The sequence below is a fragment of the Haliea salexigens DSM 19537 genome, from assembly GCF_000423125.1.
Lineage (GTDB): Bacteria > Pseudomonadota > Gammaproteobacteria > Pseudomonadales > Halieaceae > Haliea > Haliea salexigens.
In genome coordinates, this window is the sequence record NZ_AUHJ01000014.1 from 1 (window position 1) to 55,282 (window position 55,282).

The 55,282-nt window shown below is 62.6% G+C and carries 59 protein-coding genes and 2 tRNA genes (1 of these 61 cut by a window edge); 28 read left to right on the forward strand and 33 right to left on the reverse strand.

Going from position 1 to position 55,282, the window contains the following annotated elements; all coding sequences use genetic code 11:
• Positions 1-364 precede the first annotated feature (364 nt).
• Positions 365-1,231: a phage integrase N-terminal domain-containing protein gene (locus tag G533_RS0114935; protein ID WP_027950655.1), complete on the forward strand. Its 867-nt coding sequence runs from the start codon at positions 365-367 to the stop codon at positions 1,229-1,231.
• 218 nt (positions 1,232-1,449) lie between these two features.
• A complete protein-coding gene (locus G533_RS0114940; RefSeq protein ID WP_027950656.1) occupies positions 1,450-2,583 on the forward strand; it encodes a tyrosine-type recombinase/integrase in 1,134 nt (377 codons plus the stop codon).
• Between the two features lie 36 nt (positions 2,584-2,619).
• Here G533_RS0114940 and G533_RS0114945 read toward each other — a convergent pair.
• The 11 genes from G533_RS0114945 to G533_RS22225 form a co-directional block, all read right to left on the reverse strand.
• A tRNA-Met gene (locus G533_RS0114945) sits at positions 2,620-2,696 on the reverse strand.
• 64 nt (positions 2,697-2,760) lie between these two features.
• A complete protein-coding gene (gene aguA / locus G533_RS0114950) occupies positions 2,761-3,867 on the reverse strand; it encodes an agmatine deiminase (RefSeq protein ID WP_027950657.1) in 1,107 nt (368 codons plus the stop codon).
• Entirely contained in the window at positions 3,864-4,739 is an 876-nt protein-coding gene (gene aguB, locus G533_RS0114955) for an N-carbamoylputrescine amidase (RefSeq protein ID WP_027950658.1), read from the reverse strand. Before aguB ends, aguA begins: the two co-directional genes overlap by 4 nt.
• A gap of 11 nt (positions 4,740-4,750) precedes the next feature.
• Positions 4,751-5,845, reverse strand: a complete 1,095-nt coding sequence (gene ychF / locus G533_RS0114960; protein ID WP_027950659.1) for a redox-regulated ATPase YchF — start codon at positions 5,843-5,845, stop codon at positions 4,751-4,753.
• 61 nt (positions 5,846-5,906) lie between these two features.
• Complete coding sequence (gene pth, locus G533_RS0114965; protein ID WP_035528425.1) at positions 5,907-6,479, reverse strand: aminoacyl-tRNA hydrolase; 573 nt, start codon at positions 6,477-6,479, stop codon at positions 5,907-5,909.
• 44 nt (positions 6,480-6,523) lie between these two features.
• Positions 6,524-7,171 (reverse strand): 50S ribosomal protein L25/general stress protein Ctc, encoded by a 648-nt coding sequence (locus G533_RS0114970; RefSeq protein ID WP_027950661.1) that lies wholly within the window; start codon positions 7,169-7,171, stop codon positions 6,524-6,526.
• Between the two features lie 72 nt (positions 7,172-7,243).
• Positions 7,244-8,176, reverse strand: a complete 933-nt coding sequence (locus tag G533_RS0114975) for a ribose-phosphate pyrophosphokinase (protein ID WP_027950662.1) — start codon at positions 8,174-8,176, stop codon at positions 7,244-7,246.
• Between the two features lie 38 nt (positions 8,177-8,214).
• Positions 8,215-8,289: transfer RNA gene (locus G533_RS0114980), tRNA-Gln, on the reverse strand.
• Positions 8,290-8,306: 17 nt separating this feature from the next.
• On the reverse strand, positions 8,307-9,137 hold the full coding sequence (ispE, locus tag G533_RS0114985) for a 4-(cytidine 5'-diphospho)-2-C-methyl-D-erythritol kinase (protein ID WP_027950663.1): 831 nt from the start codon (positions 9,135-9,137) through the stop codon (positions 8,307-8,309).
• A complete protein-coding gene (gene lolB, locus G533_RS22220) occupies positions 9,134-9,709 on the reverse strand; it encodes a lipoprotein insertase outer membrane protein LolB (RefSeq protein ID WP_144079902.1) in 576 nt (191 codons plus the stop codon). The genes ispE and lolB overlap by 4 nt, the downstream gene beginning before the upstream one ends.
• A gap of 26 nt (positions 9,710-9,735) precedes the next feature.
• Positions 9,736-11,496: a tetratricopeptide repeat protein gene (locus G533_RS22225; RefSeq protein WP_035528429.1), complete on the reverse strand. Its 1,761-nt coding sequence runs from the start codon at positions 11,494-11,496 to the stop codon at positions 9,736-9,738.
• 214 nt (positions 11,497-11,710) lie between these two features.
• Between G533_RS22225 and hemA the strand changes: the two genes are divergently transcribed.
• From hemA to rhlB, 6 genes are all read left to right on the forward strand, one after another.
• Complete coding sequence (hemA, locus tag G533_RS22230) at positions 11,711-13,084, forward strand: glutamyl-tRNA reductase (protein WP_084639032.1); 1,374 nt, start codon at positions 11,711-11,713, stop codon at positions 13,082-13,084.
• Positions 13,081-14,166: a peptide chain release factor 1 gene (gene prfA, locus G533_RS0115005; RefSeq protein WP_027950664.1), complete on the forward strand. Its 1,086-nt coding sequence runs from the start codon at positions 13,081-13,083 to the stop codon at positions 14,164-14,166. Before hemA ends, prfA begins: the two co-directional genes overlap by 4 nt.
• Positions 14,166-14,999 carry a peptide chain release factor N(5)-glutamine methyltransferase gene (prmC, locus tag G533_RS0115010; RefSeq protein ID WP_027950665.1) on the forward strand — a complete coding sequence of 278 codons (834 nt, stop codon included), beginning with the start codon at positions 14,166-14,168 and terminating at the stop codon, positions 14,997-14,999. Before prfA ends, prmC begins: the two co-directional genes overlap by 1 nt.
• Positions 14,989-15,747 carry a HesA/MoeB/ThiF family protein gene (locus G533_RS0115015; protein ID WP_027950666.1) on the forward strand — a complete coding sequence of 253 codons (759 nt, stop codon included), beginning with the start codon at positions 14,989-14,991 and terminating at the stop codon, positions 15,745-15,747. Before prmC ends, G533_RS0115015 begins: the two co-directional genes overlap by 11 nt.
• A gap of 67 nt (positions 15,748-15,814) precedes the next feature.
• Entirely contained in the window at positions 15,815-16,429 is a 615-nt protein-coding gene (locus G533_RS0115020; RefSeq protein ID WP_027950667.1) for an HvfX family Cu-binding RiPP maturation protein, read from the forward strand.
• Between the two features lie 38 nt (positions 16,430-16,467).
• Positions 16,468-17,862, forward strand: coding sequence for an ATP-dependent RNA helicase RhlB (gene rhlB / locus G533_RS0115025; RefSeq protein ID WP_240472454.1), 1,395 nt, complete (start codon positions 16,468-16,470; stop codon positions 17,860-17,862).
• Here rhlB and cysZ read toward each other — a convergent pair.
• Entirely contained in the window at positions 17,848-18,582 is a 735-nt protein-coding gene (gene cysZ, locus G533_RS0115030; RefSeq protein WP_027950669.1) for a sulfate transporter CysZ, read from the reverse strand. The two genes, rhlB and cysZ, sit on opposite strands and share 15 nt — an antisense overlap.
• 83 nt (positions 18,583-18,665) lie before the next feature.
• Between cysZ and smrA the strand changes: the two genes are divergently transcribed.
• On the forward strand, positions 18,666-19,271 hold the full coding sequence (gene smrA, locus G533_RS0115035; RefSeq protein ID WP_027950670.1) for a DNA endonuclease SmrA: 606 nt from the start codon (positions 18,666-18,668) through the stop codon (positions 19,269-19,271).
• 39 nt (positions 19,272-19,310) lie between these two features.
• On the opposite strand, the gene G533_RS0115040 is transcribed toward smrA, so the two are convergent.
• Genes G533_RS0115040 through gatC form a run of 4 tightly spaced genes read right to left on the reverse strand, consistent with a single transcriptional unit; the run spans position 19,311 to position 22,834 of the window.
• The gene (locus G533_RS0115040) at positions 19,311-19,601 is read right to left on the reverse strand and encodes a PA4642 family protein (protein ID WP_027950671.1); all 291 of its coding nucleotides are present in this window, start codon (positions 19,599-19,601) and stop codon (positions 19,311-19,313) included.
• Positions 19,598-21,064 carry an Asp-tRNA(Asn)/Glu-tRNA(Gln) amidotransferase subunit GatB gene (gatB, locus tag G533_RS0115045; protein WP_027950672.1) on the reverse strand — a complete coding sequence of 489 codons (1,467 nt, stop codon included), beginning with the start codon at positions 21,062-21,064 and terminating at the stop codon, positions 19,598-19,600. Before gatB ends, G533_RS0115040 begins: the two co-directional genes overlap by 4 nt.
• On the reverse strand, positions 21,061-22,518 hold the full coding sequence (gatA, locus tag G533_RS0115050) for an Asp-tRNA(Asn)/Glu-tRNA(Gln) amidotransferase subunit GatA (protein ID WP_027950673.1): 1,458 nt from the start codon (positions 22,516-22,518) through the stop codon (positions 21,061-21,063). The genes gatB and gatA overlap by 4 nt, the downstream gene beginning before the upstream one ends.
• Positions 22,519-22,546: 28 nt before the next feature.
• Positions 22,547-22,834 (reverse strand): Asp-tRNA(Asn)/Glu-tRNA(Gln) amidotransferase subunit GatC, encoded by a 288-nt coding sequence (gatC, locus tag G533_RS0115055; protein ID WP_027950674.1) that lies wholly within the window; start codon positions 22,832-22,834, stop codon positions 22,547-22,549.
• A gap of 240 nt (positions 22,835-23,074) precedes the next feature.
• On the opposite strand from gatC, the gene G533_RS0115060 reads away from it, so the two are divergent.
• The 6 genes from G533_RS0115060 to G533_RS0115085 are packed head-to-tail and all read left to right on the forward strand — an operon-like array spanning position 23,075 to position 31,152.
• Positions 23,075-24,112, forward strand: a complete 1,038-nt coding sequence (locus G533_RS0115060) for a rod shape-determining protein (RefSeq protein WP_027950675.1) — start codon at positions 23,075-23,077, stop codon at positions 24,110-24,112.
• 20 nt (positions 24,113-24,132) lie between these two features.
• The gene (mreC, locus tag G533_RS0115065; RefSeq protein WP_084639033.1) at positions 24,133-24,987 is read left to right on the forward strand and encodes a rod shape-determining protein MreC; all 855 of its coding nucleotides are present in this window, start codon (positions 24,133-24,135) and stop codon (positions 24,985-24,987) included.
• Positions 24,984-25,472, forward strand: coding sequence for a rod shape-determining protein MreD (gene mreD / locus G533_RS0115070; protein ID WP_027950677.1), 489 nt, complete (start codon positions 24,984-24,986; stop codon positions 25,470-25,472). The genes mreC and mreD overlap by 4 nt, the downstream gene beginning before the upstream one ends.
• A gap of 2 nt (positions 25,473-25,474) precedes the next feature.
• Entirely contained in the window at positions 25,475-26,065 is a 591-nt protein-coding gene (locus tag G533_RS0115075) for a Maf family protein (protein WP_027950678.1), read from the forward strand.
• Positions 26,058-27,230, forward strand: a complete 1,173-nt coding sequence (locus tag G533_RS0115080; protein WP_027950679.1) for a ribonuclease E/G — start codon at positions 26,058-26,060, stop codon at positions 27,228-27,230. The genes G533_RS0115075 and G533_RS0115080 overlap by 8 nt, the downstream gene beginning before the upstream one ends.
• Positions 27,223-31,152 carry a YhdP family phospholipid transporter gene (locus G533_RS0115085; RefSeq protein ID WP_027950680.1) on the forward strand — a complete coding sequence of 1,310 codons (3,930 nt, stop codon included), beginning with the start codon at positions 27,223-27,225 and terminating at the stop codon, positions 31,150-31,152. The genes G533_RS0115080 and G533_RS0115085 overlap by 8 nt, the downstream gene beginning before the upstream one ends.
• Here the strand turns inward: G533_RS0115085 and yjgA are convergent.
• The 13 genes from yjgA to G533_RS0115150 form a co-directional block, all read right to left on the reverse strand.
• Positions 31,080-31,646: a ribosome biogenesis factor YjgA gene (yjgA, locus tag G533_RS22235; RefSeq protein WP_035528433.1), complete on the reverse strand. Its 567-nt coding sequence runs from the start codon at positions 31,644-31,646 to the stop codon at positions 31,080-31,082. The genes G533_RS0115085 and yjgA overlap by 73 nt on opposite strands.
• The gene (gene mgtE, locus G533_RS0115095) at positions 31,639-32,988 is read right to left on the reverse strand and encodes a magnesium transporter (protein ID WP_027950681.1); all 1,350 of its coding nucleotides are present in this window, start codon (positions 32,986-32,988) and stop codon (positions 31,639-31,641) included. The genes yjgA and mgtE overlap by 8 nt, the downstream gene beginning before the upstream one ends.
• Positions 32,989-33,084: 96 nt before the next feature.
• The gene (locus G533_RS0115100; protein ID WP_027950682.1) at positions 33,085-33,354 is read right to left on the reverse strand and encodes an HPr family phosphocarrier protein; all 270 of its coding nucleotides are present in this window, start codon (positions 33,352-33,354) and stop codon (positions 33,085-33,087) included.
• Positions 33,355-33,356: 2 nt separating this feature from the next.
• Positions 33,357-34,211, reverse strand: coding sequence for an RNase adapter RapZ (rapZ, locus tag G533_RS0115105; RefSeq protein ID WP_027950683.1), 855 nt, complete (start codon positions 34,209-34,211; stop codon positions 33,357-33,359).
• Positions 34,212-34,219: 8 nt separating this feature from the next.
• Entirely contained in the window at positions 34,220-34,678 is a 459-nt protein-coding gene (gene ptsN, locus G533_RS0115110; RefSeq protein WP_027950684.1) for a PTS IIA-like nitrogen regulatory protein PtsN, read from the reverse strand.
• A 9-nt stretch (positions 34,679-34,687) separates the two neighbouring features.
• Complete coding sequence (gene hpf / locus G533_RS0115115) at positions 34,688-34,975, reverse strand: ribosome hibernation-promoting factor, HPF/YfiA family (protein WP_027950685.1); 288 nt, start codon at positions 34,973-34,975, stop codon at positions 34,688-34,690.
• 108 nt (positions 34,976-35,083) lie between these two features.
• Positions 35,084-36,577 carry an RNA polymerase factor sigma-54 gene (locus tag G533_RS0115120; protein WP_027950686.1) on the reverse strand — a complete coding sequence of 498 codons (1,494 nt, stop codon included), beginning with the start codon at positions 36,575-36,577 and terminating at the stop codon, positions 35,084-35,086.
• A 140-nt stretch (positions 36,578-36,717) separates the two neighbouring features.
• Positions 36,718-37,443, reverse strand: a complete 726-nt coding sequence (lptB, locus tag G533_RS0115125; protein ID WP_027950687.1) for an LPS export ABC transporter ATP-binding protein — start codon at positions 37,441-37,443, stop codon at positions 36,718-36,720.
• Complete coding sequence (lptA, locus tag G533_RS22240; protein WP_051230425.1) at positions 37,421-37,999, reverse strand: lipopolysaccharide transport periplasmic protein LptA; 579 nt, start codon at positions 37,997-37,999, stop codon at positions 37,421-37,423. Before lptA ends, lptB begins: the two co-directional genes overlap by 23 nt.
• Positions 37,980-38,540, reverse strand: a complete 561-nt coding sequence (gene lptC, locus G533_RS0115135; protein WP_027950688.1) for an LPS export ABC transporter periplasmic protein LptC — start codon at positions 38,538-38,540, stop codon at positions 37,980-37,982. The genes lptA and lptC overlap by 20 nt, the downstream gene beginning before the upstream one ends.
• Positions 38,540-39,079 (reverse strand): KdsC family phosphatase, encoded by a 540-nt coding sequence (locus G533_RS0115140; RefSeq protein WP_051230427.1) that lies wholly within the window; start codon positions 39,077-39,079, stop codon positions 38,540-38,542. The genes lptC and G533_RS0115140 overlap by 1 nt, the downstream gene beginning before the upstream one ends.
• The gene (locus tag G533_RS0115145) at positions 39,063-40,040 is read right to left on the reverse strand and encodes a KpsF/GutQ family sugar-phosphate isomerase (protein ID WP_035528437.1); all 978 of its coding nucleotides are present in this window, start codon (positions 40,038-40,040) and stop codon (positions 39,063-39,065) included. Before G533_RS0115145 ends, G533_RS0115140 begins: the two co-directional genes overlap by 17 nt.
• An 8-nt stretch (positions 40,041-40,048) precedes the next feature.
• Positions 40,049-41,032, reverse strand: a complete 984-nt coding sequence (locus tag G533_RS0115150; RefSeq protein ID WP_027950691.1) for a calcium/sodium antiporter — start codon at positions 41,030-41,032, stop codon at positions 40,049-40,051.
• Between the two features lie 155 nt (positions 41,033-41,187).
• On the opposite strand from G533_RS0115150, the gene G533_RS0115155 reads away from it, so the two are divergent.
• The 5 genes from G533_RS0115155 to hisD all read left to right on the forward strand — a co-directional run bounded on the left by G533_RS0115155 (position 41,188) and on the right by hisD (position 45,476).
• A complete protein-coding gene (locus G533_RS0115155) occupies positions 41,188-41,850 on the forward strand; it encodes an MlaC/ttg2D family ABC transporter substrate-binding protein (protein WP_027950692.1) in 663 nt (220 codons plus the stop codon).
• A 158-nt stretch (positions 41,851-42,008) separates the two neighbouring features.
• On the forward strand, positions 42,009-42,251 hold the full coding sequence (locus G533_RS0115160) for a BolA family protein (protein ID WP_338035408.1): 243 nt from the start codon (positions 42,009-42,011) through the stop codon (positions 42,249-42,251).
• Between the two features lie 22 nt (positions 42,252-42,273).
• Positions 42,274-43,536, forward strand: a complete 1,263-nt coding sequence (gene murA / locus G533_RS0115165; RefSeq protein WP_027950694.1) for a UDP-N-acetylglucosamine 1-carboxyvinyltransferase — start codon at positions 42,274-42,276, stop codon at positions 43,534-43,536.
• A 7-nt stretch (positions 43,537-43,543) separates the two neighbouring features.
• Complete coding sequence (hisG, locus tag G533_RS0115170) at positions 43,544-44,179, forward strand: ATP phosphoribosyltransferase (RefSeq protein WP_027950695.1); 636 nt, start codon at positions 43,544-43,546, stop codon at positions 44,177-44,179.
• A gap of 1 nt (position 44,180) precedes the next feature.
• Complete coding sequence (hisD, locus tag G533_RS0115175) at positions 44,181-45,476, forward strand: histidinol dehydrogenase (RefSeq protein ID WP_027950696.1); 1,296 nt, start codon at positions 44,181-44,183, stop codon at positions 45,474-45,476.
• Positions 45,477-45,510: 34 nt separating this feature from the next.
• Here the strand turns inward: hisD and G533_RS0115180 are convergent, their stop codons facing one another.
• Positions 45,511-46,623 carry a S1C family serine protease gene (locus G533_RS0115180; RefSeq protein ID WP_027950697.1) on the reverse strand — a complete coding sequence of 371 codons (1,113 nt, stop codon included), beginning with the start codon at positions 46,621-46,623 and terminating at the stop codon, positions 45,511-45,513.
• 93 nt (positions 46,624-46,716) lie between these two features.
• On the opposite strand from G533_RS0115180, the gene G533_RS0115185 reads away from it, so the two are divergent.
• Positions 46,717-47,478 (forward strand): Nif3-like dinuclear metal center hexameric protein, encoded by a 762-nt coding sequence (locus G533_RS0115185; RefSeq protein WP_027950698.1) that lies wholly within the window; start codon positions 46,717-46,719, stop codon positions 47,476-47,478.
• Positions 47,479-47,486: 8 nt separating this feature from the next.
• Here G533_RS0115185 and G533_RS0115190 read toward each other — a convergent pair whose 3' ends face one another.
• Positions 47,487-47,945, reverse strand: a complete 459-nt coding sequence (locus tag G533_RS0115190) for a Z-ring associated ZapG family protein (RefSeq protein ID WP_035528441.1) — start codon at positions 47,943-47,945, stop codon at positions 47,487-47,489.
• Positions 47,946-48,144: 199 nt separating this feature from the next.
• On the opposite strand from G533_RS0115190, the gene zapE reads away from it, so the two are divergent.
• The 7 genes from zapE (at position 48,145) to G533_RS0115225 (ending at position 54,228) form a co-directional block, all read left to right on the forward strand.
• Positions 48,145-49,245: a cell division protein ZapE gene (zapE, locus tag G533_RS0115195; protein WP_027950700.1), complete on the forward strand. Its 1,101-nt coding sequence runs from the start codon at positions 48,145-48,147 to the stop codon at positions 49,243-49,245.
• 113 nt (positions 49,246-49,358) lie between these two features.
• Positions 49,359-49,787 carry a 50S ribosomal protein L13 gene (gene rplM, locus G533_RS0115200; protein WP_027950701.1) on the forward strand — a complete coding sequence of 143 codons (429 nt, stop codon included), beginning with the start codon at positions 49,359-49,361 and terminating at the stop codon, positions 49,785-49,787.
• Positions 49,788-49,801: 14 nt separating this feature from the next.
• The gene (gene rpsI / locus G533_RS0115205; protein WP_027950702.1) at positions 49,802-50,194 is read left to right on the forward strand and encodes a 30S ribosomal protein S9; all 393 of its coding nucleotides are present in this window, start codon (positions 49,802-49,804) and stop codon (positions 50,192-50,194) included.
• Positions 50,195-50,431: 237 nt separating this feature from the next.
• Complete coding sequence (gene petA, locus G533_RS0115210) at positions 50,432-51,028, forward strand: ubiquinol-cytochrome c reductase iron-sulfur subunit (RefSeq protein WP_027950703.1); 597 nt, start codon at positions 50,432-50,434, stop codon at positions 51,026-51,028.
• Entirely contained in the window at positions 51,028-53,067 is a 2,040-nt protein-coding gene (locus tag G533_RS0115215) for a ubiquinol-cytochrome c reductase (RefSeq protein ID WP_027950704.1), read from the forward strand. The genes petA and G533_RS0115215 overlap by 1 nt, the downstream gene beginning before the upstream one ends.
• A 53-nt stretch (positions 53,068-53,120) precedes the next feature.
• Positions 53,121-53,777: a glutathione S-transferase N-terminal domain-containing protein gene (locus G533_RS0115220; protein ID WP_240472455.1), complete on the forward strand. Its 657-nt coding sequence runs from the start codon at positions 53,121-53,123 to the stop codon at positions 53,775-53,777.
• A 49-nt stretch (positions 53,778-53,826) separates the two neighbouring features.
• On the forward strand, positions 53,827-54,228 hold the full coding sequence (locus G533_RS0115225; protein WP_027950706.1) for a ClpXP protease specificity-enhancing factor: 402 nt from the start codon (positions 53,827-53,829) through the stop codon (positions 54,226-54,228).
• Positions 54,229-54,262: 34 nt separating this feature from the next.
• On the opposite strand, the gene G533_RS0115230 is transcribed toward G533_RS0115225, so the two are convergent.
• Together G533_RS0115230 and G533_RS0115235 are read right to left on the reverse strand one after the other, a co-directional pair.
• Positions 54,263-54,835 (reverse strand): BON domain-containing protein, encoded by a 573-nt coding sequence (locus tag G533_RS0115230; RefSeq protein ID WP_027950707.1) that lies wholly within the window; start codon positions 54,833-54,835, stop codon positions 54,263-54,265.
• A gap of 2 nt (positions 54,836-54,837) precedes the next feature.
• Positions 54,838-55,282, reverse strand: the 3' portion of a protein-coding gene (locus G533_RS0115235) for a D-sedoheptulose-7-phosphate isomerase (protein ID WP_051230428.1). Its footprint extends 158 nt past the window's final position; only the last 445 of its 603 coding nucleotides appear in the window; its start codon lies off the right edge, out of view; it ends in the stop codon at positions 54,838-54,840.

Genomic DNA, 55,282 nt, shown 5'->3' on the forward strand with positions numbered 1-55,282 from the left:
GTGCCGCATCATCCGGGTAGCGCTCATTCAAGCCTCTCCCGCTCCGTATGGGGATCTGTTTTAAAACCGCTGTTGATAGTCGGGCGCTCATGCCCGGTTTGAACGACAGTCTCTTCAATCACGCAAGCACACTGGCGGTCAGTGCGTTCTGCTCAATCCAAAAAGGAGAAAGTTCCACCCCAGCCTTTGGCTGGATAACCGTTGGTTTGCACGGGCCAGTTTTCTTGCGAAAACACACCGTGCTGTCTATGGCCAGACACATTCAGGTCAACCGGGATTGGTGTCCCGTGATCGTACTGCTTCGGCGGACCTGCGCAGCAATGTTGCCAGGTGATCAGAAACACTCACCTACGGATACAACACTATGCGAGACCTGAACTACCAACTGAAATTGTTATGCAAACACAGTCACGAAGGCAGCTTCGAAACCCGGTTGGGCCGAGAGCGCCAGTTGAGCGCTATCGCCAACCAGTTACACGACTTGGGGTTCCGACAACTAAAGGCTACATCCCTCAAGCAAAAGCATGTCCAGTCTCTGGTGGACCTGTGGCTCAAACAAAACCTTTCCCCCGGCACCATCAAGAACCGGATGAGCTGTTTGCGCTGGTGGGCAGAGAAAGTGAACAAACGGGCTGTAGTAGCCGGCGGTAACGATTTCTATGGCATACCGGACCGGCAGTTTGTGTCCGAGCAGAGCAAGGCGAAAGACCTGGCCGAGGAGCAACTCGCTCAGGTCAAGGATGAACACGTTCGTATGAGCCTGCGCCTGCAACAGGCCTTTGGGCTAAGGCGGGAAGAAGCCCTCAAGATCCAGCCCCGTTGGGCGGACCGGGGCAAGCACCTGCATCTCAAGGCCAGCTGGACCAAGGGCGGGCGGGAGCGCACGGTGCCGATTCGCACTATAGAGCAGCGAGCTTTACTGGAACAGGCAAAACAACTGGCAGGGCTGGGTTCCCTGATCCCCGGTGGCCGGCAGTACATCGAGCAGCTGAGAATCTACGAGCGCCACACTGCCAATGCCGGGTTATCGAAAATGCATGGCCTGCGCCATGCATATGCCCAGCAGCGCTATCGGGAACTCACCGGCTTGCCATCGCCCCATGCGGGTGGGCCTTCCAAAGCAAAACTCAGCGACGCTCAAAGACGAAGGGATCATGAGGCCCGCCTGACGATAAGCAAAGAGCTGGGCCATGTCAGAGAGCAAATCACTGCTGTTTACTTGGGGCGCTGAGAGATGACTTCGATTCTCCCCAGATTTATTCGTTTGCGTGATGCTCCCGCCTATTTGGGAATGGACAAGAACCGATTCAACCGGGAGGTTCGGAAAAGCCTCACGGAGATTCCCATCGGTAAGCAGGGCATTGCCTTTGATCGGCTTGAAATGGACGCCTGGGCGGAGCAGTATATGGACCGCTGTGGGTGTTCGCCAAAGCATAGAGGAGATTTCCTATGTCAAAGCGAATCCCGGGCCTCTACAAGAGAGGCACCCAGGGCATCTGGCACATTGATAAATGCGTCAGGGGGTATGGCCGACTTCACGAGAGCACTGGAACAAGCGAGCTCGAGGAGGCGGAAAGGTACCTGATCCGACGATTGGAAGAGATGCGCAAGGCGAATGTTTACGGCATTCGAGTGGAGCGCTCTTTTCGGCAGGCGGCCACCAAGTTTTTGCTGGATTACCAGCACAAGCGCAGTATTGGCCGCTATGCACAATCCCTGAAAATTCTGGATCCGCATGTAGGTGATCTGCCTTTGCGCCGGGTCCATCAGGGCACGCTGGAGTCGTTTATCCGGCATCGTCGTAAGCAGGGTATGCGAGCTAATACCATCAACCGTGATTTGGCGGTGGTGCGGCGAATTCTGACTCTTGCCACCCGATTATGGCGGGATGAGTCCGGTTTGACCTGGCTCGAGACGGCCCCTTTACTGCAATTACTCGATTGTGACGATGCCCGCAAGCCGTATCCCTTATCCTGGGAAGAGCAGTCGAGGTTGTTTGCGCGCCTGCCGGAACACTTAAGGGAAATGGCCTTGTTCAAGGTCAATACTGGAACACGGGAGCAGGAAGTGACTTGTTTGCAGTGGAGTTGGGAAGTATCGATTCCCGAGCTGAAAACCAGTGTGTTTGTTGTCCCCGGTAATGGCGTTAAGAATGGTGAGGATCGATTGGTGGTGATGAATGCTGAGGCGCGAGCGGTGATCAATCGTCAGCGCGGCAAGAGTTCAGAACATGTGTTCACCTACTCAAAGGCTAAGCCAGTTGATCGCATCAATACCAAGGCTTGGCGCAGAGCGCGGGAGGAGGCTGGATTGCCGCAAGTGCGGGTACATGATTTGAAACATACGTTCGGTCGCCGGTTGCGGGCCAAAGGTGTCAGTCATGAAACCCGGCAGGTGCTCCTGGGCCACAAGAACGGCCAGATCACGACACACTATTCCGCTGCAGAAATTGGGGAACTGATAGACGCGGTGGAGAAAGTGAGTTGGTCGGGTAGTTCAGCGCCGACGCTGACCTTGATTAAAAATGAAAACTCCCGCAAATCTCCCGCAGTTGGGAGACGGGAAAACGTAAAACCGGTTTAATCGATCTGTAAGTTGCTGTTTTTGAAAGGAAATAAGTGGTAGCTACGGGTGGACTTGAACCACCGACCCCAGCATTATGAATGCTGTGCTCTAACCAGCTGAGCTACGTAGCCACAATTTCCGCGTGGGACTGCTGTCCCGAGAAGGCGCGCATTTTCCTAATTTTGCCGGAGCAAGTCAAGCGCCTGAGGGCCGTGGTTGCTGCTGCGTAATGCAGTGAATATTGCCCCCCCCGAGCAGGATCTCCCCCCCCGGCACCATTACCACCTCACGCTCAGGAAAAAGCCTCTCCAGCGTATCGCGCGCAACCGCGTCCATTGGGTCGTCGAAACCCGGCATCACGATGCCGCCATTGACGATGAGGAAGTTTACATACGAGGCCGCCAGCCGCTCGGGTCGGCCGTGTTCATCAGGCACCTGGCCGACCGCACCGCCTTCGCTTTCAAGAATGGCATACAGGGGTGCCGGAATGGGGATGGTGTGGACGCGCAGGGTTCTGCCTTTGGCGTCGTGGCTGGCCTCAAGCACCTCCAGCGCGGCGCGGCAGCGGCTGTAATTGGGGTCCTTGGCGTCATCAGTCCAGCACAGCAGGACCTCGCCGGGCGCCACGAAACAGCAGAAATTGTCGACGTGGCCGTCGGTTTCGTCGTTGAACATGCCCTCGGGCAGCCAGATGATGGTGTCCACTGCCAGGTAGTCGCGCAGGTAGGTCTCGATCTCGCCCTGGGACAGCCGCGGATTGCGGTTGCGGTGCAGCAGGCATTCGGCCGTGGTGATCAGTGTGCCTTCCCCATCCACGTGGATGGAGCCGCCTTCCAGTACGAAGCCGGGCGTCGCGTAGCGCGCAACCCCTTCCAGCTGTGCGACCTTGCGGGCGACCTGGCTGTCGATGTCCCAGGTGGGGTAGAGGCCGCCATCGTGGCCGCCCCAGGCATTGAAGTCCCAGTCCACCGCTGCCAGGCTACCTTTGTCGTCAATGACGAAGGTGGGACCGCAGTCGCGCATCCACACATCGTCGCTGGAAAGCTCAATGACAGTGACACCGGGGATGTCAGATAGCTGCTCTGAGGCGTTCAGGAACTGTGCCTGTGAGGTGCCTACTGTGACGGGTTCGAAGCGCGCAATGGCGGCTACCACGGCCCTGAATGCGGTTTGCGCGGGTTCAGCGCCGGCCCGCCAGCTGTCGGGGCGTTCCGGCCAGAGCATCCACGTCCGCGTGTGCGGTGCCCACTCTGCCGGCATGTGATAGCCGTCGGCACGCGGCGTACCGGTTTTCAGGCTCACGCGTGTTCGCCGTCCAGGGTATTGATGGGCGCGTACAGGGGCGGGCGGCGGTCACGGAATACTCCCCAGGCCGTGCGCATTTTCTCAATGGCGTCGAGGTCGAAGGTGTGCACCAGCACGCTTTCGTGCCCGCCGTCGGCATGTTCAACCAACTCACCGGTATGGTCGGCGATAAACGAGCCGCCGTAGAAGGTGATATCGCTGTCTTCCTGTACTTCACGGCCGATGCGATTGCTCGCAATCAGCGGCATCAGGTTGGCGCCGGCGTGGCCCTGTTGTACCCGCGTCCAGTGCTCCCGGGAATGGATGTCGGGGTCGTGGGGTTCACTGCCGATAGCGGTGGGGTAGAACAGCAGCTCGGCGCCGAGCAACGCCATGCTGCGGGCGCTCTCCGGAAACCACTGGTCCCAGCAGATGCCCACGCCGATGCGCGCGTAGCGGGTGTTCCACACCTTGAAACCGGTATCGCCGGGGTTGAAGTAGAACTTCTCGTGGTAGCCTGGGCCATCCGGGATGTGGCTCTTGCGGTAGTTGCCGAGCAGGCTGCCGTCGGCGTCGATAATGGCCACCGAGTTGAAGCGCGCGCGACCCGCCAGCTCGAAATAGCTGATCGGCAGGACGACCTGCAGCTCGCGAGCCACGGCCTGAAAATGACGGATAGCGGGGTTATCCGCCAGCGCCGTGGCCAGCAACATGTGGTCTTCATCCGGTTTCTGGCAGAAGTAGGGCGTTTCAAACAGCTCCTGCAGCAGGATGACTTGCGCGCCGGCCCGGTGCGCCTCGCGCACCAGGCGTTCGGCGTTGGCGATATTGGCCTCGCGGTCCCAGCTGCAGGCCATTTGGGTGGCGGCGACGGTCACTGTGCGTGCCATGCGGGTGCCTCCTACACGTTGAAGCGGAAGTGGATGACGTCCCCATCCTGAACGATATAGTCCTTGCCCTCAAGGCGCCAGCGTCCGGCATCCTTGGCGCCCTGCTCACCTTTGTGGGCGATGAAGTCGTCGTAGCCGATAACTTCGGCGCGAATGAAGCCTTTCTGGAAGTCCGTGTGGATCACGCCGGCAGCCTCTGGCGCCGTGGCCCCCACTCGCACGGTCCAGGCTCGCACTTCCTTGACGCCGGCGGTGAAGTACGTCTGCAGGTTCAGCAGCTCGTAACCGGCGCGGATCACCCGGTCCAGCCCCGGCTCGTCCATACCCAGGTCTTGCAGGAATTCCTGGCGCTCGGCATCCTCCAGCTCCACGATTTCGGACTCCAGCTTGTTGCAGATCGCCACCACAATGGCGCCCTCGCTGGCGGCGATCTCCCGTACGGTGTCGAGGTAGGGGTTGTCGTCGAACCCCTCTTCATCGACGTTGGCGATGTACATGGTGGGCTTGATTGTGAGCAGATGCAGCGTTTTCACCAGTGCCTGTTCGCTGTCATCAAAAGCCAGCGACCGCACCGGCAGTGCCTCGTTCAGGTGTGGCAGCAGTTTGTTCTCCAACAGCGCTTTCAGGGCAATGGCCTCTTTGTCGCCACCCTTGGCGTTGCGCGTTACGCGCTGCAGCTGTTTCTCACAGCTTTCCAGGTCGGCCAGTGCCAGTTCGGTGTTGATCACGTCAATGTCCGCTCGCGGGTCGACACGGTTTGCCACGTGAATGACATTCTCGTCGTTGAAGCAGCGCACCACATGTGCAATGGCGTCGGTTTCACGGATATTGGCCAGGAACTGGTTGCCCAGGCCCTCACCTTTGGAGGCACCGGCAACGAGCCCGGCGATGTCCACGAACTCCATAGTGGTGGATATTTCGCGCTGCGGTTTGACGATCTCCGCGATGCGCTTCTGCCGCGGGTCGGGTACCGGTACCACGCCGGCATTGGGTTCGATGGTGCAGAAAGGGAAGTTCTCGGCATCGATGCCGGCCCGCGTCAGGGCGTTGAAAAGGGTCGATTTGCCCACGTTGGGCAGGCCGACAATGCCACATTTGAAACCCATGTCTGATTCCTGTTTTTGCTAAACGAATGTCTTGGGGCGAGTGTTGTGTAGTGCGCGCGGTTCAGGGCGCGTTGAAGCTGTGCAGTTGGGTCATCGCGCGTGTGTCCTCCCCGGCCAGAAACTGTGGCAGGGCGTCCATTGCGGCATCGATGCTGGCCTCGATGCGTGCCTGATCAACCGCGCTGGCCCGGCCCAGTACATAGCCCGTGACCTGGGATGCGTGACCGGGGTGGCCAATGCCGATACGCAAGCGAGCGAAGCCGTTGTTGTTGCCCAGCCGAGAAACGATATCGCGCAAACCGTTGTGGCCGCCGTGGCCGCCGCCGCGCTTGAAGCGCGCGGTACCCGCTGGAATATCGAGTTCATCGTGTGCCACCAGAATGGCTTCTGGCGCAATTTTGAAGAAATTTGCCATGGCCGCTACGGACTGTCCGCTGCGGTTCATGAAGGTGGTGGGAATGATGAGCCGGATATCCTGGCCCGCACACTGGATGCGTGCGGTCAGGCCGGAAAAACGGGATTCCGCTTGCAGTGTGGCGCCATGCTGACGCGCGAGCGCCTCGACAAAGTCGGCACCGGCGTTATGACGGGTTCCCCGGTAGTCGCTGCCCGGGTTGCCCAGTCCGGCAATCATGGAGATAGTGCTTGCCAACGCCAGTGCCTCGCCGTTGCGAGAAATCAGTCCTCGCTGCTGCTGTCCGAGCTGCTGTCTTCGGAAGAGTCCTCTTCCGCATCGCTGCCGCCTTTGGGGGCAACAACAGAAGCGACCGCCAGGTCGTGGTCTTCACCCAGTGACAGGGCAACAGAGGTAACACCGGCGGGCAACGCGATATCCGACAGGTGGATGATGTCGCCGGTCTTCACCTCGGCCATATCGACTTCGATAAACTCGGGAATGTCGCTCGGCAGACACAGTACTTCGATGTCGGTAGCCTGATGCTGAATCATGCCGCCCTGAACTTTGACACCATGACAGGTTTTTTCGTTCAGGAAGTGAATGGGCACGTGCACCTTGATGGCCACTTTTTCACTGACACGCATGAAGTCAGCGTGGGTGACGCTGTTGCGTGCCGGGTGACGTTGCAGATCCTTGAGGATGGCCTTCTCTTTCTTGCCGTTGATGTTGATTACCAGCACGTGAGAGAAAAACGCTTCGTTTTCCAGCGACTTTTCCAGATCCTTGCGGATGATGGACAGAGGCTGGGGGTCTTTGTCGCCGCCGTAAATGATAGCGGGGACCTGGTCGGCGAGACGACGCAGGCGGCGGCTCGCACCTTTCCCCATGTCCTCACGCACTTCTGCGTACAACTCAAATTGGTCAGACATTGTCTGCACTCCTTTGATGACTCACTGCTTCGCCTGCGACCGGCTACACAGTGGGTGGGTTAAGCGCTGTTCCTACTGAAACAGCGCGCTGATGGATTCCTCGTTGGATACCCGGCGAATCGACTCTGCCAGCAGATCCGAAATGGTCAGCTGGCGGATTTTCGAGACGGCCCGGGCGTCCGCGCTCAGCGGAATTGTGTCGGTGACGACCAGCTCGTCGAGCTGGGAATTGCGTAAATTATCCAGCGCACGGCCAGACAGCACCGCATGGGTGCAGTAGGCAACAACCTTGCTGGCACCGCGCTCCTTGAGCGCATCGGCGGCTTTGCACAGCGTGCCGGCGGTATCGACCATGTCGTCGACCAGCAGGCAGATGCGGCCGTCCACTTCGCCGATCAGGTTCATGACCTGTGCTTCATTGGCTTGCGGGCGGCGCTTGTCGATGATGGCGAGGTCGGCGTCATCGAGCTGCTTGGCGATGGCCCGTGCGCGCACCACGCCGCCAATGTCGGGTGATACGACAATGAGATTTTCGTAATTGCAGTCGAGAATGTCCGCATTCAGGATGGGAGAGCCGTAGACGTTGTCCACCGGGCAGCCAAAGAAACCCTGAATCTGCTCGGCGTGCAGGTCAACGGTGAGGACCCGATCGACACCTACGGATACCATCATGTCGGCCACGACCTTGGCGGTGATGGGCACGCGCGCGGAGCGCACACGGCGGTCCTGACGGGCATAGCCGAAGTAGGGCACCACGGCAGTGATGCGTGCGGCCGACGCGCGGCGCAGTGCATCAATCATCACCAACAGTTCCATCAGGTTGTCGTTGGTGGGTGCGCAGGTAGGCTGGACGACAAACACATCCTTGCCGCGCACGTTCTCGTTCAATTCGACCGCAATTTCGCCGTCGCTGAACTTGCCCACGCTGGCTTTGCCCAGGGAAAGATAGAGTCGGTTGGCAATCTTCTGGGCCAGTTCCGGGTTTGCATTACCCGTAAAGACCATCAGCTTGGAGGACACGGCACTTCTCTCCTGGGGGGATATGGCTGGGGTGGTAGGATTCGAACCTACGAATGCCGGGATCAAAACCCGGTGCCTTGCCACTTGGCGACACCCCAATAATTCGTTGTAGACTTCAGGCCAGTGCCCTCAGTGCTGGTGATTCGTTGGCTGCTCGTGCAACAAAGGCTGCCCAGGGTTCGGGTACCTGTTGCTGCACGGCGAGCGCCTGTTCCCGGGTGCCAAAGGCGGCAAATACACAGGAGCCAGTGCCGGTTAGCCGGGGCTCGGCAAATTGCCCAAGCCAGTCAAGCGCGTCACCTGTTTCAGGGTAGCGGGCCACAACCACCGGCTGGCAGTCGTTGCGATGTACCCCCTGAAAAAAGGCGGCCATTGTGATCGGCAGGCTGTCTCGTGTCAATTCCCGGTCGGAAAAAATTTCCGCCGTGGGCACGGCACAGCGCGGCTTGAGAACCAGGTACCAGGTATCCGGCAGCTCTACCGGGGTCAGCACCTCGCCGATGCCCTCCGCCCAGGCGCTGTGGCCAGCCACGAATACCGGTACGTCGGCACCCAGGGTGGCCCCCAGCGACTGCAACGCGGCCGTACTCATGTCCAGGCCCCACAGCCGGTTCAGTGCCAGCAGCGTGGAGGCCGCATTCGATGAGCCGCCGCCGAGGCCGCCGCCCATGGGGATCTGTTTATCGCAGGTGATGGTGGCGCCCAGCGTGCCGCGCTGCAGCAGTCGCGCCGCGCGCAGAATAAGATTATCGGCCGGCGCAATGTCGCTGCCCGGCATGTCCAGCCGCAGCGCGCCGCTGTCATCCGCGGCAAAAGTCATCCTGTCGCCCCAGTCCAGCAGCTGGAATACGGTTTGCAGAGTGTGATAACCGTCCGCCCGGCGCCCTGTGACATGCAGGAACAGGTTCAGCTTGGCCGGCGAAATCAGTGTCAGCATGCGATTCATGGCGTACCGCCTGCCTGCCAGTGCTGAATGATGACTTTGGCGCGCGTTGCACCGCGCTCGAGGGTCAGCCGCGTCGGCAGGACATGAGCGCCTACCTGTTGATAGCGCTCGTAGCGGATCTGCCAGCCCGATTGCAGCAGCAGCTGCAGCAGGTTGTCGGCGAGATCCAGGGTGACAGGGGCGGGTTCCGGCGCCGGTATGCCTTTGAGCCAGTAGGGCAGGGATGCGAGCGGGAGATCCCAGCCAGTTTCCCGCGCCATCACGTCCGGTGAGGAGAGGTCAAAGCGTCGCAGGGTTTCTCCCTGAGTGACTTCCAGGATGCGCCCGTCGCTGTGCAGCTGGGTGGCCTGCAGACCCAGCGGGCCGCTGAGTTGCACGGTGGTGGCGCTCTGCTGCTGCTGCCAGCTGAGGTTGGCGGACTCGGCCTGTTGGCCGTTGCGCAGGGCGATCTTGCCTGTGGCAGACCAGTGCTCCAAAGCCAGCAACTGCTGCTTGCGCTGCAGCCAGGTATCCTCCGGGACTGGCGCCGTGGCGCACCCGGTCAGCCACACGCCCATGCACAACAGGGCCACGTATCTGCAGTGGGACAGTAGCCGTTTCACTCGCCGCTGAGCTGTGCGGGTGGCACCTGCAGGCGCTGCAGCGTCTGCAGCAGGGTGCGGTGTTCGGGGTCAAGCTGCAGGCCGCTGCGCCAGATGGCAAGGGCATCGTCTTCGCGCCCCAGGGTCCAGAGCACTTCGCCCAGGTGCGCCGCAACCTCCGGGTCCTGCAAGCCGGTCCAGGCACGCTGCAGGTAGTGCAGTGCTTCCTCGGCCCGTTCCTGCCGAAAAAGTACCCAGCCCATGCTGTCGAGAATGGCGGGTTCCTCTGGCGCCAGCGTGAGCGCGCGTGAAATCAGCTGCTCGGCCTCTGCAAAGCGGTTGCTGTTGTTGCTCAGTGTGTAGCCCAGGGCATTCAGGGCCGTCGCGTTGTTGGGGTTGCCTTGCAGGATGTAACGCAGGTCGGCCTCCATGCCTTCCAGGTCACCCAGCTGCTCGCGCAGCATGGCGCGGCTGTACCGCAGGGAGCTGGCATCCGGCAGTGCGGCCAGGGCCTGATCCAGCAGTGCCACGCTCGCGTCGAGCAGATCCGCCCGTGTGAGCAGTTCCGACTCCAGGGCAAACAGCTGTTCAGCAACGGCGCTGTAGGCATCGCGCTGCTGATCGAAGAATGCCGCGCTTTCACTGACGTTGCCCTGTTCAATCAGCAGGCGGCCGACGCGCCCGCGGGCATTGAAAAACTCACGGCTGCCGGGGTCTTCTACCTTGCGGTAGGCGGCGATCGCCTCGTTCGGCCTATCCTCCTGTTCCAACACGCGGCCCAGGTAGTAATTAGCCTCATCAACCCGTTGCTCCAATGCCAGCACCTGGCGCAAATAGGCTTTGGCCGCGAGAGTGTCGCCGGCGTCCTGGTTGAGCAGCGCGAGAGAGAGAAGCAAATCACCGTCACGCGGGGAGCGCGCGGAGAGAATTTCAAACTGGCGGCGCGCGGCATCGATGTCCGAACGGGTCAGCAGGCGAGCGTACTGCAGGCGCAGGACACTGTTGTCGGGTTGTTCGGCCAGCGCGGCCTCGATGCGCCGGAAGGGCTGCTTCTCTTCTGCCTCCACGCGTAGTTTGGCATCCAGCATGAGACCCTGCGTTTGCCCGGGCTCCTGTGCCAGCAAGCGCTCCACGGTGGCACGCGTGCCGGGCGTGTCTCCGAGTTCATCGAGAATCAGGGCGTGGGTAAGCAGCAGTCCGCTGTCCTCGGGGCGCTCGTTGAGCAGTGCGGCAACGGCGTCGGCGAGTGCCGCTTTCTCACCTGTCGGCAGGTCGCGGAAGCCGCTCAAGAGCATCGGAAAGTTGGCTTGCAGGTCGTTGCGGGCAACCACCGCGAGGTGTGGCACCGCCTGTGCGGGTTGGCCCTTGCGGATTAACAGGGTTGCCAGGGTGTTGTTGGCCTCGGCGCTGTCTGGTTCCAGCTCAACCCACAGGCCCACCGCCTCGTAGGCCTCGGGCTCGCGCTTCATGAACTGGGCGAGGTGCGTTGTGTGTGCGCTGACCGCCGGTTCGCGCAGCTTCGGCGCCTGCTGCAGATAGGTGGAAAGTGCCGTGTCGTAGTCGTTGCGGCGCAGGGCAAACTCAGCCACCAGCAGGGGGTAGATGCTGTCGGCCGGAAAAGCGCGCTCCGGGGGTTCGGGTGCTTCTGCCGTTGCGGTGTCTGCCGCTGCTGGCGGCGTGGCGTCAGGATCCGTTGCCGGCGAAGGGGCGGGGGTCGGGTTGGACGCACAACCCCCCAGCGCCAGCAGGAGCGCACTTGTCAGCAAGAGTCGGAGCATGGTCGGGGCAGCGATAGGGTTCCAGCTTGGGCCTCTAATATTGACACACTCGGCGGGTGAATCCCAAGTGTCGCGCGGGTCTTTGCTGTGGCGGGGGCGTAACATGCCTGTCATTCGGCGTATAACTTGGTAGAATTGGTGCCCCTCAACACTGGATGTGGTCCGGTTCGCGGCGTCTTCCCGGCCCGCCACCCTCGGAGCCTCGCACGCGGTTATGAACCTCATTGCCCTCGGAATCAACCACAACTCGGCTGGCGTCGAAGTGCGCGAGCGGGTGGCGTTTGCGCCGGAGCAGGTGACGGAAGCGCTTGAGGACGCCTGTGAGCATGCGGGGCTGGACGAGATCGTGATCCTGTCCACCTGCAATCGCACCGAGCTCTACGCCATGGTGCCGGAGGCCGCGCGGGGCGCCGAGAAGTCGGCGCAGCTGGTGGACTGGATTGCCAACTACCACCACCTGTCCCGCGATGAACTGCGCCGCGCTGCCTATTACTACGAAGCCGCGGATGCGCTGCGACACATGGTGAAAGTGGCCAGCGGGCTGGACTCCATGGTGTTGGGAGAGCCGCAGATATTCGGCCAGCTCAAGTCGGCCTACGCCGTCGCTGCCGAGGCCGGCACGATCGGTGCGGACATGGGCCGCCTGTTCCAGAAGATCTTTGCCCTGGCCAAGCGGGTGCGCACAGACACCGCCATCGGCGAAAACCCGGTCTCGGTTGCCTACGCGGCGGTCGACCTCGCCGGACATATTTTTTCCGACCTGGCGGCTTGCGATGCGTTGTTAGTCGGTGCCGGTGAAACGATTGAACTGGTGGCCCGGCACCTCATCGAGGCGGGTGTGCGGCGCATTGTGATCGCCAACCGAACGCTGGGCAGGGCGCGTGAGCTGGCGCAGAAGTTCGGTGCCGAGGCGGTGCTGCTGGCGGAAATTCCGGAACACTTGCCGCACGCGGATATCGTGATTACCTCCACGGCCAGCCAGCTGCCTATTCTGGGCAAGGGCGCGGTGGAACAGGCGATCAAGGTGCGCAAGCACCGGCCGGTATTGATGGTGGACATCGCTGTGCCGCGTGACATTGAAGCGCAGGTGGCCGAACTGCCGGACGTGTATCTCTACACGGTGGATGACCTGCGGGACATCGTCGAGCAGAACCTGCGCAGCCGCCAGACGGAGGCGCGCAAGGCCGATCAGCTGATAGAAGAAGGCGTCAGCCAGTACCTGGAAGAGCTGCGCAGCCTTGCCGCGGTCGACAGCGTGCGCCAGTACCGTGACCTGGCTGAATCGATTCGCGAGCTGGAATTGCAGCGTGCCCTGCGCGCTCTGGCCCGCGGCGATGACCCGCAGCAAATCGTTGCGCAGCTCGCGCGCGGCATCACCAACAAGCTGATTCACGCCCCCACCGCCGGCCTCAAGCGCGCCAGTGCAGAGGGCCGACAGGATCTTCTGGCTGGCGCACGCCGACTGCTGGGACTGGAAGGTGCCGGCCCCACCATCCACAATGCCGGCACAGACAAGCCCGCCGACGGCGACGCAACATTGCCTGTCACATCGCAAGCCCAATCCCGAGTAGATCGAACCCTGCAATGAAAGCTTCCCTGCTGACCAAACTGGATGCCCTCACTGATCGCCACGAGGAGGTATCGGCACTGCTCGGCGATGCCGAGACCATCGCTGACCAGAACCGCTTTCGGGAGCTGTCTCGCGAATTCTCCGAGCTGGAACAGGTGGTAAGCTGTTACCACGACTACAGCCGTGTGCGCGCAGACCTCGACGAGGCGCGCAGCATGCTGCAGGAGGCGGACGCCGACCTCGTGGCCATGGCGGAAGAGGAAATCAGCAGTGGTACCGAACGCCTTGAGACGCTGGAGCGGGAATTGCAGACGCTGCTGCTGCCCCGCGACCCGCAGGACTCCTGCAACGTGTTCCTGGAGATTCGCGCGGGCACGGGCGGTGACGAAGCGGCAATTTTCTCGGGTGACCTGTTTCGCATGTACAGCCGCTACGCGGAAACCATGGGCTGGAAAATCGAGGTTCTCTCCGAGCGTCCGGGCGAGCACGGTGGCTTCAAGGAAATCATCAGCCTTGTCGAAGGGCGCGACGTGTACGCCCACCTCAAATTCGAATCCGGTGCGCACCGGGTGCAGCGGGTTCCCGAAACAGAGTCGCAGGGGCGCATCCACACGTCGGCCTGCACTGTGGCCGTGATGCCGGAGCCGGACGAGGTGGCGGTGGGCGCCATCAGCAAGGGCGACATTCGCGTGGACACCTTTCGCGCCTCTGGCGCCGGTGGCCAGCACGTCAACAAAACTGATTCCGCTGTGCGTATCACCCACCTGCCCAGTGGCATCGTGGTCGAATGCCAGGACGAGCGCTCGCAGCACAAGAACCGCGCGCGGGCCATGTCCCTGTTGCAGGCGAAACTGCAGACCTCGGCGCAGGACAAGCAGGCGGCAGAGCAGGCCGAGCAACGGCGCAATCTGGTCGGTACCGGTGACCGTTCGGACCGTATCCGTACCTATAACTTCCCCCAGGGACGGGTGACAGATCATCGCATCAACCTGACGCTGTACAAACTCGACGAGGTGATTGCGGGCGAGCTGGGCGCCGTCATTGGCCCCCTGCGGCAGGAATACCAGGCCGACCAGCTGGCGGCTCTGGCGGCGCATTGATGTCCGCCGTCGAGGCTTGCCTGCGCGCCGGCAACGATCTGCCGGGTGACAGTGCACGCCGCGACGCCGAAATTCTTCTCACCCATGTCCTGGGCAAACCCCGCAGTTGGCTCTACGCCTGGCCGGATGCACAGCTGACGCCCGCGCAGGCCGAGCATTATGTCGAGCTGCTGGCCAGGCGCCGGGCGGGGGAGCCAGTGGCGTACCTGACTGGCGTGCGCGAGTTCTGGTCGCTGCACCTTGAGGTCACCTCGGCCACACTCATTCCGCGCCCGGAGACGGAAACCCTGGTTGACTGGGCGCTGGCGTTGCCCTTGCCGGCGGACGCCCGTGTGCTGGACCTCGGCACGGGCACTGGTGCCATTGCCATCGCCCTGGCGGTGGAGCGCACCGGTTGGGACGTCACCGCGCTGGATGCCGCCGCGCCCGCCCTCGCCGTGGCTGAGCGCAATGTCGCGCGGCTCTGCCCGGGCCGTGTGCAGTGCCTGCAGTCGCACTGGTTTGCCGCCGTGGCCGGCCAGCAGTACGCTCTGGTGGTGAGTAATCCGCCCTACGTAGAGAGCGACAGCCCCTGGCTGGCACAAGGTGACGTGCGCTTCGAGCCGGCCTCGGCACTGGTCGCCGGGGAGCAGGGGCTGGATGATCTCCAGGCACTGTGTGCGGCGGCACCGGCACATGTGGCGCCCGGCGGCTGGCTGCTGCTTGAGCACGGTTACCAGCAGGGGGTGGCGGTGCGCGAGCTGATGCGGGCGAGCGGCTTTGTCGCCGTTGAGACGCGCTGCGATCTCGCCGGCCATGAGCGGGTCACCGGTGGTTGCTGGCGTGCTGACTGAATCCGAACTGGCGCGGTACAGCCGGCAGATTCTGCTGCCCGATTTCGATATTGCGGGGCAGGAGACACTGGGACGGGCCTGTGTGCTGATTGTGGGTCTGGGTGGTCTGGGCAGCCCGGCGGCGCTGTATCTCGCCGCGGCCGGGGTGGGTCACCTGCGGCTCGCTGACGGCGACACGGTGGAGCTGAGTAATCTGCAGCGGCAGATCGTACACGACGAGGCCTCGCTGGGGGTGAACAAGGCGCGGTCCGCGGCGCAGCGGTTGGCGGCCCTGAACAGCACCACGCAGTTGCACGTTTTCGAGGAACGCCTGCAGGGCAGGGCGCTGGCCGTTGCGATCGCCGGGGCGGACCTGGTGGTGGATGCCAGCGACAGCTTTGCCACTCGCTATGCCCTGAATCGGGCGTGTCTTGAGGCGGGGGTGCCGTTGCTGTCGGCCGCCGCAGTGCGCCTGGAAGGGCAGCTGGCCCTGTTCGATACGCGCTCGGGTGGAGCCTGTTACCGCTGCCTGTATCCGCTGGCCGCGGCGGACGACCAGCGTCAGGCCTGCGCCGAGAGCGGCGTGCTCGGACCGGTGGTGGGCATACTGGGTTCGCTGCTGGCGCTGGAGGCGGTGAAATACCTGGCGGGCATGCAGACTTTACAAGACGAGGTGCTGATGCTGGATTTACGTACCCTCGCCCAGTACCGTCTGCGCCTCCAGCGCCGCCCGGAATGCAGCGATTGTGGCAGCGGCGCGGTGCCGTGAGCGCACAGGGCGGCAAACTTTTTGCCCGCCGCGGGGTCACACAGTCACGCACGGGAGAGAATGCACTATGAATTGGCTGGTCGGGCAATACTACCGCTTGCACAATGGGGTGTTTGGCGCTCTGCGCCACGTGGACTGGCTGGCGCCGCTGGCGCTCAGATTGTATCTGGTTCCGGTGTTCTGGATGGCGGGCACGCAGAAAATCGCTGGCATGGAGAGCACCATCGAGTGGTTCGGCAATGCACAGTGGGGCCTCGGCTTGCCGTTTCCCGCGGTGCTTGCCCACCTCGCTGCCTATACCGAGGCGATAGGCGCCCTGCTGTTGCTGATCGGCCTGGCGACACGCTGGGTGGCAGTGCCGCTGCTGATCACCATGCTGGTCGCCGCCTGGTCGGTGCACTGGCAGAACGGCTGGGCCGCGATTGCCGACTCAGGCGCGGAGAAGATAGCTGTGCGCCTTGGTACGGCGCGCGATATCCTGCGTGAGCACGGCAACTACAGCTGGCTCACGGAGCACGGTAACCTGGTGGTGCTCAATAATGGCATCGAGTTTGCCGCGACCTATTTCGTCATGCTGTTGGCGTTGTTGTTCACCGGCGGCGGGCGTTTTGTCAGCGTCGATTACTTCCTCGCGCGCCTGTATCCGCGCAGCGGCACGGCGCGGACAAAAATGCTAGACTAGCGCACCTTTGCATGCTTGAACCCAGACAGGACGCAACCTTGATCAAGAGCTTACTCGGCCGTGGTAGCAAGAGCGCCAACAGCGACTCAGCCACGCCGCCCCCCCCGATAGCCACCGGCAGCGATTCGACCCATGATTCCACGCACGGCAAACCCGCGCGTGGCCCCGGCCACAGTGACCGCGGCCAGGGCAAGTCCGGCAAGCAGCGCGCGCGCAAGGCCGCGGCCCCCGAAAAGCCCTGGAGCCTGGACGACTTCCCCGTGGAGCCCGAGGAGGGCAAGACGCGCTTCCATGACCTCGGCCTGCGGGACGAGTTGATGCGCGGCATCGCCGGTCTCGGCTTCAGCTATTGTTCGCCCATCCAGGCGGCAATTCTGCCGCACACCCTGCAGGGTCACGACGCGATCGGCAAGGCGCAGACGGGTACCGGCAAGACCGCCGCATTCCTGATTACCGTGTTCAACGACCTGCTCTGCCATCCGCAGGAAGGTGAGCGTTTCCTCGGTGAGCCACGGGCCCTGGTGATTGCACCGACGCGGGAGCTGGTCATGCAGATTGCCGCCGATGCCGAGGATCTGGCGCGCTTTTCCGGCCTCAAAGTGGTGACGCTCATTGGCGGTATGGACTACCAGAAGCAGCTCAACCGGCTGAACAGCGATGTGGTCGACCTCGTGGTGGCCACTCCGGGGCGCTTGATCGACTTCATGCAGCGCCGCGACCTGTTCCTGGATCGCGTGGAAACGCTGGTGCTGGATGAAGCGGATCGCATGCTGGACATGGGCTTCATTCCCCAGGTGAAGCGCATTGTGCGTGCCACACCTGCCAAACAGGACCGGCAGACCCTGCTGTTTTCTGCGACCTTCACCCAGGACATCATCAACCTGTCGCAACAGTGGACCTGGGAGCCGGTGACGGTGGAAATCGAGCCTGACCATGTCGCCACGGACTCCGTGGAGCAGAAGGTGTACCTGGTCAGCAGCGAGGAGCGCTACCGGCTGCTGGTCAACCTGGTGCGCAGCCCGGAAGCCAGCGCAGTGATCGTGTTTGCCAATCGCCGCGACCAGGTGCGCAGGCTGCATGAACGCTTGCGCAAGGCTGGCGTGTCCTGTGGCATTCTCTCAGGTGAAATTCCCCAGGCCAAGCGCACGAGCACCCTGGCGCAGTTCAAGAAGGGTGATATCAAGGTGCTGGTGGCCACCGATGTGGCGGGCCGCGGCATTCACGTCGACGGCGTGAGCCATGTAGTGAACTACAATCTGCCTGAAGACCCCGACGACTATGTGCACCGCATCGGGCGCACCGGACGGGCGGGCGCCACCGGGATTTCCATCAGCTTCGCCAGCGAAGACGATGCGTTCCTCCTGCCGGACATCGAAGCCTTGCTGGGTGAGCGGCTCGAGTGTACGCACCCACCGAAATCACTGCTCGCGTAACTCCTCGCACCAGAGCAGGGTGGCGCCGACAACCGCCGCGGGTACCACGAAGAAATTGATCACGGGTATCCCGGCACAGAGCGCGACCACGCCGCCAAAACCCAGGCTGCTCAGCCGCTTGCGAGCCACCGCGGATTTCACTGCGGCAAACCCCAGTTGGTGGTTGTCTACCGGGTAGTCCACGAACTGGATGCTCATCATCCAGGCGCCAAGCAGGAACCAGAGCAGCGGTGCCGCCAGGTTGACACCCGGGACGAAACTGAGGATCAGCACCAGTAGTGCCATGGGAATGTAGTAGGCCAGCTTGGCCAGTTCCCGCAGCAGCGCGCGGGGCACTGAGAGCAGTGCTGCCACAGGTCCTTCCAGGGCATCAACGGGCTGTCCGGTGAGCAGCTCCTCGGCTTTTTCTGCAAGGAGGTTGTTGAACGGCGAGGCGATCAGCAGCGCCACGGCGGTAAATGTGTAGCCGGCGATCAGGCCGAACACCGCCACCAGCAGTGGCCAGATTATCCATTCCAGAAAACCCAGCCAGCCCGGCAGGGCGGCCATCCACTCATTGATGGTGCGCCCGAGAAAGCTGAAGGTGAAGCCCAGCAGCGAGGCGAAGATGATGATGTTCACCAACAGGGGGACGATGACGAACAGGCGCAGTGCGGGGTGAGTGAGTAAGCGGGCCCCGCGGAACAGATAGTCCGCGCCGCGAGCAAGGTTGCCTTCCATTCTGAGTGTGACTCCTCGTTGGTGGGCGTGAAACCCGATGGGCTGGCGCGCTATAATGATGCACTGCATGGGAGCGGGAAGCCATGGCTGACGACGAATCTGAGCTGTTTTTCCAGGAAGTGGCGGATGTGAAGCCACTCAGACGCGAGCGCCGGGTGCAACTGGCCCCCGGTGGCGATGACCGCGACCGCTCGCTCGCGGAGCGTCGGGAAGCGGCGGTTACCGGCCGCGAAGCGGACAGGAACACCCTCAGCGACCGCGACGCGGAGCCGCTGGATGCGTGGTATGTGCTGGAGTTCAAGCGTCCCGGCGTGCAGAACGGTGTGTACCGGAAGCTGCGTCAGGGACGCTATGAGCAGGAGGCGCGGCTGGACCTGCACCGCATGACGGTCGCCGTGGCGCGGCGGGAGCTGTTTGCCTTTCTCGAGCAGTGCCACGAGCTGGGCCTGCGCAGCGTATTGCTGATTCACGGCAAGGGCGAACGCAAGGTGGAGCGAGAGCGCAGTGCGGTGCTGAAAGGGCATGTGCACGTGTGGCTACAGGAAGTGCCCATCGTGCAGGCCTACCACAGCGCCCAGCCACAGCACGGTGGGACCGGCGCGGTCTATGTGCTGTTGCGCAAGAGCGAAGAGCAGAAACGCAAAAACCGTGAACGCTTCATGAAAGGACGCGTGCCGATCGATCGCTGACCCCGGCGGGCGTCCCGGGTATCGCGGCGTGTTCGCGTGTCAGTGCCCGCCGGCCTGACGCAGGATAGTCGCGTACTCGGCGCCGTGACGGTGCTCCTCGATGATCTCCACTACCGTGCGGCCGTCCTTGCCCGTGGCCGCGAGGTTGCGTCCGTCCGCAACGAAATAGCCGACGAAGAGTTCAAAGTCGGCGGCGCGCATGCTTTGGTAGGCTTTCAGCAGCATATGGAAGTCGTGGTCAGAGCCGTCGTGCGCGCGCACGCCGAGAAAGCTGCGGATGTGGTCTTCGGTCCAGACCTCGTCGATGACCTTTTCCTTGTCTTTTCTCATGTGTCTCCGTTTTTTCCGGCGTCTGCCAGTTGCTCGTTGAGTAGATTGCTGACCATCTGCGGGTTGGCCTGTCCGCGGGACAGCTTCATGATCTGGCCCACAAAGAAGCCGGACAGCTTCTTGCGCCGCCCTTCATCAGCGGCCAGGTATTGTTGGACCTGCTCTGGATTGTCGCGGATGACCTCCGCCACCATGGCCCGCAGCGCACTACTGTCACTGACCTGACGCAGCCCACGCGCTTCGATGATGCTGTCGGCGTCGCCTTCGCCGGCCCACATGGCCTCGAACACCTGCTTGCCGATCTTGCCGGAAATGCTGCCATCCAGGATGCGCTGCAACAGCACCGCCAGCGCCGGTGCATGCACCGGGCTCTCGCTGAGCTGCAGGTCGTTGCGGTTGAGTTGCCCCAGCAGTTCCACCTGCACCCAGTTGGCCGCGATCTTGGCGTCGCCGCAGCCCTTCGCCACCGCTTCATAAAATTCGGCCAGTGGACGTTCCGCGGCCAGTACTGTGGCATCGTAAGCGCCGAGTCCGTAGTCGGCGATAAAGCGTTCACGGCGGGCGGCGGGCAATTCGGGCAGGCTGGCGCGGATGCTGTCTACCCAGCTCTGCTCAATCACGACCGGCAGCAGGTCCGGCTCTGGAAAGTAGCGATAGTCGTTGGCGACTTCCTTGCTGCGCATGGAGCGGGTTTCGTCGCGGTCGGCGTCGTAGAGCCGTGTTTCCTGCACCACCTTGCCCCCGGATTCGAGAATATCGGCCTGCCGTTCCACCTCGTGGTGGATGGCCTTTTCCACGAAGCGGAAGGAGTTGACGTTCTTGATTTCGGCGCGCGTGCCAAGGGTTTCGCTGCCCGCCGGCCGCAGTGACAGGTTGATGTCACAGCGCATGGAGCCCTCGGCCATGTTGCCGTCGGATATGCCCAGGCTGGTCACCAGGCTGTGCAGCGTTTTCAGGTAGGCAACGGCTTCCTCGGCACTGCGCAGGTCCGGTTCACTGACAATCTCCAGCAGCGGGGTGCCGGCGCGGTTGAGGTCGATACCGGTCTGGTCGTGGAAGTCCTCGTGCAGCGACTTGCCCGCGTCCTCCTCAAGGTGGGCGCGGGTGATGCCAATACGCCGCACGCTGCCATCCTCGAGCTGGATGTCGAAGTGGCCGCGGCCCACGATAGGCTCCTGAAACTGGCTGATCTGGTAGCCTTTGGGCAGGTCGGGGTAGAAGTAGTTCTTGCGGTCGAACACCGAGCGCAGGCCAATCTCCGCACCGATGCCGAGGCCGAACATGACCGCGTAACGCACCGCCTGCTCGTTCAGTACCGGCAGCATACCGGGCATGGCCAGGTCGACGGCGCAGGCCTGGGTGTTGGGCTCGGCGCCGAAACGTGTGGCGGCGCCGGAGAAAATTTTCGACTCGGTGGCCAGTTGCAGGTGCACTTCCAGCCCGATCACCACTTCCCAGTTCATAGGCCCGCCTCCGGTGGTAACTGCAGGTGCCAGTCACTCGCCTGCTGCAACTGGTGCGCCACATTCAGCAGGCGGGACTCGTCGAAATGCTGGCCAATGAGCTGCAGGCCAACTGGTAGTCCATTGACCTGGCCAGCTGGCACCGACATGGCGGGCAGGCCGGCCAGGTTGACCGCCAGGGTGTAGACATCCTCCAGATACATGGACACCGGGTCGCTGGTTTTGGCGCCCAGGCCAAAGGCGGGACCGGGGGTGGTGGGGCCGGCGATGACGTCCACGTCGGTGAAGGCATCGAGAAAATCCTGGCGGATCAGTCGTCGCACCTGCTGGGCCTTGCGGTAGTAGGCATCGTAGTAGCCAGCGGACAGTGCGTAGGTGCCGACCAGTATGCGCCGCTTCACTTCCTCGCCAAAGCCTTCCTGCCGGCTGCGCGTATACAGGTCGTGCAGGTTGCGGGGATTCTCGCAGCGGTGCCCGTAGCGCACGCCGTCATAGCGAGACAGGTTGGTGGAGGCTTCGGCCGGCGCGATGATGTAGTAGGTGGGAATACTGAGCCCGGTGTGGGGCAGGGTGATGTCCACCAGCGTTGCGCCCTGCAGCTCCAGCAGGGCCAGGGCGGCGCGAACACGCTCACCGGTAGCCTGTTCCAGGCCTTCACCAAAATATTCCCGCGGCAGCCCTATGCGCAGCCCGGACAGAGGCTGCGCAAGCTGGGCCGTGTAGTCCTCTACGGGCTGTTCCGAGGAGGTTGAGTCCTGGGGGTCGAAGCCGGCGATCGCGTTGAGCAGCAGGGCACAATCCTCGGCAGTGCGCGCCATGGGCCCGCCCTGGTCGAGACTGGAGGCGTAGGCCACCATGCCCAGGCGCGAAACCCGGCCATAGGTGGGCTTGAGTCCGGTAATACCGCAGAAGGAGGCTGGCTGACGGATGGAGCCGCCGGTGTCAGTGCCGGTAGCCAGCGGTACGAGGCGCGCAGCAACAGCCGCGGCGGAGCCGCCGGACGAGCCCCCGGGCACCCGGCTGGTATCCCAGGGGTTGCGGCTGCTGCCGTAGAAACTGGTTTCACTGGATGAGCCCATGGCGAATTCATCCATGTTGGTCTTGCCCAGCAGCACCGTGCCGGCATCCCGCAGGCGCCGGGTGACCGTGGCGTCGTAAGGGGGAATGAAATTGTCGAGCATTTTCGAGCCGCAGCTGGTGCGCAGTCCGCTGGTGCAGAAAATATCCTTGTGCGCCAGCGGGATACCCAGCAGGGGCGCCGTCTCGCCGGCTGCCAGGCGCGCATCGGCCTGCCTGGCAGCGTCCAGGGCACCCACTTCGTCAACAGAGATGAAGCTGTTGTAGTGGGGATCCAGCGCGCGGATGCGCTGCAGACAATGCTGGGTCAGCTCGGTGCTGGAAAAATCCCGGTTGCGCAAGCCGAGCGCAAGCGCTGCGACAGAAAGATCATGCATGTGATGTCCCGAGGGCGGCGTTGCCGCTTCATTCAATGACTTTGGGTACCAGGTAGAGGCCGTTTTCCACTGCCGGGGCTATGGCCTGGAAGGCCTCGCGCTGATTGGCCTCGGTGACCGCATCCGCGCGCAGGCGCTGCACCGCATCCAGCGGGTTGGCCATGGGTTCCACGGCTGCGGTGTCTACAGACTGCAGCTGATCGACGAGGCCGAGAATGGTGGCAATGCGTGCCGTGACCTCTGCGGCCTCTTCGGCGGGGATACGCACCCGCGCCAGTTCGGCCAGTTTTTCAATGTCGTCCTGGTGTACTGTCATTACTTTCACTACCGTCAGCAAGCCGGCCGCCTTCGCGGCGGGGGCGTAAAGTTATCACATTTGCGCCTTGCCCAAAATCCCCGCCATTGATACAGTTATTCGCCAAGTTACACACCGCAGAATAATGAGTGAAGCGGTCTCTCAGCTGAGGGCAGTCCCGGCCCCGAAAGGCCGCCGCAAGGGGTGTCGCTGAGCTCTGGTATGGAGTTCCCCGATCTATTCAAAAGGTAATCAAAATTCATGTTGAAGAAGCTGCGCGGCGTGTTCTCAAACGATCTTTCTATCGATTTGGGTACAGCGAACACGTTGATTTATGTGCGCGACAAGGGAATTGTGCTCAATGAGCCCTCGGTGGTGGCTATCCGGTTTCACAACGGGCAGAAAACCATTGAAGCGGTGGGCACCGAGGCGAAGCGCATGCTCGGTCGTACGCCGGGTAACATTACCGCTATCCGTCCACTCAAAGACGGTGTTATCGCCGATTTCCAGGTAACCGAGAAAATGTTGCAGCACTTTATCGCCCGGGTGCATGAAAGTCGCTTCATCCGTCCGAGCCCGCGTGTGCTGGTGTGTGTGCCCTGCATGTCGACTCAGGTTGAGCGTCGCGCCATCCGCGAATCCGCGCTCAGTGCCGGAGCGCGTGAAGTGCGCCTGATTGAGGAGCCGATGGCAGCGGCAATCGGCGCGGGTCTGAACGTCGAGGAAGCCACCGGCTGCATGGTGGTGGACGTGGGCGGTGGCACCACTGAAATCGCCATCATTTCCTTGAACGGGGTGGTCTATCGCGATTCGCTGCGCATTGGTGGCGACCGCTTCGATGAAGCGATTGTGTCGCACGTGCGTCGTCGCTACGGCAGCCTGATTGGCGATGCCACGGCCGAGCGCATCAAGCAGGAAATCGGCTGCGCATTTGCCGGCAGCGAATTGCGCGAGATTGATGTGCGTGGCCGCAACCTCGCCGAGGGTGTGCCGCGCAGTTTCACGCTCAACAGCGACGAAATCCTGGAGGCCCTGCAGGATCCTCTGCAGTCCATTGTCCAGGGCGTGAAGTCGGCGCTGGAGCAATCACCGCCCGAACTGGCCGCCGATATCGCCGAGAGCGGCATCGTGCTCACCGGTGGTGGTGCACTGCTACGCGATCTCGATCGTCTTATTTCTGAAGAAACCGGCCTGCCCGTGATTGTCGCCGAAGACCCCCTGACCTGCGTGGCACGGGGCGGCGGTCGTGCCATGGAGCAGATGGATCGCCACACGATTGACCTGCTCTCTACCGAGTAAGGCACGCGGCGGGGGCTGATATCAAGCCGCTATTCCTCAAGGAATCCCATCTTGGTCTGCGCATCTCGCTGGCGGCCTTGGTCGTGGTGAGCCTGATCGCCGCTGACCTGCGCTATAACAAGCTTGAAAACGGCCGCGCGATACTCGATACGCTGGTGGCCCCGGTAATCTGGGTCGCCGACATCCCGGCACGCCTCGTGGAGTGGCAGGACACGCATATTCGCTCCCGCGGGCGTTTGCTGGAAGACAATGGCCGGCTGCAGCGGGAAAACCTCCTGCTGCAGGGCCGTTCACTGCAAATGGCCTCACTGCAGGCGGAAAACACCCGCCTGCGCGGGTTACTCAACTCCACGGCCATGCTGCGCAATGACGTGCTGGTGGCGGAGCTGATTGGCGTATCCCCCGACCCCATGCGGCACCAGCTGGTGTTGAACAAGGGCAGCACAGAGGGCGTGTATGTCGGGCAGCCACTGATCGACGCCGACGGGCTGATGGGCCAGGTGGTGGAGGTTGGCGAAGTGACGTCCCGTGTGTTGCTGTTGACTGATCTTACGCACTCCGTGCCAGTACAGGTGAACCGCAATGGTGTGCGCGCTATCGCCGAAGGCACCGGCTCGCTGGATGCACTTGAAGTGCAGCACATCTCGGCAACGACTGATATTCGTGAAGGCGACCTGCTGGTCAGTTCTGGCCTCGGGGGCCGTTTCCCTGTGGGCTACCCGATCGCAGAGGTTGTGCTGGTGCAGAGAGACCCGGGTCAGGCCTTCGCCCGCGTGCTGGCGCGGCCCACCGCAGCCCTCAACCGAAGTCGTCATGTGTTGCTGGTATTCACCAACGCGACAGAGGAAGCGGCGCCCACGCAGGATCTGCCGTGACGGCCGGCAACGGGGTGGTGTTTACCGTCGTTGTGGCGAGTTTTCTGGTTGCCGCCCTGTTGGCTGTGGTGCCGTTGCCGGAGTGGTTGCAATGGGCACGCCCGGAATGGGTTGCCCTCACATTATTGTACTGGTGCCTTGCGCTGCCGCACCGGGTGGGCATATTTACCGCGCTGCTGCTCGGCGTGCTGGTGGACGCCCTGGAGGGGGCGGTGCTCGGGCAGAATGCATTTTCACTCACGGTGTTGGCGCTATGCGCCCTGCTGGTGTATCAGCGCCTGCGGGTCTTTAGCCTGTGGCAACAGTGTGGAGTGGTGTTTGTCGTCATTGGGTTGCACCAGCTGATCGGTCAGTGGGTGCAGAACCTCGAGGGGGCAGGTGCGCGCAGCCTGCTGTTCCTGCTACCCGCACTGTCCAGTGCCTTGCTCTGGCCGGTGGTGTTGCAGGTGTTGCGCAGTGTGCGCCGCTATTACCGGATTGCCTGATCATGTCACTTCTGATTCTCGCCTCTGCCTCGCCGCGCCGTCAGGAACTGCTCGCTCAACTCGGCGTGCATTTTGCGGTGGATCCGGCTGATATCGACGAAACAGCGCAACCGGGTGAGGGGGCGCAGGACTACGTTGTGCGCATGGCGCGGGAAAAGGCCGCTGCGGTGCGCAGCCGCCGCGGCTCCGGTGAGCTTGTGCTCGCCGCGGACACCACCGTGGTGATCGACGACGATATTCTCGGCAAGCCTGCCGACCATTTCTCCGGCCTCGGTATGCTCGCCCGCCTTAGCGGGCGCACCCACCAGGTCATCACGGCTGTCTGCCTGGCACATGCGGATGGCTACGCCGAGTTTGCAGTGGAAACCCGCGTCACCTTCGTCAACCTGACCCGGGAGCTCTGCGAGAGCTATCTCGCAACCGATGAGCCCTGGGATAAAGCGGGGAGCTACGGTATCCAGGGGCTGGGTGGTGCCCTGGTGCGCGGTATTGAGGGCAGCTACAGCAATGTGGTGGGTATGCCCCTGGCAGAAACCCGGGAGCTGCTCGCGGCTCACGGTGTCGCCGGTCGCCTCGGGCCCGTCGATGCATGACGAGATACTGATCAGCGCCAGCGCCGATCGGCAAGGTATGGCGCGTGTGCGCGGTGGAGCACTGCAGGAGTTGTGTCTTGAGTGGCGCGACGGTTCCGCTCGGGTCGGCGCCATTTATCGTGGTTACGTGACGCGGCTACTCCCGGGAATGGAGGCCGGCTTCGTGGAATTGGCACCCGGGTTGCAGGGCCTGTTGTCGCTGCCCGAGCGCGCGCCTGACGGGCGCTCATTGCCCGCTCTGCGGCAGGGACAGAAGCTGCTGGTGCAGGTTACCCGTGACGCCGTAGGGGACAAGCAGCCCCGTCTTGATCTCGATCTGGCCTTGCCCGGCCCCCACCTTGTGCTGCTGGCGGGGCATTCGCGCCCATCCCTCTCGCGCCGAATCGAAGATCCGGCAACCCGCCGCCGGCTGGGCAGCCTGCTGGCAGAGCTGGCGGCGGACGTCGAGGGCGCGTCGCTGCTGGCGCGCACAGCGTCGGCAGATGTTGCAGAGTCGCTACTGCGCGACGAGGCTGCCCGGCTTGCGACGATCTGGCGCGAGCTGCAAGACGCGGGCGCGCGGGACGCTCCCGCGCAGCGCGTTTGGCCGGAATTGCCATTTGCCCAGCGAGTGTTGCGGGACTACGGCGGGCCGGTGCCGCGTGTGATTCGGGTGGACGACACCGACACGGCAGACGCGCTGCGCGCCTGGTGTGCACTGCAGCGACCCGCACTTGCACCGCTGGTAGAACACAACGGCGGGAGTCTTTCATTGTTTGCGCGCCACGGTGTGGACAGGGCCATTGAGGCGCTGCTGCAGCCTCGGGTTCCGCTGCCCTCCGGGGGCAGTTTGATCATCGAGGAAACGGCAGCGATGACGACCGTGGACGTTAACACCGGCGCCAGCAGCGATCGCAGCGATGCCGCACTCACGGCCAATCTGGAAGCGGCGGAAGCTATTCCCCGACAGTTGCGGTTGCGCGGCATTGGCGGTCTGGTGGCGGTCGATTTTATTTCGCTCGCCGAACCCGCGGCGTGGCGGCAGGTGGTGGCGTTGTTGCAGCGGCTGCTGGCAGAAGATGGCACCTGTGGTCGTGTGCACCGGGCAGACCCGCTGGGAGTGGTGCTTTTCACCCGCAAGCAAACGGGCCCCTCGCTTTCCGCAGTGGTCGCTGCCGGTGACTGAACCCCTGTCCATCTACCATCGCATAAGTCGCTTGCTGTGGCGGGGTATGGTCGCCACGGTGGTTGCGCTGGCGGTGTATGTGAGCGCGGGTCGTGTGCTGGTGGGCATGGTTGCAGCAAACCAGCAATGGCTTATACAGAACCTGAGTGCGCACGTGCCGTTTCATATCGAGCGCGGTGCATTGGCGGCAGAATGGCACGGCTTTGGCCCGGAGCTGGTTTTCCGCGATCTGCAACTGGTTTTCGCGGACGGTGAACCACTGACACTCGGCGGTGGCCGCGTCGCCATTGATGTGTGGGGTAGCCTGTTACAGGGCTCGTTGCGGATTGGCCATTTACGTCTCAGCGAGTTGTTGCTGTCGGGGGAAATTACGGCAAGCGGTGAATTCAGGCTCATGGGGCTGGGCGGTAGCGGCGGCGATGCCGCAGCGCGCTTGCGGGCTCTGTTGCTCGATAGCCGGCATGTGACCCTCGAAAACAATACGCTCTACCTGCAGTCTCCGGCCGCGCAACAGGAAGTGTTGAGCCTCAACCTGGCCCTGCAGCGCGACGGTAGCCGTCGGCAACTGCGGGCCACGCTGGACGCGGTGGATGGCAGCCACATTCGCGTACTCGCAGATGGCATTGGCGACCCGCTGTCCCCCGCGCGCTACGACGGCGTGGTGTATATCAACGCGGCACTCGCCGACCTCGCGACACTCGACCGCTGGCGGCCGCTCTGGGGGCAGCCGTTGCCGCTCGGTGCCTCGGGCAAGGCGCTGGTGGAGGGCTGGCTGGACTGGAACGGCGAGATGTCGGATTTACGCTGGAGGCTGTCGGGCGAGGATCTGATCTTGCGAGGGGCAACGGGAGGATGGTCGCTGCCGGTGGACCGACTCAGTCTGGAGGCGGGCCTGCAGCAGCAGGGTCAGCGGCTGGGTGTTTTCGTCTCTGACCTGCAGATTACTCACGCGGGCAGTCAGCTCGCGGTACCGCGGTTGCAGATTGACGTCTGGGGCGACTCTCTGCGTGTGCGCGGGCGCGCGTTGCCGCTGACCGAAACTGCAGGTCTGGTGCAAGCGGCTGGCGTGTTACCGGAGGGCCTCGCCACGGTACTGAGTGACCTGCAGCCCGGCGGTGAGTTGCGCGAGCTGCAGTTTACCCTCGACGACATGACGACGGACCTGCCTGCGTGGGCCCTGTCGCTAGGCTTTGCCGATGTATCCCTCGCGTCCTGGCGCGGTGCGCCTGGCGTCACGGGCGCCAGTGGTCACCTGCAGTTGGCGCCGTCGCGCGGCCACCTGACGCTCGACAGCGAGAATATCGCGCTGGACTTCCCCACGGTGTTCAGCGAGGCGCTGGCTTACCGCGAGCTGTTTGGCAGCCTGGACATCGCGTGGTCAGAGACCGGCGTGGCGCTCGACAGCGGCCTGCTTACCGCTGTGGGTGAGGAGGGGGAAGCGCACGCGCTGTTGGGTTTGTGGATTCCACTGGCGGCCACGCAGACCGGGATTGAAATGGATTTGCTGGTGGGTCTGCGCGATTCGGATGCGCGCTATCGGCAGCGCTACCTGCCGCATATTCTCGATGACAAGTTGTTGACCTGGCTCGAAAGCAGCGTGCAACGGGCAACGCTCGACGCCGGTGGATTTATCTGGCGGGGCAGTTTGCGTCCTGGCCTGTCCACCCGGCGCACGGTGCAACTGTTCTTTGCGCTGCGCGATGCCGAGCTGGCCTATCACCCTCGCTGGCCCGCCTTGTCCGTACCTGAAGGCACCGTGCTGATTGATGATGCCCAGGTCAGCGTCTGGGCGGATCAGGCCCGGCTCTATTCCTCTGCAGTCAGCGGCGTGTCTGCGGAAACCTGGCGTACACCGGCGGGGCGGTTGCGGTTGGCCATTGCGGCCAGTGGCAAGGGCAGCGCCGCAGATGGACTCAGGGTCATCAATGAATCGCCCCTCGACGATACGATGCAAGGCGCACTGCAGCAATGGTCCGCAACAGGCGACCTGCAGCTCGACCTCTCGCTCGATTTACCACTTGAGGACGCCGGCTTGCCAACACAGGTGGCACTGGAGGTTGCCCTGGCGGACGGTGAACTCGCCATTCGTCCCGGGGGGCTGGATATCGACGGGCTGGCGGGCCAATTGCGGTATACCAGCGCGGAGGGGTTTGTCGCCGAAGGCGTCACGGCCCGGCTGTGGGGGCGTGAGCTCGATGTCACACTGACGCAACATGCCCACGGCGCCGAAGGAGAAGCCTCAGGGGTGAGTGTGGCGCTGGCTGGCGATATTGCCATGGCGTCGTTGCGTGACTGGCTGGGGGGCGCACTCCCGCAGTGGGTGGCGGGTGAAGCACCGGTGACGGCAACACTGGAGTTTGTGCCCGGAGCCCGGCCACAGTTACGGGCGCGCTCATCCCTGCTCGGGGTTGCGCTGGCGCTGCCGGAAACCTGGGGTAAGCCGCCCGACGAAGCCCTCCCGTTTACGCTGGATAGCAGCCTGGGCAGCGGTCCGCTGCTGCTGGAACTGCGTGCAGCCGATCGAGCGTGGGCGCGGGCGGTGCTGCGCGAAGGTGAGCTGGATGCCGTCTCCCTCGGCCTGCAGGACCAGCCGCTGCCGCCTGTGTCAGGGACCCTGCGCCTTTCCGGTCATGCAGCCCTGCTGGATATTGATGCCTGGCACGCCGTTCTTGCGCCGCTAATGCCGCCCACATCGGCGCCCGCAACCGCAACCGCCGCAGCGCCCCTGCAGCTGGACGTGGAGCAGCTTTTGGTGGATAGCCTGCTGTTTGCCGGCCAGGATTGGCGGGACACACTGATTGATGTGCAGCAAACGAGCGCCGGCTGGCGCGGTACCCTTGAGGCGCCCTGGTTGCGTACGGCGGTGAGTGCCGACACGGGCCTGTCCAGCCTGGTGTTGAATGTCGACTGGCTGGATGTTGCCGGCCTGGGGGGTAGCGGCGGCGATGCCCCCGATCCCGGCGCCATCAGCGATTGGCCGGATATTGATGTTGCCATTGCCGAGCTGCTGCGTGGCGGTCGCCCCCTGGGCCAGCTGTCGTTCGCCCTGCGCCCGGGAGAGCGGCGCCTGCAGGTGCAGCAACTGCAGGGCCGGCTAGCCGATTTGCAGATTGCGGCTGACCCTGCCCCCGAGCTGTCCTGGTCTGACCAGGGGACGCGCCTGCGCATGGGTCTGGTCGCCGGTGACCTGGCTGCTACGCTGACGGCGCTGGGTTACGAGGCTATTGTCGAAACGGAACAGGGCCGTTTCGATGTCGATATGCAGTGGCCCGGCGCGCCCCAGCAGTTCTCCCTGGCGGATGCCAGCGGTGGCCTGACGCTGGCGCTTGAGAACGGTCGTTTCCTGAGTGCCTCAGCGGGCACGTCGGGCGCGCTGCGGGTGGTGAGTATTCTGGACCTGGCGGATATTGTGCAGCGCCTGAGCCTGACGCAGTGGTTTGAGTCAGGTATTCCCTTTGACCGCATGAGCGGTGAATTGCGTGTGCAGGACGGCGTTATTCGCGTGCCGCAGATCGCGGTAACCGGCGCTGGCTCCAGCTTCCGTTTCAGTGGCCGCTCGAATGTCGCCTCGCGGGAGCTTGATGGGGAGCTTGTCGCCACGCTGCCGGTCGCCAATAACCTGCCCTGGGTCGCCGCCCTCACTGCGGGGCTGCCCGTGGCGGCGGGGGTGTTCGTGGTCAGCAAGCTGTTCGAGAAGCAGGTCTCGCAGCTGTCCAGCGCCGTCTACCGCATTTCTGGAACGTGGCAGGAGCCCGCGGTGCGGCTGGACCGTATATTCGACACGCGGGACGGGGCTGAGAAGGAGCTTGTTGTGCCTGCGCCCGAGCCAGCCGCAGACGGCCAGTCAACTCAGGATGCGTCGTCGTCGCCCGCTTCCGCCGCTGCGCCTTCGCCGGCAGCCGATGAGAGCTCGCGCAGATAGCGAAACAGCTTGCGCGCGGCGGCGGGGGCCTGGCCACGCTTTTGTTCTCGCTGCGCCTGCAGCAGCAGGTTGCGCAGGTGTTGACGATCGGTTGCCGGCCAGCGCTCCACCACGTCCCCGATGGTGTCCGGGCCCTCACTGAGGAGCCGGTCACGCAACTGTTCCAACCCCTTGAAGTGCGCTGCGTGGCGGTGCTGTTCCTGATCCATGGCACTGAGTGCCGCGGCTATGGGCTCGGCGTCGATGTCGCGCATGAGCTTGCCGATAAACTGCAGGTGACGGCGGCGTGCGCTGTTGGAGGATATCCGCTGCGCTTCGTGAATGGCCTCCAGGAGGCGCGCATCCTCAATGGGGACTTTCTGCAGCTGTTTGTCACTGAGTGCCGTGAGCGCCTCGCCGAGATTCTGCAGCGCGGTCATGCGCCGCTTGAGCTCACTTTTACTCGGCGGCTCCAGCGCATCGGGGTCATCGTGCGGGGGGGTGTAATCAGGCATAGAACCAGGTCGCCAGGCCAAGGAATGAGAAGAATCCAACAACGTCAGTCACTGTGGTCAGCACCACGCCGCCCGCAAGTGCCGGATCGATTTTCAGCCGCTTGAGCAGCAGCGGCAGGGCAGCGCCGGTGAAGGCGGCAGTCACGAGGTTGATGATGATAGCCAGGGCGATGATCAGGCCCAGCGTCCAGTCCTGAAACCAGGCGGATGCCGCCACCGCGACCACAGCAGCCCACAGGAGGCCGTTGAGGATGCCGGCCCCCACCTCCCGGTGGATCAGCCAGGACTCGTTGTTCTTGCTGACCTGGCCCAGGGCAATACCGCGCACCATCACGGTGAGGGTCTGGGTGCCGGCGATGCCCCCCATGGAGGCTACGATGGGCATTAACACTGCCAGTGCCACGACTTTCTCGATGGTCTCCTGGAATACGTTGATCACCGACGCTGCGATAAACGCCGTGAGCAGATTGATGCCCAGCCAGATTGCGCGACGGCTCGCGGTGTTGAGCACCGGCGCGAACGTGTCGGTGTCTTCTGCCAGGCCGGCCATCGAGGTCAGCGAGTGATCGGCGTCTTCCCGAATCACGTCCACCACGTCGTCAATGGTGATACGACCGAGCAGGCGGCCATCGTCATCGACCACGGGGGCGGATACCCAGTCGTTGCGCTCAAACAGGCGCGCCACTTCATCGTCGGGCATGGCGGCAGGAATCGGCGGCACATCGGTGAGCATCATTTCGCGCACGGTGGCCGACGGATCGGATACCAGCAGGGTGTTCAGCGGCAGCAGCCCGATGAACTGGTCGTTGCGATTCACAACGATCAGGTTGTCGGTCATGGCCGGGATTTCGTTGTGTCGACGCAGGTAGCGCAGCACCACATCCAGCGTCAGTGGCGGACGTATGGTGATGGTGTCCGTGCTCATGAGGCCACCGGCGGTATCGTCCGGGTAGTTCATGACCTGTTCCAGCCGGGTGCGGTCCCGCTGGTCCATCGAGTCGAGAACTTCCCGGGTTACCCGGTCCGGCAGCTGCTGCAGGATATCGGCGAGGTCGTCGTCCTGGAGGTGTTCGGTGATCTGTGCGACTTCCGCCGCATCCATGTCACTGAGGAAATGCGCACGCAGCTCGTCGCCAAGCTCATTGATGACGTCACCCTCATTCTCCAGCTCCACCATCTGCCAGAGGATGTGGCGGAATTTGGGCGGAGAGGATTCCAGCAGGTGCGCAACATCAGCGGCGGGAAGCCCGTTGAGCATGCGCTTGACGTCTGCAAACGTGCCACTCCCCAGCGCCTGGGACAGGCGTTCAAGTCTTGCCTGTGATGATGAGGGCTGCGCCATGAGTCACGAATCCGCGGAAATAGGGCTGGTGGCAGTGAGTGCAGGATTATCCGGCAAAGCGGCCGGTGGAACAACGTGGCAGCGGGTCAGTGTGACCTATTCACCTTCGTCGAAGCGGTTTTCGACCAGTGTGCGCAGGGCTTCCAGTGCCGCTTCCTCATCGTGGCCGTCCACTTCGATATCGAGCACGGTACCCTGGCCGGCTGCCAGCATCATGATGGACATGATGCTTTTGCCGTCGACCATCTCGCCATCGCGACCCGCCCTGACGCTGCTGCTGTAGGCGGCGGTGCAGCTGACAAACTTGGCCGCCGCGCGCGCGTGGAGGCCGAGTTTGTTGATGATGGTCAATTGTGTCTGTATCACGTCTACTGCAGTTCCCGGTGCCGAATGTGAACCTGCGGGTACTGCTCCTTGTAGTGCCGGTAGAGCCTGGCCGCAAGATATACTGACCGATGTTGACCACCGGTACAACCGATCGCCACGGTCATATAGCTGCGGTTACTGTCACGGTAGCTGGGGAGCCAGCGGTCCAGGTAGGCGCAAATACTGTCGAACAGATCGCCGGTCATCGCCTGGGATTCCAGGAAGTCGCGCACCTCCGGGTCGAGCCCGTTCTGCAGACGCAGTTCCTTCACCCAGTGCGGGTTGGGTAGCATACGCACATCGAACACCAGGTCGGCATCGGTGGGTACGCCGCGCTTGAAGCCGAACGACTGAATCAGCAGCGACATGCTGCCCGAACTTTCGCCAATCAGGCGCTGGCGCACCGCATCGCGCAGTTCATAAATGGTCATCTGGCTGGTGTCCAGCACCAGCGCTGCGGCGCTGGCAATAGGCTCCAGCAGCTCGCGCTCGCGCTCGATGGCCTCGGCGAGGGGCATTTGCTCGCCGCTCAGCGGGTGTTTGCGCCGGGTTTCGCTGAAGCGCTTGATCAGCACGCTGTCCTGCGCTTCGAGGAACAGGATCTCGCTGTTTACCGTGTCCGGCAGCGCATCGACAATGGCGTTGAAATCCTCGAGGTTACGCCAGGCGTTGCGTGCATCAATGCACACCGCCGCGCCGCGAAAGTGCTCGAACCCCGGGCGGCTGGCCTCATCCACAAGTGCCGGCAGCAGTGCGGCTGGCAGGTTGTCGATGCAGTAGAAGCCCTCGTCCTCGAGCTGGTGCAGCGCTGTGCTCTTGCCCGATCCTGAGCGCCCGGAAATGATGACCAGATGCATGGGTTAGGTCAGGCCTGCCATTCGGTAGCGCGCTGGAACAGTACGCGGCTATCCGGTGCGTCGCGCAGGGCTTCGCAGAAGCTGGACTGGCTGAAAAGCCGGGCGATGCGGGCGAGAATTTCCAGATGGGTCTGGTGTGCCTCTTCGGGTACCAGTAGCACAAACAGAATGTCCACCGGCAGATCATCCGGCGCATCAAAATCGATGGGTTCTTCCAGCGTCACCAGGCAACCGATGGGCTGGTTGCAGTTGGCGATACGGCAATGTGGTATGGCGATGCCCGCACCGAGGCCAGTGCTGCCGAGGCGCTCCCGTGCGATGAGCTGGGCGAAGATGTCTGCCTCGGTGATTCCCGGGCTGTCCTCGCTCACCACGCTGGCCAGTGTTTCGAAAAGCCGTTTTTTGCTGCTGCCGGGGGCCCGGCAAACCGTGCGCCCCGGCGTCAGCAGTTCAGAGAGAACATGCATGGATAGTTCCTAACGGGCTCGCGCCTTCTCTTTGTGTTTGATGAGTTGACGGTCGAGTTTGTCCGCCAGTGCATCAATGGCGGCGTACATGTCCTCCGATTCCGCTGCGGCAAAGATATCCGCTCCGGAGATGTGAATATTGGCTTCCGCCTTCTGTACCATTTTTTCTACAATCAGGGTGACTTCGGTGTTGGTTATCTGGTCGAAATGTCGCTGCAGGCGCTCGAACTTACTTTCTACATACTCACGCAGCGCGTTGGTAACCTCTACGTGGTGGCCGCTGACGTTCAATTGCATACCTGACTCCTTCTTCAGATGAAACCCGGGCTGGCCGCCCGGAACCGGTGTGTCGCTGACGTTTGGCGGCACACCTGACAACGTACTGCCGGGCAGTACACTGATAGTCTAGACCAATCTCTTGCGCTCATTGGATGGCGGGATCATCAGCATCTCGCGGTATTTGGCCACGGTGCGCCGCGCCACCTGCAGGCCCTGTTCCTCCAGGACGCCGGCAATCTTGCTGTCGCTCAGCGGCTTGCGCGGGTTCTCCGCTGCCACCAGCTTGCGAATGAGGGCCTTGATGGCGGTGGAAGAGGCCTCGCCTCCCTCGGTTGTGCCCACGTGGCTGGAAAAGAAATACTTCAGTTCGAAGATGCCCCGTGGCGTGTGCATGTACTTGCGCGTTGTGGCGCGGGATATGGTGGATTCGTGCATTTCGATGGCCTCGGCGATGTCGTGCAGCACCAGAGGCTTCATGGCTTCTTCGCCAAACTCGAGAAAGTTGCGCTGATGTTCCACGATCTTGCTGGCCACCTTCATCAGGGTTTCGTTGCGGCTGTGCAGGCTCTTCAGAAACCAGCGCGCCTCCTGCAGGCTGTCCTTGAGGAAGGTGTTGTCGGCGCTGCTGTCCGCGCGGCGAATCAGGCTCGCGTAGCTGTCGTTGATACGCAGTTTCGGTGCGATGTCAGGGTTGAGTTCGACCACCCAGCGGCCTTTGCGCTTGCTCACGAATACATCGGGTACTACATATTCCGTGGTGTCCTCGCCGACGCTTTGGCCGGGGTTAGGGTCCAGCGTGCGAATCAGGTCGAGGACGGCTTTCAGCTGCTCTTCCGTGAGGCGCATGCGGCGCATGATCTGCTTGTAGTCACCGCTGCCCAGCTGTGCCATGTGCCGGCTGATCATCAGCTGCGCCTGTTCAACGCAGGGTGTAGTGGCTGGCAACTGCTGCAGCTGTACCAGCAGGCATTCCTGCAGGTCGCGCGTGCAGACCCCCGCGGGCTCGAATTGCTGCAGGCAATGCAGCACGGCGACGACCTCGTCGAGGTCGATATCCAGTTCCGGGGTGAGGGCCTCGTGAATGTCCTCGACAGTGCTCTGCAGGCGTCCGTTGGCATCGGTGGCGTCGATGATCGCCATGGCAATAATACGGTCGGTGTCAGACAGCCGGGTCAGGTTGAGCTGCCACAATAATTGGTCCTGCAGGCTGTCGCGCGCGTTGTTGCGGGCGTCGAAGTCGCCGTCGAAGGCATCGTCGCCCTGACTGGCCGGGGCCGAGGAGGAGGGCAGCAGGTCATCCCACTGGGTGTCGACGGGGAGCTCATCAGGCAGGCTGTCGGTTTGCCACTCCTCGGTGCTGGCGCTGGTGTCGCGCTCGGGCGCCGTGTGCTCCGCACCTGCCTCGCCGGTGGACTGGCTGTTCTCAGTGGCCTGCGCGCTGGCTTCGGCCTCGGCATCGTAGTCGTCTTCAGCCAGCTCCAGCAGCGGGTTGCTGTCCAGGGCCTGCTGAATCTCCTGCTGCAAATCCAGGGTGCTCAGCTGCAGCAGTTTGATAGCCTGCTGCAGCTGGGGCGTCATGGTCAGCTGTTGGCCGAGCTTGAGTTGGAGAGACTGTTTCATCACAGGGCTGAATTCATCCCGGGTACCGCCTCGGGTTGGCAACTGTCTGCAGTGTAGCGCCGGCGGATGCGGCCACGCAACAGGATGGCGCGAAATTTGCTTAAGCGCTGCGCGGCCCCCCTTGGCTGTATGGGTATGATCTACAGCCTGAAGTGCTCACCCAGGTACACTTTTCTCACCCGGGGGTTGTCCAGCACTTCCTGCGCGGTGCCTTCGGCAATGATATGACCCTCGCCGACGATGTAGGCACGCTCACAGATATCCAGCGTTTCGCGCACGTTGTGGTCGGTAATCAGAACACCGATGCCGCGTTTGCGCAGGTGGATGATGATGTCCTTGATGTCGGATACCGAGATCGGGTCGACACCGGCAAATGGCTCATCCAGGAGGATAAAGTCGGGTTCGGTGGCCAGAGCCCGGGCGATTTCCACGCGGCGTCGCTCCCCACCGGAAAGGGCCTGTCCGAGGCTGCTGCGCAGGTGGGTCAGGTGGAATTCCTCAAGCAGCCGGTCGCAGTGGGCCAGTCGCTCTGCCTTGCCCAGATCAGGCCGCGTTTCGAGAATGGCGAGCAGGTTGTCCTGTACGCTGAGCTTGCGAAAAATGGAGGCCTCCTGTGGCAGGTAGCCCAGGCCGCGCCGTGCACGATCGTGCATCGCCAGGGAGGTGATGTCCTCGCCGTTGAGCTCAATGCGCCCGGCATCCGCGGTAATAATGCCGACCACCATGTAGAAACACGTTGTCTTGCCGGCGCCGTTGGGCCCCAGCAGCCCCACCACCTGCCCGCTGGACAACTCCAGCGACACATCGATCACAACTTTGCGGCCGCGGTAGGCCTTGGCCAGGTTACTCGCTTTCAGTTGCGCCACGTGCCGCCTCTTCCCCTTCGCCGTCCAGTGCGTCCGCCGGGATAACGACTTCCACACGGCCGCCATCCTCGCGGCGCCCGGCATCGGCCTTGACCCGCTGTTCCGCCATGAAATAGTCGATAGTGTTGCCGGTCACGATGGAGCCTTCCTGCTCGATGCGCGCCTCGCGGCTCAGTTTCACCCGCTCCTGCGACTTGAAATACTCAATACTGAGCGCCGCGGCGTGGATGACGGCCTTGTCCGTGGCAGGCTGCTGTTGCAGTCGTGCGGGGCTGCCTTCAGCCACGATACGGTCAGCCGCTTCCTGTCGATGAAAGATGGTGAGCTTGTTGGCCTGAATCTGCAGGCTGCCCTGCTGCAGGCGTACATTGCCGGTGTACTCGGTATAGCCCTCGCGCTCGTCGCGCAGGGCCTGGTCGGCGCTGATTCGAATTGGCTGCTCGCGATCGCTGGGGAGAGCCTGGGCGGCGCTCGCCAGCAACACTGCTATGACCGCAAGCCCGATGCTGACAGCACGCGGGCCAATGCGACTCCCGTCAGGAGCCCTCTGGAACATAGATACCCTCCACGCCAGGCGTCAGGCGTATGGTTTGATGCTTCAGGTCTGCGTACATCCCGTCGGCGGTAAGCACGTTGTTGCCCTGCGTCAGCTTGACCGGCACTTCTGACTTCGCCCTGCGTTGTTGCAAGTGCAGTGTCATGGCTCTGGTTTCGAGCACGCCGCCGGCCTTGTCGTCGGTCAGCACCACGTCGTCGCGCAGGATAAGCACGCTGGTGCGGTGCTTGAGCCTGCCCCGTGCGGCGCTGGCCGACCAGGTCTGGTCATCGCCATCGTGGGAATAGAATCTTGGCCGGACCAGGTCTGAGACCTGCGTATCAGCGAGATGTTCCACCCGCGCGGCTTCCATGACCTGGGTCAGCGAACCGTTCTCCGCATAGGTCAGGCTGCGCGAGTTTAACAGATAGGTTTGCACAATATCGGCCGGCTGTGCGACCGGGCGCCGCTCCAGGGGGCCGCCGCCGGTAAACCCGAGATACCAGGCTGCAACACCCACCAGTGCAACCGCCAGCAGCCATGGACGCTTGCGGCGCTCCATCAGCCGAACTCCGCCAGCAGGCTGTCCCATTGTCCCCGTGCGTGCAGCAACCACTCTGCGGCTTCGCGCACAGCACCCGCGCCGCCGGGGGCGACGCTGCACCAGTCTGCGGCGGCGCGTACGTCGGTGACGGCATCGGCCACCGTCAACCCCAGGCCTGCGGCGCGTATGGCGGCGAGGTCGGGCAGATCGTCTCCCATGTACGCGCATTCCGCCAGGGTGAGACCCAGCCGTGCGCAAAGCTCCTGCAATGCATTCAGTTTGTCGTCACGGCCCTCCATCAGCTCGACGATGCCGAGTTCGCGGGCGCGCCTGGCGACCATATCGGAGCGTCGACCGGTGATGATCGCTACCTGTACGCCACAGCGTTGCAGCAGCTTGATACCGAGTCCATCCTTAATGTTGAAGGACTTCAGCTCGCTGCCATCGCTGGCGTACGTCACGCGGCCATCGCTGAGTACGCCGTCAACGTCCAGTGCCAGCAGTTGCACGGCCAGCGCAGTGTGTGGCGCGGTGGCCATATCAGGCGATGCCCGCATGCAACAGGTTCATCAAGTGAATGACTCCGACCATGTGGTCACCGCGTTGCACTACGAGGGACGTGATCTTGTTTTCCTCCATGATACGCAGTGCCTCCGCCGCCAGCATGTTGGGGCCAATGGTCTTCGCGCCCCGCGTCATGAGCTCGCTGATGGGGGTGTTGCGCACGTCCACGGCCTCATCCAGTGCTCGCCGCAAGTCGCCATCGGTGAAGATGCCGACCAGCACATCCTCAGGGCCGGTGACCGTGGTCATGCCCAGGCCCTTGCGACTGATTTCCAGCAGCGCGGCGGAGAGTGGGGTGGAGGGTTCCACGCGGGGAATAGCCGTGCCGGTGTGCATGACGTCTTCCACCTTGAGCAACAGCTTCTTGCCCAGTGTGCCGCCCGGGTGCGAAAAGGCAAAGTCCTCGGCACTGAAGCCGCGTGCCTCCAACAGCGCGATAGCCAGCGCATCGCCCATCACCAGCGCCGTGGTCGTACTGGAGGTGGGTGCCAGATTGAGTGGGCAGGCCTCGGTGTCGACGCCCGTATCGAGGTGGGCATCGGATGCTTCAGCGAGCGGTGAGGCCGGGTTACCGGTCATGCTGACCAGCGGAATGCCGAGTCGTTTCAGCAGCGGCAACAGGGTGACGACCTCGGGCGAACGACCGCTGTTGGACAGTGCAATCACCGCATCGTCGGCGGTGATCATGCCGATATCCCCGTGGCTGGCCTCGGCGGGGTGCACATAAAATGCCGGGGTTCCTGTGCTCGCCAGGGTCGCGGCAATCTTGCTGGCGATATGCCCGGACTTGCCCATACCGGTCACGATCACGCGGCCGGTCACGCCCAGCAGCAACTCACAGGCATGGGCGAAGCTGGCGTCGATGCGCGGCTCGAGTTGGGCTATGGCATCGCGCTCCATGCGAATGGTGCGCTGCGCGGAAGCGATGTGGGCATCGGGGTCGTGTGCGTGCATGGCAGGGCTCAGGCCTGGCGGGTCCGGTACAGCCAGTAATAATACAGGCCGTAACCCGCCAGTAACAGTAGGCCCAGGCTGCGGCCGATGTAGGCGTAGCCTCCGTCACCGGATTTGCGCCGCCCGCGGCTGAGGTACACCGCCGCCGCCAGCAACAGGGTCATTCCGGCCATGGTCAGGTAGTCGCGATACAGCACAAGTTCACTCAGGACCTGCGTCTCGATGAGGCCTGGAATGGCCATCACGGCTAGCAGGTTGAACAGGTTGGAGCCAATGACATTGCCCACGGCGATATCGGCATGACCGCGCAGGGCGCTGGCCACGGTGGCCGCGAGTTCCGGCAGGCTGGTACCGATGGCGACGATGGTCAGCCCGATAATCAGCTGTGACACGCCGAGTTGCTCGGCAATACCGGTTGCGCCCCATACCAGCAAGCGTGAGCTCGCGACCAGCAGTAGCAGACCGCCGCCGAACTTGAGCCAGGCAGTACGCAGGGGGGCGGGCTGGCGCGTCAGCTCGGACGCTTCCTGCAGCAGCTCGGGGTCGGTGGCTTCGCCGCGCAGCATGCTGGTCATGATGACCGCAAGGGTGGCGAGCATGACAATGCCGTCGACGCGGGACAGTTCGCCATCAATGAGCAGCACTGCGGTTCCCAGCGTAACCAGCAGCAGGGTGGGAAGCTCGCGCCGCATGCAGCCGGGGTGCACTTTTAGCGGTGCAATCAGCAGGGTCATGCCCAAAACCAGTCCGATGTTTGCAATGTTGGAGCCGATGGCGTTACCGATCGCCAGTTCGCCGGCATCGGTGAGCGCGGCAGTCAGGGAGACGAGGATTTCGGGAGCCGAGGTGCCAATGGATACAATGGTCAAGCCGATGATGATCGGTGACATGCCGAGGTTGGCCGCAAGCGCAGCGGCGCCCGCGATGAACACGTCGGCGCTCCAGATGAGAATCAGGAACCCGATAACAATGGCAGCTGTTGCTAACAGCATAAACATGCAAATCCTGTTAAAGTAGCGCGCTTTCACAACCATGGAACTGCAGCTGGCGCCGCGTTGTCAAAAACCGCAACGGCCTGCGGTACCGGGTTGTGGGTGCGCAGTATACAGAGCGCCGGCCGGCATGTAATGACATTCAAGGATAACGTATGACCCAATTGCTGCAGTGGGTTGCAACCCTGTTCATGGTTGTGGCCGTTAACGTACAGGCTTCCGAGTCGGTTGCGACACGGGGTGCGCACGATGTGGTGCGCGAGGCCACGGACCAGGTCATGTCGGCGGTCAGTGAAGCTGATGACTACATGGACACAGAACCCGAACGCTTCTACGACAACTTACAGTCCATTCTGGATGACGTGGTGGACTTTCGCGGCTTCGCGCGCGGTGTGATGGGTCCCTACGCCAGTGTGGAGCGCTACCGCTCGCTGGATGCTGCGGGTCGCGACCAGCTGCGAACGCAACTGGAGCGCTTCACCGAGGTGATGCGTGAGGGCCTGGTGCGCACCTATGGCAAGGGCCTGCTGGCGTTTGGCGGCTCGAGGATCGAAGTGCCGGACCTGAGCGATGAAGAAGCGGCGGGGCCTCGCGCCGCGGTGCGACAGCTGATTTACAACAGCGGTGCGGAGCCCTATGTTCTGGTGTACCACATGGGCCGCGATCGCGATGGCAGTTGGAAGCTGCGCAATCTGGTTATCGAGGACGTCAACCTCGGGGAGATCTATCGCAGTCAGTTTGAAGCCTCTGCGCGCAAATACGACGGCGACCTCGATACCGTGATCGCCCAGTGGTCGGCCGTGGACATCGACGGTTGAAGACGAGGCGGTTGGCCGGCCACAGCGTTGGCTTCCACAGCATCGGCTGCCGCAGCATTGGCTGCCACAGCATCGGCTGCCGCAGCGCTCGCCACTGACCGGCGATTCGCCTAGAATGCGGCGTTTTGCGCCATATTGAGATATTTCGGGGACAATACATGATGGACGCGGCAACGGTATCAGCGCTGCTCGAGAATCATCTGCAGGGGTGCCAGGTGCAGGTAGAAGGGGCGGGCAACCGCTACGATATCACGGTGATTGGTGCGGTATTTGAGGGCAAGCGCCCGGTGCAGCGGCAGCAACTCGTGTACGCGGGCCTTGCCGAGCAAATCGCTGACGGCAGTATACACGCGGTCAATATTCGCACGTTTACCCCCGAACAATGGGCCGCGGACAGTTGAGTCCCTTCGGCAGGAGCATCTAGTGGACAAACTGGCTATTCGCGGCGGGCATCGCCTGCACGGCGAGCTGCGCATTTCCGGTGCCAAGAACGCGGCACTGCCTATTCTCGCCGCCACCTTGCTGACCGATGAACGGGTAACGATCAGCAATTTGCCGCATCTGCATGACATCACCACCATGATCGAGCTGCTTGGCTGCATGGGCGTCAAGCTCACCCTGGACGAAAAAATGGGCATTGAGGTGGACGCCAGTGACGTCACCGAGTTTTCCGCGCCCTACGAGCTGGTCAAGACGATGCGCGCCTCGATTCTGGTGCTCGGACCCATGGTGGCTCGATTTGGCCGCGCGCACGTGTCATTCCCCGGGGGTTGTGCCATTGGCAGTCGCCCTGTGGACCTGCACCTCAAGGGCCTGGAGGCGATGGGTGCGCAGATCACCGTTGACGGCGGCTACATCAATGCTGAGGTCGATGGCCGCTTGCGCGGTGCCCGCATCGTGATGGAAACCGTCACCGTTGGTGGCACAGAGAACATCATGATGGCGGCAGCGTTGGCTAACGGGCGCACCGTGATCGAGAACGCTGCCCGCGAGCCGGAGGTCGTGGACCTCGCCGAATGCCTGATCGCCATGGGCGCGCGCATCAGCGGTCACGGCTCCGACACCATCACCATTGACGGGGTGGAGCGTCTGCACGGCTGCCAGTACCGCGTGATGCCCGACCGTATAGAGACCGGTACCTATCTGGTGGCCGCCGCCGCGACCGGCGGGCGCATCATGTTGCGCGACACCTGTCCTCACGCGCTGGAGGTGGTGCTGGCCAAGCTGGCAGATGCCGGTGCGCGGATGGACCAGGGGGAAGACTGGATTTCGCTGGATATGGAAGGCCGGCGGCCGCGTGCGGTGAGCGTGAAGACCGCACCTTACCCGGGTTTCCCCACTGACATGCAGGCCCAGTTCACGGCGATGAATGCCATCGCCGAGGGTACGGCAACGGTGACCGAGACAGTCTTTGAAAATCGCCTGATCCAGACCCATGAAATGAACCGTATGGGCGCGCATATCGTCATCGAGGGCAACACGGCGATCATCACCGGACAGCCGGGGTTGCAGGGTGCGCCGGTTATGGCCAGTGACCTGCGCGCGTCCGCGAGTCTGGTGATCGCCGCACTGGTCGCCCAGGGAGAGACGATCATCGATCGTATCTACCACATTGATCGCGGTTACGAGTGCATCGAGGAGAAACTGCAGGCACTGGGGGCGGATATCCGCCGCCTGTCGAGCTGAGGCCGCTATGGCGCAACCACTGACCATGGCCCTGACCAAAGGGCGCATCCTGCAGGAAACCCTGCCCTTGCTGGCCAGGGCCGGCATCGAGCCGCTGGAGGATATTCACAGCAGCCGCAAGCTGATCTTTGCGACGACGCGCGAGGACATCCAGCTGGTGGTGATTCGCGGTACCGATGTGCCCACCTATGTGCGCCACGGCGCGGCGGACATCGGTGTGGTGGGCAAGGATATTCTGCTTGAGCACGGTGCCGAGGGGCTCTATGAACCCCTCGACCTGGGCATCGCCCGCTGCCGTTTGATGACTGCCGGGCCTGTAGGCTGGTCGGCCTCGGGCGCGCGTGTGCGGGTGGCCACCAAGTTCGTCAATATCGCCCGTCGCCATTTTGCCGCGCAGGGTGTGCATGCCGATGTGATAAAACTCTACGGTGCGATGGAACTCGCGCCGATGATGAACCTGGCGGATCTGATTGTGGATATTGTCGATACGGGGAATACCCTGCGTGCCAACGGTATGGAGCCTCTGGACGAGATCGCGCACATCAGTTCCCGATTGATCGTCAACAAGGCCTCCATGCGCGCGCGTTACCGTGTTGTACAGGATCTGATTGAGCGCCTGGCGGCGGCAGCCGGGGACAACTGACATGCAGCGCCTGGATACCCGCAGTGCAGACTTTGTTCAGCGCCTGGAAGCACTGACAGCCTGGGAAGAGGGGCTGGACGCCTCGGTGGAAGCGGCTGTGGCCGAGATCATCGCGGCTGTGCGCCAGCGCGGTGACGCCGCCCTGCTGGAATATACAGCGCGCTTCGATGACCGCTCGCTGTCCAGCGCGGCGCAACTCGAGGTGTCGCCGCAGCGCCTGCAGGAGGCGCTGGCGACGATCCCTGCGCCGCAGCGGGAGGCCCTGGAGCAGGCCGCTGCGCGGGTGCGCAGTTATCACGAGCATCAACGGCAGGCCAGTTGGCAGTACCGGGATGACGAGGGTAATCTGCTCGGCCAGCAGATCACGGCGTTGGAGCGCGTCGGTATTTACGTCCCCGGCGGCAAGGCCAGCTATCCCTCGTCGGTACTCATGAATGCCCTGCCGGCGCGCGTGGCCGGGGTGGAAGAGATCATCATGGTAGTGCCGGCTCCGGGCGGCGAACTCAATGACCTGGTGCTCGCCGCCGCCGCGATTGCCGGAGTGGATCGCGTGTTCACGCTGGGCGGCGCCCAGGCGGTCGCGGCACTCGCCTACGGTACTGCCACGGTGCCTGCGGTGGACAAGATCGTTGGCCCCGGCAACATTTATGTCGCCACCGCCAAACGGCAGGTGTTCGGCCGGGTGGGTATCGATATGATCGCCGGCCCCTCGGAAATACTGATCGTCTGCGACGGCTCCACCGACGCCGACTGGGTTGCGATGGACCTGTTCTCACAGGCGGAGCACGATGAAAACGCCCAGTCACTGTTGCTGTGCCCGGATGCGGGCTACATCGAGCGCGTGGCAGAGAGTATCGAGCGTCTGCTGCCGACAATGGAGCGCGCCGATATTATTCGCGCTTCTCTGACGGGCCGTGGAGCACTGATCCTCACCCGCGACCTCGCCGAGGCGGTCGCAGTCAGCAACCGCCTGGCGCCGGAGCACCTCGAGCTGTCGGTCGCGGACCCGGAAGCGTTACTGCCGCACATACGCCACGCCGGCGCGATTTTCATGGGCGCCTATACCTCGGAAAGCCTGGGCGATTATTGCGCCGGCCCGAACCACGTGCTGCCCACCTCGCGCACGGCCCGCTTCTTTTCACCGCTTGGCGTTTACGACTTCCAGAAGCGCAGCTCGCTTATCATGTGCAGTGAAGCCGGGGTGCAAACCCTGGGTCGTGTTGCCTCGACGCTTGCGCGGGGCGAGCGCCTGACGGCCCACGCCCGCAGCGCGGAACTGCGCCTGCACGACGACTGATGTCCCGCCACAGGATGGCGAGCGAGCCGTGTCGTCAGATTGTGGGGGAGTGTCGCAGGGTGCCAACAATGGCCCGCAGATCTATGGACTGCTGATTGCGCTGCACCGTGATGTCGATGTTCTCTCCGGGGCGCAGCTGGGCAATCCGGTGCATGGTAATGCGCCCATCCTGCACCGGTTCACCATCAATATGGGTAATGATGTCGCGCACCTGAATACCAGCGCGCTGCGCAGGGCTGTCTTCCGCCATGGCGGTGACTTCCAGTAACTGCATGCCCGGCCGGCGTTCATCCAGCCCGCGCACCGGTGCTACGCTCACACCCAGCCAGCCGCGGATGACTTCTCCATAGCGAATCAGGTCTTCCATCACGAACAGTGCCATATTGACCGGCGTAGCCAGGCTGATGCCGATACCGGTTGCGGCGCCTCTCGACTGGTCGGTGCCGGTGTAAATCAGGGTATTGATGCCGAGCAATTCACCGCGTGCATTGACCAGTGCACCGCCGGAGTTGCCCAGATGAATGATGGCATCGGTCTGGATGTAGTCCTCGTAGGCCGACAGCTGCAGACCATACCGGCCCAGCGCGGAAACGATACCCTGGGTCACCGAGTGGCCGAAGCCCAGCGGGTTGCCAATAGCCAGCACCACATCGCCAACGCGCGCGGCATCGGAATTGCCGAGGGTAATCGGCTGCAGGTCCTCGAGTTGCACCTTCAGGACCGCGAGGTCGGTGGCCGGGTCCGTGCCAATCACCACGGCATTTGCCGAGCGCCCGTCCTGCAGCAGAACCTGGATGGCATCGGCTTCATGGATGACGTGATTGTTGGTCAGGATGTGACCCTCGGCGGTCATGATCACACCGGAGCCCAGTGAGCGTTCAATGCGCTGGCGTTGCGCTGGCATCCGGCTCGACGGCCGGTTGAACAGGTCGCCCGGGCGCGGATCATTGCGCGATGAAATGAGCTTTGCCGTATAGATGTTGACAACCGCGGGTGTGGCGCTGCGCACCGCTGCGGCATAGCTCATGGCTGCATCCGCGCCGCTGTCCACGGTGTTGCGGGGCAGCACCCAGCGATCCAGGATCAACAGGGCCGCCAGCAGGCCGGCAATCGCGGGCCAGGCAAAATAGCGCAGGCTGTTGGTCATAGGGTGGCGGCCGTGTGTCGATTCGCAGCGCTATTGTATATGATGGCCTGTCTGTCCACAGCCACGAAACCGCAGAAAACCCGGAATACCCTCATGTCTGTATCGCTCAAGGAACTCGTACACTACATCGACCAGTTGCTGGACGTGGGGCGCTTTCGCGATTACTGCCCCAACGGGCTGCAGGTTGAGGGTCGCGGAAAGGTACGGCGGCTGGTGACTGGCGTGACGGCGTGTCAGGCCCTGCTTGACGCAGCGGTCGCGGCACAGGCAGATGCGATCATCGTGCACCACGGTTACTTCTGGCGCGGCGAGGCCGAGCCGGTGGTGGGAATGAAGCGGCGACGGCTGGCTGCGTTGTTACAGCACGATATCAGCCTGCTGGCGTACCACCTGCCCCTGGATGCCCACCCTGAGTTGGGCAACAACGCCCGGCTGGGTGCGCTGCTGGGGATCACCGATTCGCAGCCGCTGCGCGCTGATGTCGCCGATGCCGTCGGCAATATTGGACAGTTGCCGGAGCCCCGCAGCGCGGCCGGACTGGTCGCCGACATCGCGCGCTTGACCGGGCGTGAGCCACTGCACGTGGGTAACGCCGGGGAGCTCGTGCAACGCATTGGCTGGTGCACGGGAGCGGCGCAGTCGTATATCCAGCATGCCGTTGCTGCGGGTGCAGACCTGTTTCTGACCGGCGAGGCGTCAGAGCCAACGGTGCACATTGCGCGGGAGGAGGGTATTCACTTCATTGCCGCCGGGCACCACGCCACCGAGCGTTACGGCGTTCAGGCGTTAGGCGCGCACTTGGCGGAAGCGTTTGGCCTGGAGCACCGGTTCATCGATATCGACAACCCGGTTTAGCGTGGGGCTCAGCGCTCCTCGACCGGCTTGCGCTGGCGCTCTATGCCAAATTCTTCATTGAGCATGCCCTTCTCGCCGGGAGAGGTTTTCGGCGCGTAATCCAGCGGCGGCTGGATTTGCGCCAGGTGCGCCGGTATCTCCGCGTCGTCTTCAGCACCGCCCTGCAGCCGCTCCAGCGACACCGGGCCCTTGTCTTCGCACAGGGTTTCGGCACCGGAGGCCAGGTGGTTGTGCACATTGCGATAGGAGTCGGTCAACGTGTTCAGCAAGCGTGCTGTTTGCGAGAAGTGCTCGACAACGGAGTTCTCGTAGGCGCGCTTGTCCTGCGTCATTTGGTCCAGCTTGCGCTCCGTGTCGCGCAGCCGCTGGCCGTCGGCGGACAGGCGGCGGCCGATAAGCAGGCCGATAGCGCCCCCCACTAGCAGAGTGATGGCGCCGGTGGCGATCAGAATGGTCAAACTGTACACAGGGTTACCTCTTCTTCGCGGGGGGGTGACTCGGCCAGTATACCTCAAACTGGCTTCGACTCTAGCGCAGACCGGGCAGGCGCACTTGACGCAGCGGCGTTTGAATGGCGCGCCCGCCGATCCCGGGCGTTGCCAAGGTGGCGAGGCATGGATAGAGTGTGCCGCCAGTTTTACCTTCAGCGGGAGGCCGGAGTCCGGCGTGAATACAGCGCAACAGTCGCCCTGGGGGCGTTATCAGGCGGATTTACAGCAGCCGGGGTTTTCCCGTGATCCTGCCCAGGAGACCGCTGTGCGTCATTTGCAGGATCTGTTCGAGCGTCTGCTCGCGCGCGAGGCACGCGGCGGCGGGTGGTGGCGGCGGCTGCGTCGTGAACGCCCGCAGCCCGAGCGTGGCCTGTATATGTGGGGCGGCGTGGGCCGCGGAAAAACCTATTTGATGGACACTTTCTTCGACTGCCTGCCCGCAGAAGGCAAATTGCGTGTGCATTTCCATCGCTTCATGCAGCGGGTGCACGCGGAGCTCAAACAGCTGTCGGGGGAGAAGAACCCGCTGCAGCGCGTGGCGGACCGGCTCGCGGCGGAGGCCAAAGTGGTCTGTTTCGACGAGTTCTTTGTCACCGATATTGCCGACGCGATGATCCTCGGCGGCCTGATGGAGGCCTTGTTCGCGCGCGGCGTCACCCTGGTTGCGACCTCCAATATCGAGCCTGCCCGCCTGTATGAAAACGGCCTGCAGCGGCAGCGCTTTCTGCCGGCAATAGCGCTGATTGAGCAGCATACCCTGGTGCTGAATGTGGACGCGGGAGTGGATTATCGCCTGCGCACCCTGGAGAAGGCCGAGCTCTACCATTACCCGCTGGATGCGGAGGCGGACGTCAGCCTGCGCGAGAGCTTCGAGCGGCTGGCACCGCATGCCGCCACGGAGGGAGAAAGCCTGCAAATCAACGGGCGCGCCATTCGCACCCGCTGTCTCGCCGATGATGTGGTGTGGTTCGATTTTGCTGAGCTCTGTGGCGGGCCGCGCTCACAGAATGACTACATCGAGCTCGCCCGGGAATTCCATGCGGTGGTCTTGTCCGGTGTGCCGGCCCTGGGTGCCGGCAACGATGATGCCGCACGCCGCTTTATCAACCTGGTCGACGAATTCTACGATCGCAACGTAAAGCTGGTGATGGCTGCTGACAGGCAGCTGATGGACCTGTATGATGGCCACCGCCTGCGGTTCGAGTTCCAGCGAACCGTGTCCCGTTTGCAGGAAATGCAGTCTCACGATTATCTCGCCAGGGAGCACCGTCCCTGAGCGCGAGTGAATCTGTCCGGCGACAGAATATTTTCAGCGGTGCTTGAAAAGCCGGGTGCGAAGCAGTAGTATTCGCGCTCTCGAAATTGGAGCCCTCCAAGAGGCGTTTATTAATGAAAACTTTCAGTGCCAAAGCCGAAGACGTGCGCCACGACTGGTTTGTCGTCGATGCATCAGGCAAGACCCTCGGGCGTCTGGCCAGCGAAATTGCCCACCGTTTGCGCGGCAAGCACAAGGCTGAGTACACACCGCACGTTGATACCGGCGACTATATCGTCGTCATCAACGCGGAAAAGATCCACGTGACCGGAGCCAAGGCCACGGACAAGATGTACCACCACCACACAGGCTTTATCGGTGGTATCAAGTCCATCTCGTTCGAGAAGCTCATCGACAAGGCGCCTGAGCGTGTTTTGCAGACCGCGGTGAAGGGCATGCTGCCCCGCAATCCGCTGGGTCGGGCCATGTTCAAGAAGCTCAAGGTTTACGCGGGCGCAGAGCATCCGCACACCGCCCAGCAGCCGCAAGCATTGAACATCTAACGGATAACTCTCTTATGTCAGCAACCCAGTATTACGGAACCGGCCGCCGCAAGACCTCCACGGCGCGCGTATTCATCCAGACCGGCGGCGGTAACATCACGGTCAACAAGCGTCCGCTCGACCAGTATTTTGGTCGCGAAGTGGCGCGCATGATTGTGCGCCAGCCGCTTGAGCTGGTGGAGTTGTCCGACAAGTTTGACGTCAATGTGACCGTCGAGGGCGGCGGCAGCTTTGGTCAGGCCGGCGCTATTCGCCACGGTATCACCCGCGCCCTGATGGATTACGATGAAGCGCTGCGCGGCACACTGCGTCGTGCCGGCTACGTCACGCGTGATGCGCGTGAGGTGGAGCGTAAGAAAGTGGGTTTGCGCAAGGCGCGCAAGCGTCCGCAGTACTCCAAGCGCTGAGCGTGCGGTTGGCCAATTGGGCCGGCTGCCTTGTTTCGAAAACGTCCGGTTTGGTATTCAGGCCGGGCGTTTTTTTGTGCTGAAAAAACAGTAGCTTGCTGGCAAAGGCCACGCGCTTTCCGGGGCTTTGTGTTGCCAGCAACGGGCAAAATCATTACTATTTGCAGCATTTTTTGCGAAGTCGTCTTCCGAGTCTGCCAGCGCAAGCGGGCGGCCCGGTAATCAGGAGTGAAGAGCATGAGTAGCGATGGCGTGAACACCGGCAGGAGACGTTTCCTGACCGCCGCGACGAGTGTGGTTGGCGTTGCCGGCGCAGTGGGAATCGCGGTGCCGTTCGTCGGGTCGTGGAATCCCTCGGCCAAGGCGAAGGCCGCAGGTGCGCCCGTGAAGGCGGACATCAGCAAGCTGGAACCCGGCCAGATGGTCGTTGTGGAGTGGCGGGGCAAGCCGGTTTACGTGGTCCATCGCACCGCGGCCATGCTGGCCGATCTCGACAAACTGACCGGTGAGCTGAAAGATCCGGATTCCTCGATATCAACGCAACCGGCCTATATCGATGGTCCGGCGCGCGCCCTGCGCCCGGAGATCTTTGTTGCCGAAGGGCTGTGCACGCACCTGGGGTGCGCGCCCAAATATCGACCCGAGGTCGGCGCCGCCGATCTGGGCGGCGACGAGTGGCTGGGTGGCTTTTTCTGCCCCTGCCACGGTTCCAAGTTCGATTTGTCCGGGCGCGTCTACGCCGGCGTCCCGGCGTCCACCAACCTGGTGGTGCCGCCGTACTCCTATGAGACCGAGTCGGTTCTGGTAATTGGCGTGGACGCGGAGGCAGCCTGATGATCAATATGCTTGTAGGACTTCGGGATTGGGTCGACGAACGCCTGCCCATCATGCGTGCCTGGAACACCCACATGGGACAGTACTACGCGCCCAAGAACTTCAATCTCTGGTATTACTTTGGTGTGCTGTCACTGCTGGTTCTGGTTAACCAGCTGCTGACCGGTATCTGGCTCACCATGAACTATACCCCCAGCGCCGAACAGGCCTTTGCCTCGGTCGAATACATCATGCGTGATGTCGACTACGGCTGGATTCTGCGCTATATGCACTCCACGGGTGCCTCCGCTTTCTTTGTGGTGGTCTACCTGCACATGTTCCGGGCACTTATTTACGGCTCTTACAAGAAGCCGCGCGAGCTGATCTGGATCTTCGGCATGCTGATTTTTGTCGTGTTGATGGCCGAGGCCTTCGTCGGCTACGTATTGCCCTGGGGCCAGATGTCCTACTGGGGCGCGCAGGTGATCATTTCGCTGTTCGGCGCCATTCCGGTGGTCGGTGAGGACCTGGTGACCTGGATTCGTGGCGACTACCTGATTTCCGGCGTGACCCTGAACCGCTTCTTCGCCCTGCACGTGGTTGCGCTGCCGATCGTGTTGCTCGCCCTGGTGGTGCTGCACTTGCTGGCGCTGCATGAAGTGGGCTCGAACAACCCGGATGGGGTCGACATCAAGAAGAACAAAGGGCCCGATGGCGTGCCGCTGGACGGCGTAGCCTTCCACCCTTACTACACGGTGCACGACCTGCAGGCCATAGGTGTGTTCCTGTTTATCTTCTGTGCGGTGATGTTCTTCATGCCGGAAATGGGCGGGTTCTTCCTCGAGTACGCGAACTTCGAAGAAGCCAACGCGCTGAAGACGCCGGATCACATTGCGCCCGTATGGTATTTCACGCCCTTTTACTCGGTGCTGCGCGCGGTGCCGGACAAGTTCTGGGGCTTTATTGCCTTTGCCGCTTCGGTCGCGATTCCGTTCCTGTTGCCGTGGCTGGATCGCAGCCCGGTCAAGTCCTGGCGTTATCGTGGCACGCTGAACAAGGTCATGCTGGTTTTGTTCGTGGCCAGCTTCCTGGTCCTCGGTGTGCTGGGCGTCAAGTCGCCAACACCCGAGCGTACCCTGCTGGCGCAGATCTGCTCGGTGTTCTACTTCGCCTTCTTCCTGCTGATGCCGATCTGGTCCACGCTGGACAAGACCAAGCCCGTACCTGAGCGTGTCACCATGGACGGCGGTATCGGTTTCTGGGGTAGCCTTGCCGGGCTGGCGCTGATTCTTGCGCTGACCATTCTGCCGCTGAAGGCTGTAGGTGCCGGCGGTGAATACAACTGCGGCTCGATGCCCTGCGACGACATCAGCGTCAATCCTCACGACCAGCCGTCGCTGCAGAATGGCGCGAAGCTGTACATGAACTACTGTATGGCCTGCCATTCACTTGGGTATGCTCGCTACAAGCGTACCGCAGAGGACCTCGGCATTCCCGAGGACCTGTTCAGCGACAACCTGATCTTCGACCCTGATGTTCGCATCGGGTCGCTGATGGAAAATGCGATGGATGACCGCCTGGCGAAGACCTGGTTTGGCGCCACCCCACCGGATCTGACGCTGGTATCCCGTGCCCGTCAGCCGGAATGGCTGTACACCTACCTGCGCACCTTCTACCTGGATGAGAGCCGTCCATACGGGGTGAACAACAAGGTCTTCAAGGATGTCGGCATGCCCCACGTGCTGCTGGAGCTGCAGGGTCTGCAGGCGTGTGCCATGGGGCCGGGCAAAGCCAACAACGGCGGCGTGCGGCGCGACCCCTTGACGGGTGAACCCCTGCTGGAGGAACCCTGCGGTCAGTTCAATCTGGTGCAGGAGGGCTCCATGTCGCCCGAAGAGTTCGACAGCGCCATGTACGATCTGGTGAACTTCCTCGCCTACACGGCAGAACCGAGCGCGGCGGATCGGCAGCGCATTGGCGTGTACGTGTTGTTGTTCATCCTGCTGTTCTTCGTCTTCGCCTGGTTGCTGAACCGCGAGTACTGGAAAGACGTTCACTGATATGCCCCCGGGACCGGCATTTTGCCGGTCTCCCCCACGTTCTGGATTGCACTATGAAACGAGCTGATGACAACGCACTGGGTGTGGTGGCGAAACGGTCTTCCATGACCTTCTTCTCTGACAGTGCCAGCCAATACAGCCACCGTGTGCGTATCGTACTCGCCGAGAAGGGCGTGACGGTCGACATGATCGAGTCGGATAGCGCCCACCCTCCCGCGGAGCTGGCTGACTTGAACCCCTATAACTCACTGCCGACGCTGGTTGATCGGGATCTCGTGCTCTACGAGTCCAAGGTGATGATGGAGTATCTGGACGAGCGGTTCCCGCATCCACCCCTGCTGCCGGTTTACCCGGTCGCGCGCGCGGAGAGTCGCCTGTATATCCATCGTATCGAGAAGGACTGGTGCTCGCTGGTGGATTCCATTCAGCATTCCCGCAGCGACAACGTGGTCAGCAAGGCGACCAAGGAATTGCGCGACGGTCTGGTGGGTATTGCACCTATCTTTGCGGAAAAGCCATTCTTCATGAGCGAGGAGTTCACGCTTGTGGACTGTTGCCTGGCCCCCATCCTCTGGCGCCTGCCCTCCTTGGGCATCGATGTGCGCCCGGGCAAGCAGACCAAGCCGCTGCTGTCGTATATGGATGCGCTGTTTGGCCGTGAATCGTTCCAGGAGAGCCTCTCCGAGCAGGAACGTGAGATGCGCCCCTAGGGGAAACGACGAAGGGTAAACCCAGCGCATGAGTGACGACACCGCGACAATGACACCCAGCCGCCCGTACATCATGCGGGCGTTGTACGAGTGGATTGTCGACAATGACTGTACGCCCTACCTGCTGGTCGATGCCAGACGGCCGGGTGTTGAAGTACCTTCTCAGTATGTGAAGGACGGTCAAATCGTGCTCAATGTGAGCCCGAGCGCGGTGATTGAGCTGCTGATCGGCAATGAGTGGATCAGTTTCAATGGCCGGTTCGGCGGCACACCCACCGATATCCTGCTGCCGGTGGGTGCGGTGATCGGGATTTATGCCCGTGAGAATGGCCAGGGAATGGTCTTTGAGGCGGAAGAGTCACCCGAGCCGCCCGATGACCCCTCTGGAGATGATGGGGCGGGCGCCACGTCGAAACCGGAAGGTCGGCCGTCACTGAAGATCGTCAAGTAGTGACGTAGCCTGGCGCGGCGCCTGTGCGCCGCGCTTACGGAATGGTTTCGAACAACTGCACCACGCGGGTTACGCCAGAGACCGAGGCGGCTACATCCGCTATTCTGCGCGCCTCTTCTTTCGATACCAGCCCCATCAGATATACCACGCTGTTTTCGGTGACCACCTTGGTGCGCATGCCGGGTGTATCCATGTTGGTCAGCAGCCAGGACTTGATTTTCGTGGTGATCCACGCGTCACTGGTGCGCACCAGAGCTCCTGTGGGTGCCTTCACATCGATTTCGTTGTAGATGCGCCGTACACCGCGTATTTTACGCACTTCATCGGCCGCCTGGGTTTTCAGGTCAGCGGTGCCCACCTGCCCGGCAAGCAGCACGAAACCGTTGTAGCTCACGGCGATCAGGTGGGCGTCGTCGAACGCGGTATTCGCGGCGTGGATGTTGACGATGGCCTTGATTTCGATGCTCTCGTCCTCAAGTCGCTGTGCCATGGTGCGCTCGTCGGGTTGATCCTCGATGGACTCGGCCTCAACGGTCGCCAGCATGCTGCCGCAGCCGGTGAGAAGCAGGCTGCCGAGAAGGGTGAGGAGCGGTGCAAGTTGTTTCATGATCAGTTTCCGTTGTAGTTGCCGAACAGGCTGCGATCAATCAGTTCACAAAGCAAGTGAATGATCACCGTGTGCAATTCTATCACCCGCGGGCGCCGGGTGGCGGTGCAGGCAACGGCGATATCCGTGCCCGCCAAAAGCTGGCTGAGCGCTGCGTCTTGTGCGTTGGACAGCACGACAACGGCAACGTTGCGTTCACGTGCCGCTTCGATTGCCCGCAACAGGCTGCCGGCGGCGGTGGCGCTGCTGAAGCAAACCAGCGTGTCACCCGGTTGCCCCAGCGCTCGCACCTGGCACGCCCAGATCTCATCGAGGCCGTGTTCGTGCGCGATACCGGTGAGGCTGGCGCCATCTGCTGACAAGGCCATGGCGGGGAGGGAAGGTCGGTCGCGTTCGAGCCCGGCTAGCAGGCTGCTGCAAAGCAGTTGACTCAAGCCCGCATCCACA

Coding starts and splice junctions, on each gene's coding strand:
- G533_RS0114935 (WP_027950655.1), top strand. CDS start 365: ATGCGAGACCTGAACTACCAACTGAAATTGTTATGCAAACACAGTCAC.
- G533_RS0114940 (WP_027950656.1), top strand. CDS start 1,450: ATGTCAAAGCGAATCCCGGGCCTCTACAAGAGAGGCACCCAGGGCATC.
- aguB (WP_027950658.1), bottom strand. CDS start 4,739: ATGGCACGCACAGTGACCGTCGCCGCCACCCAAATGGCCTGCAGCTGG.
- ychF (WP_027950659.1), bottom strand. CDS start 5,845: ATGGGTTTCAAATGTGGCATTGTCGGCCTGCCCAACGTGGGCAAATCG.
- pth (WP_035528425.1), bottom strand. CDS start 6,479: ATGATTGCCGGACTGGGCAACCCGGGCAGCGACTACCGGGGAACCCGT.
- G533_RS0114970 (WP_027950661.1), bottom strand. CDS start 7,171: ATGTCTGACCAATTTGAGTTGTACGCAGAAGTGCGTGAGGACATGGGG.
- G533_RS0114975 (WP_027950662.1), bottom strand. CDS start 8,176: ATGGTCTTTACGGGTAATGCAAACCCGGAACTGGCCCAGAAGATTGCC.
- ispE (WP_027950663.1), bottom strand. CDS start 9,137: ATGAATCGCATGCTGACACTGATTTCGCCGGCCAAGCTGAACCTGTTC.
- G533_RS22225 (WP_035528429.1), bottom strand. CDS start 11,496: ATGCTCCGACTCTTGCTGACAAGTGCGCTCCTGCTGGCGCTGGGGGGT.
- hemA (WP_084639032.1), top strand. CDS start 11,711: ATGAACCTCATTGCCCTCGGAATCAACCACAACTCGGCTGGCGTCGAA.
- prfA (WP_027950664.1), top strand. CDS start 13,081: ATGAAAGCTTCCCTGCTGACCAAACTGGATGCCCTCACTGATCGCCAC.
- prmC (WP_027950665.1), top strand. CDS start 14,166: ATGTCCGCCGTCGAGGCTTGCCTGCGCGCCGGCAACGATCTGCCGGGT.
- G533_RS0115020 (WP_027950667.1), top strand. CDS start 15,815: ATGAATTGGCTGGTCGGGCAATACTACCGCTTGCACAATGGGGTGTTT.
- cysZ (WP_027950669.1), bottom strand. CDS start 18,582: ATGGAAGGCAACCTTGCTCGCGGCGCGGACTATCTGTTCCGCGGGGCC.
- smrA (WP_027950670.1), top strand. CDS start 18,666: ATGGCTGACGACGAATCTGAGCTGTTTTTCCAGGAAGTGGCGGATGTG.
- G533_RS0115040 (WP_027950671.1), bottom strand. CDS start 19,601: ATGAGAAAAGACAAGGAAAAGGTCATCGACGAGGTCTGGACCGAAGAC.
- gatB (WP_027950672.1), bottom strand. CDS start 21,064: ATGAACTGGGAAGTGGTGATCGGGCTGGAAGTGCACCTGCAACTGGCC.
- gatA (WP_027950673.1), bottom strand. CDS start 22,518: ATGCATGATCTTTCTGTCGCAGCGCTTGCGCTCGGCTTGCGCAACCGG.
- gatC (WP_027950674.1), bottom strand. CDS start 22,834: ATGACAGTACACCAGGACGACATTGAAAAACTGGCCGAACTGGCGCGG.
- G533_RS0115060 (WP_027950675.1), top strand. CDS start 23,075: ATGTTGAAGAAGCTGCGCGGCGTGTTCTCAAACGATCTTTCTATCGAT.
- G533_RS0115075 (WP_027950678.1), top strand. CDS start 25,475: ATGTCACTTCTGATTCTCGCCTCTGCCTCGCCGCGCCGTCAGGAACTG.
- G533_RS0115080 (WP_027950679.1), top strand. CDS start 26,058: ATGCATGACGAGATACTGATCAGCGCCAGCGCCGATCGGCAAGGTATG.
- yjgA (WP_035528433.1), bottom strand. CDS start 31,646: ATGCCTGATTACACCCCCCCGCACGATGACCCCGATGCGCTGGAGCCG.
- mgtE (WP_027950681.1), bottom strand. CDS start 32,988: ATGGCGCAGCCCTCATCATCACAGGCAAGACTTGAACGCCTGTCCCAG.
- rapZ (WP_027950683.1), bottom strand. CDS start 34,211: ATGCATCTGGTCATCATTTCCGGGCGCTCAGGATCGGGCAAGAGCACA.
- ptsN (WP_027950684.1), bottom strand. CDS start 34,678: ATGCATGTTCTCTCTGAACTGCTGACGCCGGGGCGCACGGTTTGCCGG.
- hpf (WP_027950685.1), bottom strand. CDS start 34,975: ATGCAATTGAACGTCAGCGGCCACCACGTAGAGGTTACCAACGCGCTG.
- G533_RS0115120 (WP_027950686.1), bottom strand. CDS start 36,577: ATGAAACAGTCTCTCCAACTCAAGCTCGGCCAACAGCTGACCATGACG.
- lptA (WP_051230425.1), bottom strand. CDS start 37,999: ATGTTCCAGAGGGCTCCTGACGGGAGTCGCATTGGCCCGCGTGCTGTC.
- lptC (WP_027950688.1), bottom strand. CDS start 38,540: ATGGAGCGCCGCAAGCGTCCATGGCTGCTGGCGGTTGCACTGGTGGGT.
- G533_RS0115140 (WP_051230427.1), bottom strand. CDS start 39,079: ATGCGGGCATCGCCTGATATGGCCACCGCGCCACACACTGCGCTGGCC.
- G533_RS0115145 (WP_035528437.1), bottom strand. CDS start 40,040: ATGCACGCACACGACCCCGATGCCCACATCGCTTCCGCGCAGCGCACC.
- G533_RS0115150 (WP_027950691.1), bottom strand. CDS start 41,032: ATGCTGTTAGCAACAGCTGCCATTGTTATCGGGTTCCTGATTCTCATC.
- G533_RS0115155 (WP_027950692.1), top strand. CDS start 41,188: ATGACCCAATTGCTGCAGTGGGTTGCAACCCTGTTCATGGTTGTGGCC.
- G533_RS0115160 (WP_338035408.1), top strand. CDS start 42,009: ATGATGGACGCGGCAACGGTATCAGCGCTGCTCGAGAATCATCTGCAG.
- hisG (WP_027950695.1), top strand. CDS start 43,544: ATGGCGCAACCACTGACCATGGCCCTGACCAAAGGGCGCATCCTGCAG.
- hisD (WP_027950696.1), top strand. CDS start 44,181: ATGCAGCGCCTGGATACCCGCAGTGCAGACTTTGTTCAGCGCCTGGAA.
- G533_RS0115180 (WP_027950697.1), bottom strand. CDS start 46,623: ATGACCAACAGCCTGCGCTATTTTGCCTGGCCCGCGATTGCCGGCCTG.
- G533_RS0115185 (WP_027950698.1), top strand. CDS start 46,717: ATGTCTGTATCGCTCAAGGAACTCGTACACTACATCGACCAGTTGCTG.
- rplM (WP_027950701.1), top strand. CDS start 49,359: ATGAAAACTTTCAGTGCCAAAGCCGAAGACGTGCGCCACGACTGGTTT.
- rpsI (WP_027950702.1), top strand. CDS start 49,802: ATGTCAGCAACCCAGTATTACGGAACCGGCCGCCGCAAGACCTCCACG.
- petA (WP_027950703.1), top strand. CDS start 50,432: ATGAGTAGCGATGGCGTGAACACCGGCAGGAGACGTTTCCTGACCGCC.
- G533_RS0115215 (WP_027950704.1), top strand. CDS start 51,028: ATGATCAATATGCTTGTAGGACTTCGGGATTGGGTCGACGAACGCCTG.
- G533_RS0115220 (WP_240472455.1), top strand. CDS start 53,121: ATGAAACGAGCTGATGACAACGCACTGGGTGTGGTGGCGAAACGGTCT.
- G533_RS0115225 (WP_027950706.1), top strand. CDS start 53,827: ATGACACCCAGCCGCCCGTACATCATGCGGGCGTTGTACGAGTGGATT.
- G533_RS0115230 (WP_027950707.1), bottom strand. CDS start 54,835: ATGAAACAACTTGCACCGCTCCTCACCCTTCTCGGCAGCCTGCTTCTC.